Origin of the sequence: Palleronia sp., from assembly GCF_042089775.1 — a bacterium.
In the GTDB taxonomy this organism is placed as follows: Bacteria; Pseudomonadota; Alphaproteobacteria; order Rhodobacterales; family Rhodobacteraceae; genus Palleronia.
In genome coordinates this window covers 55,433-105,362 of the sequence record NZ_JBELKF010000004.1, presented here as the reverse complement: position 1 = coordinate 105,362, position 49,930 = coordinate 55,433, and the positions used below count along the sequence as shown (strand labels likewise).

43 protein-coding genes (1 of these 43 only partly in view) are annotated in these 49,930 nt (G+C 67.0%); 20 read left to right on the top strand and 23 right to left on the bottom strand.

Going from position 1 to position 49,930, the window contains the following annotated elements; genetic code table 11:
- On the bottom strand, positions 1-466 hold a 466-nt coding region (locus tag ACFDS3_RS02590), incomplete at its 3' end, for an adenosylhomocysteinase (RefSeq protein ID WP_375260783.1).
- A 136-nt stretch (positions 467-602) separates the two neighbouring features.
- Between ACFDS3_RS02590 and ACFDS3_RS02585 the strand changes: the two genes are divergently transcribed.
- Positions 603-1,589: a glycosyltransferase family 8 protein gene (locus tag ACFDS3_RS02585; RefSeq protein WP_375260782.1), complete on the top strand. Its 987-nt coding sequence runs from the start codon at positions 603-605 to the stop codon at positions 1,587-1,589.
- On the top strand, positions 1,586-2,176 hold the full coding sequence (locus ACFDS3_RS02580; RefSeq protein WP_375260781.1) for a hypothetical protein: 591 nt from the start codon (positions 1,586-1,588) through the stop codon (positions 2,174-2,176). Before ACFDS3_RS02585 ends, ACFDS3_RS02580 begins: the two co-directional genes overlap by 4 nt.
- Here ACFDS3_RS02580 and ACFDS3_RS02575 read toward each other — a convergent pair.
- Positions 2,173-2,727 carry an ActR/PrrA/RegA family redox response regulator transcription factor gene (locus ACFDS3_RS02575; RefSeq protein ID WP_375260780.1) on the bottom strand — a complete coding sequence of 185 codons (555 nt, stop codon included), beginning with the start codon at positions 2,725-2,727 and terminating at the stop codon, positions 2,173-2,175. The two genes, ACFDS3_RS02580 and ACFDS3_RS02575, sit on opposite strands and share 4 nt — an antisense overlap.
- A 76-nt stretch (positions 2,728-2,803) precedes the next feature.
- Positions 2,804-3,445: an SCO family protein gene (locus ACFDS3_RS02570; protein ID WP_375260779.1), complete on the bottom strand. Its 642-nt coding sequence runs from the start codon at positions 3,443-3,445 to the stop codon at positions 2,804-2,806.
- A 73-nt stretch (positions 3,446-3,518) separates the two neighbouring features.
- On the opposite strand from ACFDS3_RS02570, the gene regB reads away from it, so the two are divergent.
- The 8 genes from regB (at position 3,519) to trxA (ending at position 15,232) form a co-directional block, all read left to right on the top strand.
- Entirely contained in the window at positions 3,519-4,892 is a 1,374-nt protein-coding gene (gene regB, locus ACFDS3_RS02565) for a sensor histidine kinase RegB (RefSeq protein WP_375260778.1), read from the top strand.
- Between the two features lie 73 nt (positions 4,893-4,965).
- Positions 4,966-6,480, top strand: coding sequence for a PAS-domain containing protein (locus ACFDS3_RS02560; RefSeq protein WP_375260777.1), 1,515 nt, complete (start codon positions 4,966-4,968; stop codon positions 6,478-6,480).
- Between the two features lie 94 nt (positions 6,481-6,574).
- The gene (gene tsaE, locus ACFDS3_RS02555) at positions 6,575-7,045 is read left to right on the top strand and encodes a tRNA (adenosine(37)-N6)-threonylcarbamoyltransferase complex ATPase subunit type 1 TsaE (protein WP_375260776.1); all 471 of its coding nucleotides are present in this window, start codon (positions 6,575-6,577) and stop codon (positions 7,043-7,045) included.
- The gene (locus ACFDS3_RS02550) at positions 7,038-7,967 is read left to right on the top strand and encodes an aminoglycoside phosphotransferase family protein (RefSeq protein WP_375260775.1); all 930 of its coding nucleotides are present in this window, start codon (positions 7,038-7,040) and stop codon (positions 7,965-7,967) included. The genes tsaE and ACFDS3_RS02550 overlap by 8 nt, the downstream gene beginning before the upstream one ends.
- Positions 7,964-8,635, top strand: a complete 672-nt coding sequence (locus tag ACFDS3_RS02545) for a nucleotidyltransferase family protein (protein ID WP_375260774.1) — start codon at positions 7,964-7,966, stop codon at positions 8,633-8,635. Before ACFDS3_RS02550 ends, ACFDS3_RS02545 begins: the two co-directional genes overlap by 4 nt.
- The gene (locus ACFDS3_RS02540) at positions 8,628-11,531 is read left to right on the top strand and encodes a PD-(D/E)XK nuclease family protein (protein ID WP_375260773.1); all 2,904 of its coding nucleotides are present in this window, start codon (positions 8,628-8,630) and stop codon (positions 11,529-11,531) included. The genes ACFDS3_RS02545 and ACFDS3_RS02540 overlap by 8 nt, the downstream gene beginning before the upstream one ends.
- Complete coding sequence (gene addA / locus ACFDS3_RS02535; RefSeq protein ID WP_375260772.1) at positions 11,528-14,854, top strand: double-strand break repair helicase AddA; 3,327 nt, start codon at positions 11,528-11,530, stop codon at positions 14,852-14,854. The genes ACFDS3_RS02540 and addA overlap by 4 nt, the downstream gene beginning before the upstream one ends.
- A gap of 57 nt (positions 14,855-14,911) precedes the next feature.
- Complete coding sequence (gene trxA, locus ACFDS3_RS02530) at positions 14,912-15,232, top strand: thioredoxin (RefSeq protein ID WP_375260771.1); 321 nt, start codon at positions 14,912-14,914, stop codon at positions 15,230-15,232.
- 54 nt (positions 15,233-15,286) lie between these two features.
- Here trxA and fhuB read toward each other — a convergent pair whose 3' ends face one another.
- From fhuB to ACFDS3_RS02485, 9 genes are all read right to left on the bottom strand, one after another.
- Positions 15,287-17,260 carry a Fe(3+)-hydroxamate ABC transporter permease FhuB gene (gene fhuB / locus ACFDS3_RS02525; RefSeq protein WP_375260770.1) on the bottom strand — a complete coding sequence of 658 codons (1,974 nt, stop codon included), beginning with the start codon at positions 17,258-17,260 and terminating at the stop codon, positions 15,287-15,289.
- Positions 17,257-18,123: an iron-siderophore ABC transporter substrate-binding protein gene (locus ACFDS3_RS02520; RefSeq protein ID WP_375260769.1), complete on the bottom strand. Its 867-nt coding sequence runs from the start codon at positions 18,121-18,123 to the stop codon at positions 17,257-17,259. The genes fhuB and ACFDS3_RS02520 overlap by 4 nt, the downstream gene beginning before the upstream one ends.
- Positions 18,120-19,016, bottom strand: a complete 897-nt coding sequence (locus ACFDS3_RS02515) for an iron-siderophore ABC transporter substrate-binding protein (protein ID WP_375260768.1) — start codon at positions 19,014-19,016, stop codon at positions 18,120-18,122. The genes ACFDS3_RS02520 and ACFDS3_RS02515 overlap by 4 nt, the downstream gene beginning before the upstream one ends.
- A 10-nt stretch (positions 19,017-19,026) precedes the next feature.
- A complete protein-coding gene (locus ACFDS3_RS02510; RefSeq protein WP_375260767.1) occupies positions 19,027-19,791 on the bottom strand; it encodes an ABC transporter ATP-binding protein in 765 nt (254 codons plus the stop codon).
- A complete protein-coding gene (locus ACFDS3_RS02505) occupies positions 19,791-21,884 on the bottom strand; it encodes a TonB-dependent siderophore receptor (RefSeq protein WP_375260766.1) in 2,094 nt (697 codons plus the stop codon). Before ACFDS3_RS02505 ends, ACFDS3_RS02510 begins: the two co-directional genes overlap by 1 nt.
- A gap of 56 nt (positions 21,885-21,940) precedes the next feature.
- Positions 21,941-22,978 carry a siderophore-interacting protein gene (locus tag ACFDS3_RS02500; RefSeq protein WP_375260765.1) on the bottom strand — a complete coding sequence of 346 codons (1,038 nt, stop codon included), beginning with the start codon at positions 22,976-22,978 and terminating at the stop codon, positions 21,941-21,943.
- A gap of 97 nt (positions 22,979-23,075) precedes the next feature.
- The gene (locus ACFDS3_RS02495; RefSeq protein ID WP_375260764.1) at positions 23,076-23,474 is read right to left on the bottom strand and encodes a (deoxy)nucleoside triphosphate pyrophosphohydrolase; all 399 of its coding nucleotides are present in this window, start codon (positions 23,472-23,474) and stop codon (positions 23,076-23,078) included.
- Positions 23,471-24,700: a bifunctional glutamate N-acetyltransferase/amino-acid acetyltransferase ArgJ gene (argJ, locus tag ACFDS3_RS02490; RefSeq protein WP_375260763.1), complete on the bottom strand. Its 1,230-nt coding sequence runs from the start codon at positions 24,698-24,700 to the stop codon at positions 23,471-23,473. The genes ACFDS3_RS02495 and argJ overlap by 4 nt, the downstream gene beginning before the upstream one ends.
- A 6-nt stretch (positions 24,701-24,706) precedes the next feature.
- The gene (locus ACFDS3_RS02485) at positions 24,707-25,534 is read right to left on the bottom strand and encodes a peptidylprolyl isomerase (protein WP_375260762.1); all 828 of its coding nucleotides are present in this window, start codon (positions 25,532-25,534) and stop codon (positions 24,707-24,709) included.
- A gap of 164 nt (positions 25,535-25,698) precedes the next feature.
- Between ACFDS3_RS02485 and secA the strand changes: the two genes are divergently transcribed.
- Positions 25,699-28,401, top strand: a complete 2,703-nt coding sequence (gene secA / locus ACFDS3_RS02480; protein ID WP_375260761.1) for a preprotein translocase subunit SecA — start codon at positions 25,699-25,701, stop codon at positions 28,399-28,401.
- Positions 28,402-28,458: 57 nt separating this feature from the next.
- The gene (locus ACFDS3_RS02475) at positions 28,459-29,964 is read left to right on the top strand and encodes an OmpA family protein (RefSeq protein ID WP_375260760.1); all 1,506 of its coding nucleotides are present in this window, start codon (positions 28,459-28,461) and stop codon (positions 29,962-29,964) included.
- Here the strand turns inward: ACFDS3_RS02475 and radC are convergent.
- The 3 genes from radC to dnaK form a co-directional block, all read right to left on the bottom strand.
- The gene (gene radC, locus ACFDS3_RS02470) at positions 29,936-30,688 is read right to left on the bottom strand and encodes a DNA repair protein RadC (protein WP_375260759.1); all 753 of its coding nucleotides are present in this window, start codon (positions 30,686-30,688) and stop codon (positions 29,936-29,938) included. The genes ACFDS3_RS02475 and radC overlap by 29 nt on opposite strands.
- Before the next feature lie 52 nt (positions 30,689-30,740).
- Complete coding sequence (gene dnaJ, locus ACFDS3_RS02465; protein WP_375260758.1) at positions 30,741-31,901, bottom strand: molecular chaperone DnaJ; 1,161 nt, start codon at positions 31,899-31,901, stop codon at positions 30,741-30,743.
- A gap of 70 nt (positions 31,902-31,971) precedes the next feature.
- Positions 31,972-33,891 (bottom strand): molecular chaperone DnaK, encoded by a 1,920-nt coding sequence (dnaK, locus tag ACFDS3_RS02460; RefSeq protein WP_375260757.1) that lies wholly within the window; start codon positions 33,889-33,891, stop codon positions 31,972-31,974.
- A 163-nt stretch (positions 33,892-34,054) separates the two neighbouring features.
- Here dnaK and ACFDS3_RS02455 point away from each other — a divergent pair, with 163 nt between their 5' ends.
- The gene (locus tag ACFDS3_RS02455; protein WP_375260756.1) at positions 34,055-34,696 is read left to right on the top strand and encodes an alpha-ketoglutarate-dependent dioxygenase AlkB; all 642 of its coding nucleotides are present in this window, start codon (positions 34,055-34,057) and stop codon (positions 34,694-34,696) included.
- On the opposite strand, the gene ACFDS3_RS02450 is transcribed toward ACFDS3_RS02455, so the two are convergent.
- Positions 34,673-35,269 (bottom strand): COG3650 family protein, encoded by a 597-nt coding sequence (locus ACFDS3_RS02450; RefSeq protein WP_375260755.1) that lies wholly within the window; start codon positions 35,267-35,269, stop codon positions 34,673-34,675. The genes ACFDS3_RS02455 and ACFDS3_RS02450 overlap by 24 nt on opposite strands.
- The gene (locus ACFDS3_RS02445; RefSeq protein WP_375260754.1) at positions 35,266-36,087 is read right to left on the bottom strand and encodes an ABC transporter permease; all 822 of its coding nucleotides are present in this window, start codon (positions 36,085-36,087) and stop codon (positions 35,266-35,268) included. Before ACFDS3_RS02445 ends, ACFDS3_RS02450 begins: the two co-directional genes overlap by 4 nt.
- A 110-nt stretch (positions 36,088-36,197) precedes the next feature.
- Here ACFDS3_RS02445 and cysQ point away from each other — a divergent pair, with 110 nt between their 5' ends.
- The 6 genes from cysQ to ACFDS3_RS02415 are packed head-to-tail and all read left to right on the top strand — an operon-like array spanning position 36,198 to position 43,159.
- Positions 36,198-36,992 (top strand): 3'(2'),5'-bisphosphate nucleotidase CysQ, encoded by a 795-nt coding sequence (gene cysQ, locus ACFDS3_RS02440; protein ID WP_375260753.1) that lies wholly within the window; start codon positions 36,198-36,200, stop codon positions 36,990-36,992.
- Positions 36,993-37,051: 59 nt separating this feature from the next.
- A complete protein-coding gene (locus ACFDS3_RS02435) occupies positions 37,052-37,942 on the top strand; it encodes a UTP--glucose-1-phosphate uridylyltransferase (RefSeq protein WP_375260752.1) in 891 nt (296 codons plus the stop codon).
- A 1-nt stretch (position 37,943) separates the two neighbouring features.
- Positions 37,944-38,996: a glycosyltransferase family 2 protein gene (locus ACFDS3_RS02430; protein WP_375260751.1), complete on the top strand. Its 1,053-nt coding sequence runs from the start codon at positions 37,944-37,946 to the stop codon at positions 38,994-38,996.
- Positions 38,997-39,032: 36 nt separating this feature from the next.
- On the top strand, positions 39,033-40,043 hold the full coding sequence (locus ACFDS3_RS02425; RefSeq protein WP_375260750.1) for a glycosyltransferase family 2 protein: 1,011 nt from the start codon (positions 39,033-39,035) through the stop codon (positions 40,041-40,043).
- Entirely contained in the window at positions 40,040-41,725 is a 1,686-nt protein-coding gene (locus ACFDS3_RS02420; RefSeq protein WP_375260749.1) for a beta-1,6-N-acetylglucosaminyltransferase, read from the top strand. Before ACFDS3_RS02425 ends, ACFDS3_RS02420 begins: the two co-directional genes overlap by 4 nt.
- A gap of 9 nt (positions 41,726-41,734) precedes the next feature.
- Positions 41,735-43,159, top strand: coding sequence for a nodulation protein NodH (locus ACFDS3_RS02415; RefSeq protein WP_375260748.1), 1,425 nt, complete (start codon positions 41,735-41,737; stop codon positions 43,157-43,159).
- A gap of 6 nt (positions 43,160-43,165) precedes the next feature.
- Here the strand turns inward: ACFDS3_RS02415 and ACFDS3_RS02410 are convergent, their stop codons facing one another.
- From ACFDS3_RS02410 to ACFDS3_RS02385, 6 genes are all read right to left on the bottom strand, one after another.
- A complete protein-coding gene (locus ACFDS3_RS02410; RefSeq protein WP_375260747.1) occupies positions 43,166-43,630 on the bottom strand; it encodes a PTS sugar transporter subunit IIA in 465 nt (154 codons plus the stop codon).
- A 39-nt stretch (positions 43,631-43,669) separates the two neighbouring features.
- Entirely contained in the window at positions 43,670-44,248 is a 579-nt protein-coding gene (gene hpf, locus ACFDS3_RS02405; protein ID WP_375260746.1) for a ribosome hibernation-promoting factor, HPF/YfiA family, read from the bottom strand.
- 224 nt (positions 44,249-44,472) lie between these two features.
- A complete protein-coding gene (gene lptB, locus ACFDS3_RS02400) occupies positions 44,473-45,216 on the bottom strand; it encodes an LPS export ABC transporter ATP-binding protein (protein WP_375260745.1) in 744 nt (247 codons plus the stop codon).
- Positions 45,216-45,692, bottom strand: a complete 477-nt coding sequence (gene lptA, locus ACFDS3_RS02395; RefSeq protein ID WP_375260744.1) for a lipopolysaccharide transport periplasmic protein LptA — start codon at positions 45,690-45,692, stop codon at positions 45,216-45,218. Before lptA ends, lptB begins: the two co-directional genes overlap by 1 nt.
- A 3-nt stretch (positions 45,693-45,695) precedes the next feature.
- Entirely contained in the window at positions 45,696-46,322 is a 627-nt protein-coding gene (lptC, locus tag ACFDS3_RS02390; protein ID WP_375260743.1) for an LPS export ABC transporter periplasmic protein LptC, read from the bottom strand.
- Between the two features lie 38 nt (positions 46,323-46,360).
- Positions 46,361-46,972 carry a ribonuclease D gene (locus tag ACFDS3_RS02385; protein ID WP_375260742.1) on the bottom strand — a complete coding sequence of 204 codons (612 nt, stop codon included), beginning with the start codon at positions 46,970-46,972 and terminating at the stop codon, positions 46,361-46,363.
- A 143-nt stretch (positions 46,973-47,115) separates the two neighbouring features.
- Here ACFDS3_RS02385 and ACFDS3_RS02380 point away from each other — a divergent pair, with 143 nt between their 5' ends.
- Positions 47,116-49,930 carry the 5' portion of a monovalent cation/H+ antiporter subunit A gene (locus tag ACFDS3_RS02380; protein WP_375260741.1) on the top strand. 38 nt of this gene lie beyond the right edge of the window, so the window shows 2,815 of its 2,853 coding nt (coding positions 1-2,815); it begins with the start codon at positions 47,116-47,118; its stop codon lies beyond the right edge, outside the window.

The window sequence follows — 49,930 nt, the reverse complement described above, 5'->3', positions numbered from 1 at the left end:
CTTCGGACGTGGGCGTCTCGATCAGGTTGCTTTCGCCGGCTTCGACACGGGCGCCGAGCAGCACGTAGAGCGTCGCGTCGCCGCCATCGTCGAGGATCAGGTTCGGGCCGTCCTCGAACTGGAACGACCGGTCGAGGTAGTCCCAATGCTCTTCCAGGCTCTGCCCCTTGATGGCAAAGACCGGCACGCCGGCTTCCGCAATCGCGGCCGCGGCGTGGTCCTGCGTCGAAAAGATGTTGCACGACGCCCAGCGGACATCGGCGCCAAGCGCCACCAGCGTCTCGATCAGGACGGCCGTCTGGATCGTCATGTGCAGCGAGCCCACGATGCGCGCGCCCTTCAGCGGTTGGGCTTCGCCATACTCGGCGCGCGTGGCCATCAGCCCGGGCATCTCGGTCTCGGCGATCTCGATCTCGCGGCGGCCATACGTGCTCAGCGAGATATCCTTGACGACGTAGTCTTGCATCTGAGACGCACTCCCGTGGAATTTCGTGAATTAACCTTGGGCGCAGGTAACAGACCCTACCCGCGGTTGCCAATGGTGGTGCGCTTTCGCGCGGGCCACATTATGGCGTCACTTGTAGCCTAATCCGAGAGATGTCATGTCGAACGGCCACCTCGATCCCGCCACGAGCCGCCTCTCGGTCGAGGCTTCGCGCCCGGCCAAAGCCGATACGGCGGTGGTCTTTGCCGGCGACGGGTTCTACGCGCGCGCGGCGATGCAGGTCGCCCAGCAGCTCCACATGCTCCATCCCGAACGGCGGTTCGACATCTGCATCGCTGCCAACGACATGCCCGCTGCGCCGCCCCAAAGCCTGTCGCACCTGGACCTGCGCCGCTGCGCGATCACGACGGGCGGCATGTTCGACGGCCTCCGCCTCGATCCGGGAAGGACCGAGATCGTCTACCTGCGGCTTGCCCTGCCGCAGGCGCTCCGGGGCGAGTATCGCCGGATCCTCTACCTCGACAGCGATATCTTTGTGCAGGGGGCCGGGTTCGACGAGCTGCTGGCGCTGGACATCGGCGATCGGGCGATCGCCGCCGTGAAGGACAACAGCCAGGCGAGAACGCCGCGCCGCGTGCCCGAGCAGTTCCGCCGGCTGGGCATTCCCCACGCGCCCTATTTCAACGCGGGCGTCATGCTGATCGACGTGGACCGCTGGCTCAAACAGGACATCACCGGGCGCACCGTTGCCTTCGGCCGACAGCACCGGGACAAGATGATCCGGCACGACCAGAACCTGCTGAACGGCGTCCTGCAAGGCGATTGGGCCGAGCTGCACCCGACATGGAACTGGCAATACACCGCCGCGACGAACATGCTGGCCGAGATGGTCTCTCCCCGCATCCTCCACTTCATCGGCCCCCGAAAGCCCTGGAGCAGCCGCGGCGGCCGCCATCCCCTGCGCTACCGCCAGGCTTTCGCCGATTTCATGGCTCGGCACTTCCCCGACCAGCCCGCGCTGCCCGCGGTGGCGCCGCCCGAAGAGGCGTGGATGCGCCGGTCACTGGCAAAGCACGTCCTGTCCCAGGGGCGCACCCTGCGGCACTTGCGGCGGTTCCGGAACGAGATGACGGTGCTGACATGAGAAGGCCCCGCGCGTGGCAACGGATGCTCTCGGGGCGGCGGCTCGACCTGCTGGACCCGACGCCGGTGGATATCGAGATTGCGGACATCGCGCATGGCCTTGCCTTCGTCGCCCGCTGGAACGGCCAGACCAATGGGGATTTCCCCTATTCCGTGGCCGAACACTCGCTGCTTGTCGAGGCGCTGTTCACCCGGATGGTCCGTGCGGCCGAGCCTCGCTGGCAGCTCGCGGCGCTTTTGCACGACGCGCCGGAATACGTGATCGGGGACATGATCTCGCCGGTGAAGGCGGCGGTAGGGCCGGGGTATGGTGCGCTCGACGAGCGACTGACGGCGGCGATCCACATTCGCTTTGGTCTGCCGGCGGCGATCCCGGTCAAGGTGAAGCGACAGATCAAGGCGGCGGACAGGGTGTCGGCCTGGATGGAGGCAACGCAGATCGCAGGCTTCTCCGAGGCCGAGGCCACCCGCTTCTTCGGCCGGCCCGACGCCACACTGATCCGGGGGCTCGACATCGTGCTGCGCCCCCCGCGCGACGTGCGAGAGGCGTTTGCCGCACGCCATGACGCCCTGCTGGCGCAGGTCTAGCGCGGGCTGCGCTTGGCGAGGATGCGCTGCAGGGTCCGGCGGTGCATCGACAGGCGCCGCGCCGTTTCGCTGACATTGCGGTCGCATTGCTCGTAGATGCGCTGGATATGCTCCCACCGGACGCGATCGGCGCTCATCGGATTTTCCGACGGCGGGGGCAGGTCGTCGCTGCGAGATAGCAGCGCGGCCATGATCTCGTTCGCGTCGGCGGGCTTCGACAGGTAGTCGGTGGCCCCGATCTTGACCGCGGCGACTGCGGTGGCGATCGCCCCATAGCCTGTCAGCACCACGACCTTGGCATCCTCGCGTTTCGCCCGGATCGTCTCGACCACATCGAGCCCGTTGCCATCGCTCAGACGCAGATCGACGATGGCATAGGCCGGCGGGCGATGCGTGGCCTTGGCGCGGCCGGCAGCGACGCTGTCGGCGGTATCGACCTCGAAGCCGCGCTTTTCCATCGCGCGGGCGAGGCGCTTGAGAAACGTCTCGTCGTCATCCACGAGCAACAGCGTCTTGTCGCCGGGGATGTCGATGGGCTCCAGATCGTCCATGAGAGGGTATCCCTGCAAAGCCGCTTGATGCCATGCACCTAGCAGCCCGGACCGGGTGATCAAACCGCTCGTCGTGTCACGTGTTGCTGAGGTAACACTCCGTGCGGTCCGCCACCTCTTCAGCCGTCACGCCTTCGCCCGAGGCGCCGGGTGCCCCACGGAACAGGTCGACGAAGCCGTGACCCGGTATCATCAGGTAGGTGAACACGGTGTGGTCCATCAGGTAGGTTGCGGGATCGTCGCCGCGCCTTGCGTGGTAGACGCGGTATGCCTGCGCCGCCTCGCGGATCTGCTCGGGCGAGCCGGTTAGGCCCAGCATGTCGGGGTGCATGTACTCGGTGAACTCGGCCATGACCTCGGGCGTGTCCCGCTCGGGGTCGACCGAGATGAAGACGGGCTGCACCTCGTAGCCGCGCTCGGCCAGCAGATCCACGGCCTGCGCATTGCGCGCGGCGTCGAAGGGGCAGACGTCGGGGCAGTAGGTATAGCCGAAATAGACCAGCGACGGCGCATCGAGCACCTCTTCGTCCGTCACCGTCTCGCCGGTTTCCGACACAAGCTCGAACGCGCCGCCGATCGCGGCGGCGCCGGCGACGGCCCCGTCGCGGCAGGGGGCGAAGGGGCCGTCGTCGCGGCCGGTCCACCACACCGCGGCGGCAAGTCCGCCCGCTGCCGCAAGTACGGCGACTGAGCTCAGCGTGACGGTCGTGCGATTCATGCGGCGGTCTCCGAGGGATCGTTGGCTTCGCCGCATTGATCGGCCGTCGGGCGGCGGCATACAAGTCATTCCCATGACCGAGGCCACTCACAGTTCAGAGACCGACGCGCTTGACCCGCGTCACGCGTTCGACAACCGGTCGGACTGGGTGCGGATGCAGACCCTCGTGTGGCTCAGGTGGATCGCCGTCACGGGTCAGGTGATTTCGGTCGTGGTTGCGACCGAGGCGCTGGACCTCGACCTCGAGACGGGGTTGATCTGGGCGGCCATCGGCGCCGCGGTCATCACAAACCTGATGGCGACGCTGGTCTTCCCAGAAAACCGGCGCCTGTCCGAGGCCGAGCTTGCCGCAACCCTCGGCTTCGACATGTTGCAGCTCTGGATGCTGCTGGTGCTGACGGGGGGGTTGCATAATCCCTTCGCGCTGTTCGTGCTGGCGCAGGTCGCCATCGCTGCGCTCGCGCTGAGTTCGCGCCTCGCGTATCTGCTGTGCGGGTTGGCCATCCTCCTGTGGACCGCGCTGGCTTTCTTTTACCTGCCGCTGACCACCGTCTCGGGCGAGGTGCTGCAGCTTCCCCCGATCTTCGTCGTGGGCTTCTGGACTGCCATCGTCATCGCGATCCTGTTCCAAGGGGCCTACGCGCATAGGGTGACGGCCGAACTGACGGCCATGAGCGACGCGCTGACCGCCACGCAGATGGCCCTGTCGCGCGAGCAGAAACTGACCGACCTGGGCGGCGTGGTGGCCGCCGCGGCGCACGAGCTGGGGACGCCCCTGGCCACGATCACCCTCGTCGCGGGCGAACTGATCGAGGACACCGACAACGACGACACCCGCGCCGACGCTAGGCTGATCCGCGAGCAGGCCGAGCGTTGCCGCGTGATCCTGCGCGAGATGGGGCGGGCCGGAAAGCAGGATGAGCATGTCAAGATCGCCCCGCTCGTTGCCGTGGTCGAAGAGGCCGCCAATCCCCACCGCGCACGGGGGGTCGAGGTGGTGATCGAGACGATCGCGCAAGACGACGCGCCGCAGCCCAGCATCGCGCGCCGCCCCGACGTGATCCACGGGCTGCGCAACCTCGTGCAGAACGCGGTCGATTTCGCTGCCGAGACCGTCCGGATCGAGGTCTCGTGGAGCGCCGACGAGGTGGCCGTTCGCATTTCCGACGACGGGCCCGGTTACGCGCCCGACGCGCTACCCCGTCTCGGCGACCCGTTCCTTCGCAAGCGGCCCGAGGGAGCTCCGGTCGGTGCGAACCGCAGGGCCTACGAGGGGATGGGCCTCGGGCTGTTCATCGCCAAGACGCTGTTGGAGCGGTCGGGCGCCGAGCTTGCCTTCGCAAACGGGCGGAGCGGCGGTGCGGTGGCCCATGCCGCATGGCGGCGGGCCGATATCGCCGTCGCCACCGACCGCGTGCCGCTGGGGGAAAACCGCCCCACAGCATGACGAAACATGCTTAAGCCGGCTTTAACCCCGATCTGCGCATCCTGAGTCCGAAACAGGGACAGGAGGCCGGCGCATGGCGGCTCAGACGACGCTTTTGCTGTTCGGGGCGCTTGGCGCGTTCACCGCGGCGCTGGGCGCCTTGGCCCTGCTGTCCGCGACACGCCCGCGGCTTCTGGTGCGCGACGTCTCGAACCGCACCGTCTTTCTGATCGAGGGCGATCGCCTCATCGACGCAACCGCCACCGCCCGCACGATGCTGGAGTTCCTCGGCGGCGAGCAAGGGGAGGTCTGGCGCAAGGATCGTCTGGTCGAATGGCTGTCGAACAGCTTCCCCGGTCTGCCCGCTGCCCTCGACAGCATGGACGAGCGGACCGAGCGCATCGTCATCGGTCGCGACGGGGTTGGTCGGCTCGATCTCGAGCAGGACGGAGACCGCCTGCGCCTCACGATGCGCGAGGATGGCAACGACCGGATTCTGGTCGACCGTATCTGCCAGAGCGCATCCCTGGACGAGCTCGAGGCGCTGCGCCGTGCCGCGGACGGCATGGTGTGCCCCGTCTGGGTCGAGGATCAGGGCGGGCGCATCCTGTGGGCCAACCAGGACTACCGCACCCGGTGCGAGCGGCTCCACGGGCGCGTCACGTGGCCCCTGGCGTCGCTGTTCCCTGCCGAAGGGTTCTCGGACGACGATCGGCAGCGGCTGCGGCTCGGGGACGACTGGTTCGACGTCCGCGCGGCCGAGCGTGGCGGCGCACGCGTGCTGACCGCCTTCCCGGCGACGGAACTCGCCGCGGCCGAGAGCGGTCTCAGGGCCTTCAAAGGCACCGTCGCGCGGACCTTCGCGCACCTGACCGTGGGCCTCGCGATCTTCGACCGGGGCGGGCGGCTCGCCGTTTTCAACCCGGCGCTGGGCGACCTGACCACGCTGCCCATCGACCTTTTGATCTCGCAGCCGTCGCTTGCCTCGTTCCTCGACGCCCTGCGTGCCCGCCGCATGATCCCCGAGCCGCGCAACTACGCCTCGTGGCGGGATCGCGTTGCGGCGATCGAGGGTGCGGCCCAGGAGGGGACGTTCTCCGAGCTCTGGCACCTGCCTGCCGGCCGCACGTTCCGCGTCACCGGCCGTCCGCAGCCCGACGGCGCCTTCGCGCTGCTGATCGAGGACGTCACCTCCGAAGTTTCGCTAACGCGGCATTTCCGGGCCCGGATCGACACAGGCCGCGCCGTGCTTGACGCGCTATCGGAGGCCGTCGCGGTCTTCGACCACGAGGGCGCGCTGATCCTTCGCAATACCGCCTACGACCGGCTCTGGGGCGCGGACGAGACGCAGACACTCGCCGGAGCGCTCGCCACCTGGCGGGTCCGGTGCCTGCCCGACCCGGCGGTCGAGGATCTGGCGCAGGCGGTCGGCACGCGGTCCGGCGTCCTCGGACCAATGGCCGACCTGCCGCTGCGCGACGGGGGGCGGGTTCACGTCATTGCCACGCCGCTTCCCGGTGCCGCGACCCTCGTGCGCTTCGTCGAGGCCGCCGGCGTGACGCGCGTGCTTCCGCCTGCGGTCAAGCCGCCCCGCGCGCAATCGGCCTAAGAAGGGATAACGTTCGCGCGCCCATCCGCGCATCGTGTCGCGGGACGGCGCAATCGGCTTGATGCGTCCGCCGCGCACCGTCATCTTGCGCGGCATGGACGATCTCTCCCTTTTCCTGCCTGACGCCGCCGCGACGGATGCGCTCGGGGCCGAGCTGGCCACGCGGCTTGGCGCTGGCGACTCCGTGCTGCTGTCCGGCGACCTTGGCGCGGGCAAGAGCCACCTGACCCGTGCGATCATCCAGACGCGCATGGCCCGGCACGGAACGGTCGAGGATGTCCCGTCGCCCACATACACGCTGGTCCAGACCTACCGGATCGGCGGGATCGACGTGTTCCACGCGGACCTCTACCGGCTGGGCGATCCGTCCGAACTGATCGAGCTTGGCCTTGATGATGCCATGGCCGGCGGCGCACTCTGCCTGATCGAATGGCCCGAACGCCTGGACCACGCGCCTGACGATGCCCTGCGCATCTCCTTGGTGCCCGAAGGAACGGGCCGGCGCGCGACGCTCACGGGGCCGGCCAGGCTGATCGACGGAATCGAGGCCGCCACTCATGCCTGACCAATTCCTCGCCCGCGCCGGTTGGAGCGATGCGGTGGGCACTCCCCTGGCCGGGGATGCCTCCGGTCGCCTCTATACCCGTCTGACGCGGGGGGCCGAGAGCGCTGTTCTGATGGAAAGCTGCTCTGCTCCGGTCGGCCCCTTCTTGACGGTGGCCGCGCACCTTGAAGACCTCAACCTGTCGGCGCCCCGGATCATGGCGGTGTCGGAGAAAGATGCGCTGGTCCTCATGGAGGATCTGGGTGACGATATCTTTGCGCGCGTCGTCGCCGCTGACCCTGCCGCCGAAGCTCCGCTGGGCGAGAGTGTGATCCAGGTCCTCGCCATGCTGCAGGCCGGCCCGGTTCCTGCTTGGGCTGCGAGCTACGACGCCCATGCGATGACGGACGCTCTTGAACCTGCGTGGAGCCACGCCGCCCGGCCGAACGGCCCGGTGGCCGAATGCAACCGGCTGTTCCGCGGCCTTCTGGCGGAGCACGGGCAGGGCGAGACGGTCCTTCTGCACCGCGATTTCCACGCCGAGAACCTTGTTTGGCTGCCGGGGCGAGAGGGCGCGCGGCGGGTCGGGCTGCTCGACTTCCAGGACGCGCTGGCGGGGCATCCGGCCTACGACCTAGCCTCGTATCTCCAAGACGCGCGCCGCGACGTGTCGCCCGAGACCGAGGCGTGGATGCTCGACCGGTTCTGCGCCGTCACCCACCGCGACCGCGACACCTTCGGGGCCGCCTATGCGCTCCAGTCCCTTCAGCGAAACGTCCGCATCCTCGGGCTGTTCGCGCGTCTGGCGGAGCGGGGCCGGACCGGCTATCTTGCCCATGTTCCGCGCGTCCGCGGCTATGTCGAACGGTCGCTTGCCCATCCCGCGGCGGCGCCACTGGCAGGGCCGCTTCGTGACTGCATCCTGACTCCGGTAGCCGCATGAGCCGACCCCTGATGATCTTTTGCGCCGGCTTCGGGCGGCGGATGCTGCACCTGACGCAGGATCGCCCCAAGCCGATGGTCGAGGTTGGCGGCCGCAGCATGATCGACCGCGCTGTCGACCTTGGGATCGAGGCCGGCGCCGCGCCCATCGTCGCCAACACGCACTACCTGCCCGAGGTCATCACGCCGCGGCTGGAGGCCCGGGGCGTCACGATTTCGCACGAGCCGGGCACGATCCTCGATACCGGCGGGGGACTTGCCGCTGCGCGGCCCTTGCTGGGGCCGGGGCCGTGCTGGACGCTGAACCCGGACGCGATCTTCGCGGGACCGAACCCGTTGGACCTGCTACAGGACGCGTGGCGCGACGGGATGCGGGCCCTGCTGCTTTGCGTGCCGCTGGCGCAGGCGAAAGGCCGCAAGGGTGCCGGGGATTTCACCCTCGCCGACGGTCGGCTGCGGTTTGGCGGGGACCACGTCTATACCGGTGCGCAGATCATCGACCCGGCGGTCCTCGACAGCGTGCCGGACCGCGTCTTCTCACTGCGCCGCGTGTGGGAGGCGCTGGCCGCTGAGAACGCGCTGCACGGAATCGAATATCCCGGCGCCTGGGCCGATGTTGGCCATCCCGATGGCATCGCGTTGGCCGAGAGCCTGCTCGCCGATGTTTGAGCCCACGGACGGCGCGCGCCTCTTTGCCCTGCCGCCCGGCTGCGACTATCCCGCCGAACTGATCCGCGGCCTCGAAGAGCGCCTCGAAGGCCACCCTCCCGAGACCTGGGCCGCAGTCGAGATCTTCGTCAATACCGCGCGCATGCGTCGCCGACTGATGCAGCTCTTCGCCGAGGGACCGCCACGCCTTCTGCCGCGCATTCGGCTTCTTGGCCAACTTGCGGCGAACCCGGCGGTGGACTTGCCCCCTGCCATGCCGCCGCTGGGCCGCAAGCTGGACCTCGCGCGACTGGTGCAGCGCCTGATCGAGGCCGACCCGACGCTCGCCCCCCGCAGCGCCGTGTTCGACTTGGCCGACAGCCTCGCCGGGGTCTTCGACGAGATGTATGGCGAAGGCGTCGACCCGGCGGCGCTCGAAAGCCTCGACGTGGGCGACCTTGGCGGCCATTGGCAGCGCGCGCTGAAGTTCCTGACGATCGCGCGCATGGTGACCGAAACCGAAGCCCTGCCCAGTGGCGAGGCGCGCCTGCGCTTTGCCGCCGAAGCGCTCGCCGACCGTTGGCGCGCCGAGCCGCCGCAACACCCGGTCATCGTCGCGGGCTCCACCGGTTCGCGCGGGCCGGTCGCGCTGCTGATGGAGGCCGTGGCCCGTCTGCCGCAGGGGGCCGTGGTGCTGCCGGGGGTCGATCCGCACATGCCGCCCGAGGTGTGGGACAGCCTTGGCGACGCGCGCACGGGCGAGGATCATCCGCAGTTCCGCTTTGCCGCAATCTGTCGGCGGCTCGACCGGACGCCGTGGGACCTGCCGCGCTGGACCGGGTGCGCACCCGCCCCCGAGCGCGGCGCGCTCCTGTCCATGGCGTTGCGCCCGGCACCCGTGACGGATCAGTGGATGCGTGACGGTCCGGCGCTGGGCGACATGGTCAAGGCGACCGAGGGGCTGAGCCTGATCGAGGCTGCCGACCCCGTCGAAGAGGCGCAGGCCATCGCGATCCGCCTGCGCCGCGCGGCCGACGAAGGTCGACACGCCGCGCTGGTCACGCCCGACCGGACGCTGACGCGGCGGGTGCAGGCGGCGCTGGACGGTTGGGGGATCGAGGCCGACGACAGCGCGGGCGAGCCGCTGCACCTGACGCCGCCGGGCCGCCTGTTGCGCCAGACCGCGCGGCTGATCGGCGAGATGCCCGGTCCCGATGCGGTCCTTGCCCTGCTGAAGCACCCGCTCGTCAGCCTCGGTGACCGGGGGGTGCATCTGCGGAACACGAACGCGCTCGACCTGTGGCTGCGCGACAATGGCGGGCCGTGCGTCGACACCGCGCTGCTGTGCCAGTGGGCCGAAGAGGGCGATGTGGATTGGGCGGTTCGCCTTGGCGGCGTACTCGACCGGCTGGCCGCGACCGGCGCGGCCGACCTGCCCGTTCTTGTCGCACGCCACATGGCCGAGACCCAGGCCCTCGCGCCCGCGCTGTGGGATCAGGCCGCGGGACGAAAGGCGCGCCAGGTCATGGCCGCGCTCGAGGCGTCGGCCGGTCACGGCGATCCATTGCGGCCGGCGGACCACGTCGCGCTGCTCGACTCGCTTTTGCAGGCCGAAGAAGTGCGCCGCCCGGACACCGCCCGGCCCGACATCATGATCTGGGGCACGCTCGAGGCGCGGGTGCAGGGGGCCGACCTCGTGATCCTCGCCGGGCTCAGCGAGGGGACGTGGCCCGAGCCGCCGGTCCCCGATCCGTGGCTCAACCGCGAGATGAGGGCGCGGGTGGGGCTTCTGCTGCCGGAACGCCGGATCGGCTTGTCGGCGCACGATTTCCAGCAGGCCGCCTGCGCACCCGAGGTCGTCCTGTCGCGCGCCCGCCGTGATGCCGAGGCCGAGACGGTGATGTCTCGGTGGCTGAACCGGCTGACCAACCTTCTGGGCGGATTGCGTGATAACCGCGGCCCCGAGGCGCTGGAGGCGATGCGCGCCCGCGGCAACGTCTGGTTGAACCAGGCCCGCCTGTCTGCCGCGCGGGTGCAGAAGGCCGATCCGGTGCAACGTCCCTCGCCCCGGCCCCCCGTTGCAGTGCGGCCCGCGCGCCTGTCGGTAACGCAGATCGAGCGGCTGGTCCGCGACCCCTACGGCATCTACGCCGCGAAGGTCCTGAACCTGCGCCCCCTGTCGCCGCGGCGGCCCGAGCCGGACGGGCGGCAACGGGGGCAGGCGCTCCACAAGATCCTCGAGCTGTGGCTGACCGAAGGCCTCGACCCCGCGACGCTCGAGGCACGGGACGCGCTGCGGCGGATAGCAGACGAGGTGCTGGCCCCGGTGCCCTGGGCCAGTGCGCGGCTGACCTGGCTCGCGCAGATCGAGGGCTGGGTGGACTGGTTTCTCGAGGGCGAGCGCCGCCGGCAGGCCGAAGCGACGCCTCTGCGCCCCGAGAAGGAGGGGCGCTTTGACGTGCCGGGCACGGGCGTGCTGCTGACGGGAACGGCCGACCGGATCGACCGGATGGAGGACGGGCGGCTGATCCTCATCGACTACAAGACCGGAAAGCTGCCGTCGAAGCAGCAGCTTCTGCATTTCGACAAGCAGCTGATGCTCGAGGCCGTCATGGCCGAGGCCGGCGCGTTCCAAGGCGTCGAGGCCGCCGAGGTCGCGCGGGTCAGCCATATCGGCCTTGGCGCCGACCGAAAGGAGACGCTGCACGACCTGCGCGACGGGGGCGACGTGACGCTCGATCCCGGGGCGGTCCTGGCGATGCTCCAGCAGCTTTTGGGTGCGTACGGCGAGCGGCGGCAGGGCTATACCTCGCTTCGGGCGACCGAAAGGCAGACCGACCGGTTCGACTATGCTCACCTCGCCCGTTTTGGCGAGTGGGACCTGAGCGACCCGGCCCAGCCGGAGGACGTGGGGTGACGCGCGACGAGGCGACGACGCGCCAGATCACTGCCGCGCGGCCGGATCGGTCGACCTGGCTGTCGGCGAATGCGGGTTCGGGCAAGACGCGGGTACTGACCGACCGGGTCGCGCGGCTGCTGCTGGCGGGCGTGCAGCCGCAGAACATCCTGTGCCTGACCTACACCAAGGCCGCCGCCAGCGAGATGCAGAACCGCCTGTTCGAGACGCTCGGGCGCTGGGCGATGATGCCGGATGCGGCGCTGTTCTCCGCGCTCGAAACGCTCGGCGCGGACCCGGCCGAGGCGGATCTGTCGCGAGCCCGGCGCCTTTTCGCGCAGGCCATCGAGACGCCGGGCGGCCTGCGCATCCAGACGATCCACTCGTTCTGCGCGGTCCTCTTGCGGCGCTTCCCGCTCGAGGCGCAGGTCTCGCCCCGCTTCACCGAGATGGACGACCGCGCCGCCGCGCAACTGCGCGAGGCGTGCCTCGAGGCCGTCGCCGAGGCCGAGCCCGACTTGTTCCGGCAGGTCGTCGCGATGACCGGCGCGGTGGATGACCTTGTCTCGGGCATCGTCGCGGCGCGCGATGCCTTCGCGCCCGTAGACGAGGCCGGCCTGCGCAAGGTGCTGGACCTGAGGGCGGACGATAGCCTCGAGTCCCTCTTGGCCAGTGTTTTCGACCCAAGCACCGAAGCGCTGTTGCGGCGGGTGGCGCAGGGCATGACGTCGGGCGGCAAGACCGATCAGGCCGCCGCACCGCGTCTGGCTGCGCTGACCGCGCCTTTCGGCGCGGCGGCGCTGGACGTGCTCGAGGATATCTGCCTGTACGGTACCGGTGCGAAGGAGCCCTTCGGTGCGAAGTGCGGCAAGTTCCCGACCAAGGCCGTACGCACGGCGCTTGCGGACGATTGCGACGCGCTCGACGAGTTGATGGAGCGGGTCGCCGAGGCGCGTGCAACCCGCCTGTCGCTTGCCGTGCTCGACCGGTCGCTGACGCTCAACCGCTTCGCCCAAGCCGTCCTGACGCGCTATGCGCGGGCCAAGCAGGCGCGCGGATGGCTCGACTTCGACGACCTGATCCTTGGGGCGCGGGATCTGCTGACCCAGAAGGCCGTCGCCGACTGGGTGCTCTACCGTCTGGACGGGGGCATCGACCATATCCTTGTGGACGAGGCGCAGGACACTTCGCCGGTGCAATGGACCGTGATCGGCGCGCTTGCCCGCGAGTTTGCCGCCGGGCACGGGCGGCGCGAGTCCGGCGAGCGCACGATCTTCGTCGTTGGCGACAAGAAGCAGTCGATCTATTCCTTCCAGGGCGCGGACCCCGAGGGGTTCGACCGGATGCACGACTACTTCGCCGAGCAGCTTGGCCGCGATGCTCTCCAGCGGCTCGAACTTCAGCATTCCTTCCGCTCGGCCCCCGCGGTGCTGGGCGCCGTGGATGCCGTGTTCGCCGCGGGCCTTGGGGGGCCGGTTCAGCACCACGCGTTTCGGGCTGCGATGCCGGGGCGGGTGGACCTGTGGCCGATGACCGAAGGCGACCCCGAGGGCGATCCGCCCGACTGGGAAAACCCGGTGGACAGTCCCGATCCCGAAAGCGCAGTGTCGCGGATTGCGGGCCAGATCGCGCGTGCCGTGAAGGGAATGATCGACCGGGGCGAGACGATCCCCGACCGCAAGGACCCCTCGCGCCGCCGTCCGGTCAAGGCGGGCGACGTGCTGATCCTCGTGCGGTCGCGCTCGGGCGTGTTCCACCCGCTGATCCGGGCCTGCAAGGCGGCGGGGCTCGACATCGCGGGGGCCGATGTCCTGACGCTCGAGGATGACCTGGCGGTGCGTGACATCCTGTCGCTGCTGAAGTTCCTGGCGCTTGAAAAGGACGATCTTTCGCTGGCCGAGGCGCTTCGCTCGCCGCTGTTCGGGCTGAGCGAGGGCGATCTCTACCACCTCGCGCACGGACGAAAGGGGCCTTTGTGGGATGTCCTGATGCACAGTTCCCACGCCGCGACTGTTGCCATCCTCCACGACCTTCGCGGCAAAGCCGATTACCTTCGCCCCTACGAGCTGATCGACCGGCTGCTGGTGCGGCACGGGGGGCGGGCGCGGCTGATCGGGCGGCTTGGGGTGGAAAGCGAGGACGCCATCAATGCGCTTCTGGGTCAGGCGCTGGATTATGAGCGGACGGATGTGCCGTCCCTGACCGGCTTTCTCGCGTGGTTCGAGGCCGAGACGGTCAGGATCAAGCGCCAGGCCGAAGGTGCGGGCGAACGGCTGCGGGTGATGACGGTGCATGGCGCCAAGGGACTCGAGGCGCCGGTGGTGATCCTTGCCGACACCACCAAACCGCCTCGCAACGACGCGGCGCGCTTCGTCAAGATGCCGGACGGCCCGGTGATCTGGTCGCCCGCCAAGGATGCGCGCCCTCCGGCACTGGCCGCCACGACCGAAGCGCTTGCCGCCGCCGACGCGGCCGAGCGCGACCGGCTTCTCTACGTGGCGATGACGCGGGCGGAAAGCTGGCTGATCTGCTGCGGCCCGAGCACGACGCGCCCCGCGGGCACCTGGTACGAAACGCTCGAGGCCGGCATGGCCGCGCTGCCGACAACCGAGGTCGAGACCGAGGCCGGGCCGGGGCGCCGGTTCCAGGTCAACGACTGGACCGCCCCCGCCGCGGTCGAGAGCGCGCCGTCGGCGGCAGGCACCGTGGGCGAGCTGGCCGCCTGGTTTGACGAGGCTCCCGCCGCGCCGCCGGCTTCGGCTGCGTTCGTTTCGCCTTCGGGGCTTGGCGGCGCCAAGGCGCTGCCTGGCGAGGTGCTTGCCGAGGATGTCGACGAAGACGAGGCGACCGCCCGCGGCTCACGCATCCACCTGCTGCTGGAGCATCTGCCGATCGACGCGCCCGATACCTGGGTCGACAGGGCGGCCCGCCTGCTTGCGGCGGACACGTCGACACCCGGGCAGATCGCCGATGCGCTGGACGAGGCGCGCCGGGTGCTGGGCGCGCCCGAACTGCGCGACCTCTTCGCGCAGCCGGCGCTGAAAGAGGTGGAGCTTGTCGCTCCGTTGCCCTCGGGCGATCGACTTCTGGGCGCGGTGGACCGGCTGATCGTCGCCTCGGACAGCGTTCTCGCGATCGACTACAAGTCGAACCGGATCGTGCCGGCCACCCCTGACGCCGTGCCTGAAGGACTGCTGCGGCAGATGGGCGCCTATGCCCATGCGCTCGCGGCGATTTATCCGGGACGGCGGGTCGAAACGGCGATCCTGTGGACCCGCGAGCCGCGGCTGATGCGGTTGTCAGAGGGCGCCGTGGCGGCCGCCTTCGTGCGGGGCCTGACTTGACGCTGATCGGGGGCGTCCTTACCTCTCGCGCCTGACGCGATCGCAAGGAGATTTCCAATGGGTACCACCCCCGTCACCGACGACACCTTCGACGCCGAGGTTCGCCAGTCCGACATTCCCGTCGTGGTCGACTTCTGGGCCGAATGGTGCGGCCCCTGCAAGCAGATCGGGCCGGCGCTCGAGGAGATCTCGAACGAGATGGCAGGCCAGGTCAAGATCGTGAAGGTCAACGTGGACGAGAACCCGAATTCGCCCGCTCAGATGGGCGTTCGCGGCATCCCGGCCCTGTTCCTGTTCAAGAACGGCGAAGTCGTATCGAACAAGATCGGCGCGGCGCCGAAGGCCTCGCTCGAAAGCTGGATCAAGAGCGAGATCTGATCTCGCCACCCTTTCCGCGATGAAGAACGGGCGCCTTCGGGCGCCCTTTTTCGTTCAGCTCGACAGCCCGCGCCGCCTCACCACCAGGGCGAGGAAATAGACGCCCCCCAGAAGCGACGCGACCGTGCCCGCCGGCAACTGCATCGGGTGCAAGGCGGTGCGACCGATCCAGTCCGACGCGATCATCAACGCCCCGCCGACAAGCGCGCTGAGGGCAAGCTGGTCAGCTGCCCGGCGTGCGCCCAGCATCGCGGCGATGTGCGGCGACAGCAGGCCCACGAAGCCGACGGGCCCCATTGCCGCGACGACCGCCGCCGCCAGCGCCGCGGCGATCGCCATCAGCGCCGGACGAACCACCCGGACCGGCACCCCTCGCGCCAGGGCGACCGGGTCGCCTGCCGCGATCAGCGTCAGCCAGCGGCGCACCAGCCACAGGCCGATCCCGATGATGCCCACGACGGCCGACAGGGTCAGCGCCGTCGCCGGGTTGGCGCGATAGGTCGAGCCCCCCATCCACGTGAGCACCGCGAAACTGTCCTGTGAGCCTGTCGCCAGCGCCACCTTCACCAGCGCGTCCAGCAGCGCGGCCAGCGAGATGCCGGTCAGGGCGACGGTGGCCGGCGCGTGGTGGTGCCGCCGCGACAGCAGGAGCAGGAGCACGAGGACGGCCAGCGCTCCGCCAAGGGCGACGACGGGGCCGATCTCGTGCACCGACACGCCCGCGACCATGGCCGTCGCGACCAGCGCGAAGGTGGCGCCCGATGACATGCCAAGGATGTCCGGCGAGGCGAGCGGATTGCGGATCAGCCGCTGAAGCACCAGCCCGGACAGCGCCATCCCGACACCCGCCGCCAGCGCGACCAGCAGCCGCGGCCAGCGCAGCGACCAGATCAGCTCGTTCGGAAGGCCGATGCGCCAGCCAAGCTCGCCCGGCGCGACGGTCAAAGCCGCTGCGGCCAACAGAGCGGTGCCCAGAACCAACGTCGCCAGCCGCGCGACCGAGGGGCGGGCGGGGCCGACGGGCAGGGTGTAGACGGCATGATCCGCCGCATGGAGCTGCCGTCGCATCAGCACGATCAGCGCCGGCGCCCCCATCAGCGCGGCGGTTGCTCCGGTCGGGATCAGGTCGCGCGCCACGAGGTTCAGGCCCACCGCCAGCGCGTCGGCGAACAGCAGCAAAAGCGCACCCCACGCGCCCGAGGCGAGCAGCTCGCCAATCGGGGTACGGGCGCCCAGCCTGCGCGCGATGTTCGGGGCGATCAGGCCGATGAAGCCGACAAGACCGACCGCCGTCACCGCCGTCGCCGTCAGGAACAGCCCCACGCCCATGGCAATGACGAGCCCGCTGGCTAGTGCCATGCCGCGCCCCTCGGCCGCCTCGGCGCCCAGCCGGAGGAGGGCGAGCAGACGACCCAAACATGCCGCCACGGCCAGCCCGGCGGCGACGCGGGGCAGGCTCCAGGTCACCCAATTCCACCCGTTCTGCCCAAGGTCCCCTGCGCCCCAGACAAAGAGATGCGCGAAATACGGGCTCTCGAGCAGGACCAGCGCCCCGGCAATCGCGCCGAAGACGAGGTTGACCGCCATGCCCCCCAGCACCGCCTGCAAGCCCGCCAAGCCCCGTAGCCCGGTGATCCCGACGACCAGCACGAAGGCCAGGGTGGCGCCGGCCATGCTGATCCAGCCGCCATGCGCCGCCGTGTAGGCCGGCGCGACAAGCGTTGCCGCGACCGTTGCGAGCCACGCGCCGGACGCGGCGCCAAGGGTCAGGGGCGAGGCCAGGCGGTTCTGCGTGACCTGCTGCATCAGGCTGCCCGCAACCCCGAGCGCGATGCCTGCGATCACCGCCATCGCCGCCCTTGGCAGCGACGCGTAAAGGAACCGTACCTCGGCGAACCCCTCGGGCGGCGCTGCGAAGGCAAGCGCGATGATGCGGTCCGCGGGCAGGTCGGTGCTCGTCAGCAGGTGCGCGAACAAAAGAACCGGCAGGGCCAGAAGCCCGCCGGTGAGAGGGTGTCGCGCCGTCATTCCGTCAGGGGTTCGAGCGCCGCCAGAAACGCTTCGGCGTGACGCTCGACCGACAGAATGCCGCCATAACTCCAGACGCGGTCCACCTCGGCGAAACGGTCGTTGGCGACCATCGGCAGCGCGGACCAGAGCGGCCCCTCCTTCGCCGCGGCGCCGCCCATGTGGGGGCGGATCGCGAGGACGACGCCGTCATCCGCCTCGGCCAGCGCGTCGAGCGGCTTTTGGACCACGCCCCAGCGGGTCGCGGGCAGGTCGATCTCGGGCGTCAGGCCGATGCGCCGGAGCGTGTAGTTCGGCACCGAGTTCTCGCCATAGATCCACACCGTCGAATTGTCGTTGAGCCGGATTGCGGTGGCTTCTTCGGGGACGTCCATCTCGGCGACCCGTGTGGCGATCTGGTCCAGCCGCGCCTCCATCCGGGCCAGGCGTGCCTCGGACTCGGACCTGCGGTCAAAGAGGTCGGCGAGTTGAAGGAATGTCTTGCGGGCGGCGGCGATGTTGTCGTGGTCGGCCCGCCACGCGTCGATGTTCATCACCGGCGCGATGCGCGACAGTGTTTCGACCTGCGCCGGGTCGAGGTCCGAGGCGAGGATCACGTCGGGAACCAGCCCGGCGATCGTCTCCAGGTTCGGCTCGGTGCGCAGACCGATATCTGCGACGCCCTCGGGGATCGCGGGATCGCCGACCCATTCCTTGTAGAGCTCGAGCTCGGGCGCGCCGACGGGTGTGAGCCCAAGCTCGATCACGTCCTCTGTCAGCGCCCAGTCGAGCGTGACGACCCGCTCGGGCGGGGTGTCGAAGGTCGGCTGCGCGCTGGTTGCGCCGGCAAGGATCGCGAAAAGAAGGGCGAGGGCACGGATCATTCCGGGGCGATGTCCACCAGCGCGTCCGCGATCCGCTGGGCCAGAACCTCAAGCGAGACGACGCTGCTGAAGGTCCAGGCGGGTTCGGCCACGGCGAAGCGACCTTCGGCCACCGCCGGGATCGCCTGCCAGAGCGGCGAGGCGAAGAGGGCTTCCTTGTCTGCGAATGGATCGAAACGGACGATGGCGGCGTCTTCGTAGTCTGCCAGCGCCTCGATCGGGACGGTGACGAAGCCCCATTCGGTCCGCTCGCCGCCGGCTGCGGGGGTCAGGCCCATTCCTTCGACAGCTGCCGCGGCCATCGAGTTCGGGCCGTGGATGCGCAGCGTGGTCGGCGTCATCAGGCGCACCGGCAGGACCGGCGGCACCGCGCCGCCCCATGCCTCGCGCACCCGGTCGCCCGCGGCCTGCATGGCGGCGTCGATTTCGGACAGGCGCTGCGCGGCTAGGTCGGACTTGCCGAAGGCGGCTGCGATGTCGCGATAAGTCTGCCGTGCCGTTTCGGCATTGTCGTGATCGGCAGAGAACTGGTCGCGGATCACGACGGGCGCGATCTGTCCCAGCCGGTCGGCCATGTCGATCTGCTGGTCCGAGCCCAGGATCAGCTCCGGCGCCAGGTCCGACAGCGCCTCGAGGTTCGGCTCAGTCCTGAGCCCCAGATCGCGGACGCCCTCGGGCAGGGGGGGCTTCGCCACCCATGTCGCGTAGCCCTCGGTGTCGGCCACTCCGGTCAGCGGCAGGTCGAGATCCGTGGCGATCTCGGCCAGGGCCCAGGACAGGGCGGCGACGCTTTCCGGCGGGCTGTCAAGGATGGCGGTGCCCGACTCCCCCTCAAGCTCGAAGGCGTGGGCGGGCAGGGCGACGGCGCAGGCAAGGAAGAGGGTGCGGAACATGGGATCTCCTTCAGGCGATCACGGCGTGGGGTGGATGGGGTGCGGAGCGGTCCAGAAGGGCCATCGGCACCCCGGTCAGGCGGCTCAGCACATCGGCATCGAGGAAGGCGTCGCGCGGGCCGTCGAAGGCGACCCGCCCCTGGTTCAGCGCGACGATGCGGTCTGCATGGCGTGCGGCCAGGTTGATGTCGTGCAGGACCACGATGATCCGGCGCCCGTCATCGGCGAGCCGCCGGAGCAGGGCCATGATCTCTTCGGCGTGGCGCAGGTCCAACGCCGAGGTCGGCTCGTCCAGCAGCAGGATCGGCGCGTCCTGGGCCAGCAGCATGGCGATCCAGCCGCGCTGGCGCTCGCCGCCCGAAGTCTCGTCGGCAAGGCGGTCGGCCAGGGGATCAGCGGCGGTCTGGATCAGCGCGCGGTCGACGGCAGCGTGATCCTCGACCCGCCAGCGCCCCAGCGCGCCGCGCCAGGGATAGCGGCCAAGGCGCACGAGTTCGCGCACCGTCAGGCCTTCGAGCGGCGGCAGGCGCTGCGGCAGAAAGGCCACGGCGCGCGCCAGGTCGCGCTGTCGGTAGGCATCGAGGGGGCGGTCGTCCAGCGCGATGGTCCCCGTGTCGGGGCGCAACTGGCGGGCGAGGCACCCGAGGAGCGTCGACTTGCCCGAGCCGTTATGGCCCAGAATCGCGGTCACGCCCTGGCCGCCAAGGTGGAGGCCGGGCACGTCGAGCACCCGGCGTCCGTCATGGCTCACCGATATGTCGGCGAGCGCGTACATCAGAACTTCGCGGCCAGCGACAGCGAGACCTCGCGGCCCTCGCCGAAATAGCAGGCGGTGGTGCCGCAGAAGGTCACGTGCTGGTCGTCCTCGAGATTGGTGACGTTCAGTGCGACCTCATAGCGGTCCCACTGGTAGGCGAGTCGCGCATCGTACAGCGTGTAAGCTGGCGTCTCCTGCACGTCGGTGCCGTCCCACTTTTCGCCGACATACCGCACGCCGAGCCCCGCCGAGATCCCTTCGAGGCTACCCGCTGACGGCGCCCACTCTCCCCAGATCGAGCCGAAGGTCTCGGGCACGTTCGAGATGGTGTAGCCGTCCACGTTCTCGGTCTCCTGGAAGGTCGCGTTCGCGTCGATGGCGAAATCCCCGAGGCTCTTGCGCATTCCCAGTTCGACCCCTTGCGACGTCGCCTTGCCCGTCTGGATCTGGAAGGCGGGATTGTTCGGGTCCGACTGGGTCAGGTTCGACTTCTCGAGGTCAAAGAAGGCGAGGGTGTAGAGATCGTTCGTGCCCACGGGCTGGTATTTGACGCCGGCCTCGTACTGTCGACCGCGGGTCGGCTCGAAAGCGTTGCCTTCGACGTCCTGGCCCACGATCTCCTGCCGAAAGCTCTCGGCATAGCTGACATAGGGCGCGACGCCGTTGTCGAAGGCGTAGAGCAGCGCCGCATTTGCCGTCCACGCTTCGTCTTCCGCGTTCACGGTGCTGTCGGTGAACGTCCCCTCGCTCTCGCCCGTCTCGATGTCCGCATAGCGCAGACCGGTGTCGAGATGCAGCCGGTTGTTCAGGATCGCGTTGTTCTGCAGGTAGACGCCCCATTCCTCGACATAGTTGCCGGGCGTGTCGACGACGTCGATGGCGGGCGCTCCGGTGTAGTCGGGGTCGAACGGGTCGATGGTGCCGGGCTGGGCGCCGTAGCCGGTATCGCTGTCATACTCGGCATCGACATAGTTCACGCCGATCACCGTCTTCATGTCCCACGGCCCCGACCGCCAGTCAGCCGTGGCATAGGAGTCCAGCGTCAGCGTCTCGACGGTGTTCTCGGCGCGATAGAAGGTCCGGTTGATGGTGCCGTCGTCGTTATAGCGCGTCGGCGGGTTGTCGTAAGCCCACCAGGCGTGGCGATAGTCGGCCTCGCCGTCGACATGCCGGGCGCGGCCGGAGATCGACCAGACATCGTTGATCCGGTGATCGGCAAAAAGGGTGACGCTGTCCTGCTTGGTGTCGAAACGATCGAAGCCCGGTTCGCCGATGAAGAAGCTGTCGTCGAGGTAGTCGCCATTCGGGGCGGGCAGGAGTGTGCCATAAAGGGAGGCGAACTGGATCAGCGGGCTGCCGTCATTCTCCTGGTGGTTCAGCAACAGCGTGACCTCGGTTCCCTCCTGAGGCGCCCAGGTGATCGAGGGGGCGATCGCGAGAGCGTCGTCCTGCGAATGATCCACCTGCGTCTCGGCGTCGCGAAGCACCCCGACCATGCGCCATTTCAGCGTACCGCTCTTGTTGAGGTCGCCGCCGAAGTCGAGGCCGAGCTCGGCCTCGTCGTCGCTGCCGAAGGTCAGCCTGACCAGGTCTTCGCCCGCGTAATTGGCCGCCGTCTTGCTTTCGGTGTTGATGACCCCGCCGACCTCGCCGTTGCCGTATAGCCCCGAAGCGGGGCCGCGCAGGACCTGGATGCTGTCGAGGAGGAAAGGTTCGGGCCTGGTATCGTTGTAGTAGCCGTAGCGCGCCTGCAGCCCGTTGTGGAACGTCGTCGGGTCGAAGCCGCGGATCGTGTACCAGTCCGACCGCGCGTCGAGTCCCCACTGGCCTGGATTGACGCCGGTGGTGTAGCGGAGGGCCTCCTCGACGTCGTCGGCGCCGCGGGCATGGATCTCCTGTGCGGTGACGACGCTGACCGAACGCGGCGTCGTGGCGATCTCGCCACCGGTCTTCAGCAGCGTTCCGGTCGAGGTTTCCACCTTGGTGCCGACAAAGCCGCGGTCGGTGTCCTCCGTCTCAACGACGATCGTGCCCAGGTCATAGGTCTGGGCGAGGGCCGGCATTGCAGCGGCGAGGGCGATGCCGGATACGGCGAGGCGGTGAATGATCATGTCCCGGGCTCTTTCTACGAGTGTTTACGTCGGATAATGAAATCCGAGTGAAAGAGTCAACTGAATGCGGACCAATACGCCGCGACGTGAGTCTCATCCTTCGACAGGCCGCGTTCGCCCCTGAGCTCGCCTCGCATCGCGGTGGCGCGGGTTTTCTCGGCGGCGAACCAGACGTGGCGGTCGCCCTCGGGACCCAGGTCGGTGGAGCGCAGCCCGGCCTCCAGGCTCTCGCCCTTTTCGCGTGACAGGCGGCGAAGCGCGAAGCCCTGCGGGAGGTGGACATCTGGGATCAGCGCGGCGTCCTCGGCTTCGAGAAGGACCGTGCCTCCTGTTGCGGCGGAGGCGGATTCGAGGATCCGGAAGATCGCGGGAAAGGCGGTTTCGTCCCCGGCAAGCGTGAGGTGGCGCGCCTCGGGCAGCCATCCACCGCCGGGCCCGATCAGGCCGATCGGGTCGCGCGGCCGCGCATGGTGCAGCCAAGTGCAGGTCGGTCCGCTCCCGCCGTGACGGAAGGCGTCGATCACCATCTCGCCCGTTGCCGGGTTCACGTCACGTATCGTGTAGACCGCCACGTGCAGCGCGTCCTCGTCCGCGGGCCAGCGGGTGCGCCCCTTGTCGTCCACGCGCGGCCAGACCGGAGCCCGGCTCGGCTGCGGCAGCGCAAGGCGTAGGTGCAGTCCGTCACGCGCGAAGGGGGCCAGGTCGGGCGCTCGCAGCACCAGTCTCTGGAACAGCGCGCCCTCTTCGGTCACTGAAACGACCTGCCCGACTCTGAAATTCGGGGGCAGGTTGCCAGCGAGCGGTGTGTCCGCCCAGTGCAGCCCGTCCACGAGCGCGGCGTCGAACGCCTCGACCTGCGTCGCCACGAACTCGCGCAGCATGAAGCCGTTGGATTCGGAGCCAGCGCCGATGTCGATCGAGATGCCATTGGCCACCGGGGCGAGTTGGATGGTGCCGATCCCGTAGGAGATCTTGATCCGCGCGGGGCGGTCATCGACCACCGGCAGGTCGTAGGACTGGCAGAGCGAAACGATCTCGTGGAGGATGTCTCCTGCGCGATCCGTCACCAGCTGCCCTTCAGTATGTGATTGCATGCCCACGTGCGAAACTCCGACGGAATCGGTCAACTATAGGGCCGACTACCGGCTTTCGGACGTGAAGGATAGACGCACAGACCGCGAACGCGGGTTCCTACAGCCAGTCGCGCAGGATCGGGATCAGGGGCAGGTCGGCGGGAGGCATCGGGTAGCTGCGCAGCTCGCGCGGGTAGGCCCAGGCGAGGGTCTGGCCTTCGCGCGGGTGGGGCGTGCCCTCCCACTTGCGACAGGCGAAGAGGGGCATCAGCAGGTGGAAGTCATCGTATGCGTGGCTGGCGAAGGTCAGTGGCGCGAGGCACGAGGACCACGTGTTGATGCCCAGTTCTTCGTCCAGTTCGCGGATCAGCGCGTCCTCGGGGCGTTCGCCGGGCTCGACCTTGCCGCCGGGGAATTCCCACAACCCGGCCATGGACTTGCCCTCGGGCCGCTGGGCCAAAAGGACGCGGCCGTCGCGATCGATGAGCGCGACGGCAGAGACGAGAACTACTTTCACGAGCGATAGTCGGCGTTGATCTGGATATAGGCGTGGGTCAGGTCGCAGGTCCACATGGTCGCGGTGCCGTCGCCAAGGCCGAGATCCACGCGAATCACGAGCTCCTGCCCCTTCATGTAGGCGGCGCCCTTTTCCTCGGCATAATCGGGCGAGACCCATCCGTCGCGGGCCACCTCGATATCTCCGAAACGGATCGACAGCGTGTCGCGGTCAGCCTTGGCGCCGGACTTGCCCACGGCCATGACGATGCGGCCCCAGTTGGGATCTTCGCCCGCGATGGCCGTCTTGACCAAAGGCGAGTTCGCGATGGAGGACGCCACCTTGCGCGCATCGACATCATCCGCCGCGCCGGTCACGGCAACCTCGACGAATTTCGTGGCGCCCTCGCCGTCGCGCACGACCTGGTGGGACAGGTCCAGCATGACCTCGTGCAGCGCATCCTCGAATGGAACGCCGCGGGCCGTGACCTCGGCCGATTTGCCGGTGGCGGCCAGCAGCAGCGTGTCCGAGGTCGAGGTGTCGCCGTCCACGGTGATGCAGTTGAACGTCCGGTCGGTCAGCTCCGACAGCATCTCCTGAAGCAGGGGGCGGGCGACCTTGGCGTCGGTGAAGATATAGACCAGCATCGTCGCCATGTCGGGCGCAATCATGCCCGAGCCCTTGGCGATCCCCGCGATCGTGACCTTCTGCCCATCGATCTCGACCACCCGCGCGCAGCCCTTGGGGAACGTGTCGGTCGTCATGATCGCGCGGGCCGCAGGCTCGATCCCGGAAGGGTCGAGTGATTCGGTCAGTTCGCCGAGGGCGGCGGTGATCCGGTCGTCGGGAAGACGCTCGCCAATCACGCCGGTGGACGAGGTGAAGACGCGCGCGGCGGGCAGGCCGGTGACCTCGGCCACGGCCGCCGCGACGCGTTCGACCGCCCCCTCGCCGGCCTTGCCGGTAAAGGCGTTGGAATTGCCCGAGTTCACCAGAATCGCTGCGCCCTCGGCGCCCTCGGCGCCGTCAAAGCCGATCTTGGCTTCGCAGTCCCGCACGGGGGCCGAGCGGGTCGAAGAGCGGGTGAAGACCCCCGCGATCGAGGTGCCCGGATCGCAGACGGCAAGCATCACATCGGTGCGATTCTTGTAGCGGAGACCGGCCGCTGCGGTGGCGAAGCGTACGCCTGCCACCTGCGGAAGGTCGGGGAACGTTGCGGGCGCCAGCGGCGACACTGCTGCGGGCATGCCGGATCAGTCCAGAAGGGCGTCGTTGCGGATCGCGGCCGGATCAACCTGCGTCTCGGGGCGGGAAGCTTCGGCATCCTCGACGGCAGAGGAGACGATGCTCTCGACGGCCTGCATCTGGAGCTGCCCTTCGATCTCGCCCCGGACCTCGTCAAGCGGGGGCGCCGACTGCTCTCGCGTCTCGTTCAGCTTGATGACGTGCCAGCCGAACTCGGTCTGGACGGGCTCGGAGACCTCGCCGACCTCCAGCTCCTGAACGGCCTGCTCGAAGGGCTCGACCATCGTGCCCTGGCCAAACCAGCCAAGCTCGCCGCCGGACGGGCCCGAGGGGCCGGTGGATTCGGCGCGGGCCAGCTCGGCGAAGTCCTCGCCTGCGTTCAGGCGCTCGATCAGGTCCTGCGCGGCGGATTCGCTCTCCACGAGGATGTGCGAGGCGTTGTATTCGGTCGTGGGTTCGGCGCCGCCATACTCGGTGTCATAGACTTCCTGGACCTGCTCCTCTGTCACGGCGTCGTCGGCGAGGCGCTGGATGATCTCGGACGCAGCCAGCGCGCGACGCTCGTTTTCGATCACGAGTTCGCCACGACGCGACAGCCCGTCGGCCTGGTCGCCAAGGGCGGTCTGCTGGATCAGCTGCTCGAGCACGCCCTCGAACAGGGTCTGGTCGTCGAGCGACTGGTACTGCTGGGGCAGGCGCTCGCGCATCGCAATCATGTGGCCCAGCGTGATGTCGGTGCCATTCACGGTCGCCACCACGGTCGAGGCGTCCTGCGCGACGGCAGGCAGGCCGAACGCCAGCATGGCCGCGACGGTCATCGTGCCGAGTTTCCTCATCGTGAAAGTCCTTTCCATCGGGCCAGCGGCCCCAACATTGACAGTTCCAAGGGCGCCCCTTACATCGCCTTCAGCCTCTGAAGGGACCGTTTCTTGCCGCCTTCCTATTCGGCGTCGACGGGCCGGGCAAGCGATCCCCTCACACGTTGATGTCAGGAGAGACGATGCTTGGTCTGGGTTCTGTTGCGCGAAAGGTCTTCGGCACGCCGAATGACCGTAAGGTCAAGGCCACGCGCCCCCTCGTCGACAAGATCAACGCATTGGAGCCCGAGTTTGAGCCCCTGTCTGACGACGATTTGGTCGCCAAGACGGCCGAGCTGAAAGAGCGGGTCGCGAACGGCGAAAGCCTCGACGATATCCTGCCCGAGGCCTTTGCCAACTGCCGCGAGGGCGCGCGCCGGGCACTTGGCCTGCGCGCCTTCGACGTGCAGCTGACCGGCGGCATCTTCATGCACCAGGGCAACATCGCCGAGATGAAGACCGGCGAGGGCAAAACGCTGGTGGCGACCTTCCCGGCCTACCTGAATGCGCTGACCGGCAAGGGCGTGCACATCGTCACGGTGAACGACTACCTCGCCCGCCGCGACGCCGAATGGATGAGCAAGGTCTACGGCCAACTCGGCATGACGACCGGCGTCGTCTATCCGCAGCAGCCCGAGGAAGAGAAGCGGCAAGCCTATGCCGCCGATGTCACCTACGCCACGAACAACGAGCTCGGCTTCGACTACCTGCGCGACAACATGAAGTCCGAGATGCGCCAGTTGATGCAGCGCGGGCACAACTTCGCCATCGTGGACGAGGTCGACTCGATCCTGATCGACGAGGCGCGCACCCCGCTCATCATTTCGGGTCCATCGGACGACCGGTCCGAGCTGTACCGCACCATCGACCAGGTGATCCCGCTTCTGACGGACGAGCACTACTCGCTGGACGAGAAGACGCGGAACGTGACCTTCACCGACGAGGGCAACGAGTTCCTCGAACAGCATTTCTTGAGTGCCGGCATCCTGCCCGAGGGGCAGACGCTGTATGACCCTGAATCGACGACCATCGTCCACCACGTGAACCAGGGCTTGCGCGCCCACAAGCTGTTCACCAAGGACAAGGACTACATCGTTCGCGACAACGAGATCGTCCTGATCGACGAGTTCACCGGCCGCATGATGGCCGGGCGGCGCCTGTCCGACGGCCTGCACCAGGCGATCGAGGCGAAGGAGGGCGTAGACATCCAACCCGAGAACGTCACCCTCGCAAGCGTCACGTTCCAGAACTACTTCCGCCTCTACGACAAGCTGGCCGGCATGACCGGCACTGCGCTGACCGAAGAGGAAGAGTTCGACGAGATCTACAAGCTGGGCGTGGTCGAGGTTCCCACCAACCGTCCCATCGCCCGCGTCGATGAGCACGACGCCGTCTACCGGACCGCGCAGGAAAAATACGCAGCCATCGTGGACGAGATCAAGAAAGCGCACGAAAGGGGTCAGCCAACCCTCGTCGGCACGACCTCGATCGAAAAGTCGGAGTTCCTGAGCCAACTTCTTCAGAAAGAGAAGGTGCCGCACAACGTCCTGAACGCCCGCCAGCACGAGCAGGAGGCACAGATCGTCGCCGATGCCGGCAAGCTGGGCGCGGTAACCATCGCGACGAACATGGCCGGCCGCGGCACCGACATCCAGCTTGGCGGCAACGTCGACATGAAGGTGATGCAGGCGCTCGCCGAGGACCCCGAAGCCGATCCCGACGCGCTGCGCGCCCGCATTCAAGCCGAAACCGCCGACGAGAAGGAAAAGGTCAAGGCCGCTGGCGGCCTCTTCGTGCTCGCCACCGAACGCCACGAAAGCCGCCGGATCGACAACCAGTTGCGCGGCCGCTCGGGCCGTCAGGGGGACCCGGGCCGTTCCGCATTCTTCCTGTCGCTCGACGACGACCTGATGCGGATCTTCGGGTCCGAAAGGCTCGACAACATGCTGCAGAAGCTCGGCATGAAAGAGGGCGAGGCGATCGTCCATCCTTGGGTCAACAAGTCGCTGGAGCGTGCGCAGGCGAAGGTTGAAGGCCGCAACTTCGACATTCGCAAGCAGCTGCTGAAGTTCGACGACGTCCAGAACGAGCAGCGCAAGGTGATCTTCGGCCAGCGGCGCGAGATCATGGAAAGCGCCGACCTCGCCGAGATCGCGCAGGACATGCGCCACCAGGTGATCGACGACCTCGTGGACCAGCACATCCCGGCGAAAAGCTATGCCGACCAGTGGGACGGCGAGGGGCTCTATGTATCGGTGCTTGAGACGCTGAACCTGGACCTGCCGATCCAGTCGTGGGTCGAGGAGGACGGGGTGGATGACGAGACCATCCGCGAGCGCCTCTACGAAGAGTCCGACAAGTACATGGCCGCGAAGGCCGCGCAGTTTGGTCCGACCAACATGCGCCAGATCGAAAAGCAGCTTCTGTTGCAGACCATCGACGGCAAGTGGCGCGAACACCTGCTGACGCTCGAACATCTGCGCTCGGTCGTGGGCTTCCGCGGTTATGCGCAGCGCGATCCGCTGAACGAATACAAGAACGAGGCGTTCCAGCTGTTCGAGGGGATGCTCGACTCGCTGCGGGCCGACGTGACCAAGAAGCTGTGCCACATCAAGCCGCTGTCCGAGGACGAGCAGCGCCAGATGATCGCCCAGATCCAGGCGCAGCGCGCCCGCGTCCGCGCGGCGGCCGATCCCCAGCCCAAACCCGGCGAGGCCGAGGCCGAGGCGGCGGCGCCCGGCTTCGTCGAGGCGGATCCCTCGACCTGGGGCAATCCCAGCCGCAACGATCCCTGTCCGTGCGGGTCCGGCAAGAAGTTCAAGCACTGCCACGGCCAGATCGCGTAACGGCTTGAAACCGCAGGCGCGGCGCGAAAGACTTTCCGGTACACCCGGGGAGCTTACATGAAACCGTCAGGCTGGTTCCTGTGCGCCGCGCTCTGCTGGCCGGTCGCGGTCATGGCCGACGCCATCGCGCTGCGCCACGAGGGCCAGACCGTTGTGGAGGGCGAGCTTCTCGGCTTTGACGGGCGCTATTATCGCATCCTCGGCCCACATGGAGAGGTGACGCTCGACGGTCAAGTGCTCGACTGCGTCGGCGCCGATTGTCCTGAACTCGGCGCACCAGAGCGGCTGCGGATCTCGGGCGAGGGATCTGTCATCCGGACCGTGCTGCCGCCGCTGATCGAGACATTCGCCCGGCGTCAGGGCTACGACATTACGCACGAGGCAGACGGCCCCGCCACGCACTATGCGCTGTCACGCGAGGGCGTCGTCCAGGCGCGGCTTATGTTGGTGCCCACCAGCAGTTCGGAGGGATTGGCCGACATCGTCGCTGACCTCGCCGACGTGGCGGTGTCGCTGCGGCCACCGGATGCGATCGAACTCGCCCTCGCGCGCGAGGCGGGGCGTGGCGACCTGACCGATGCCGGCCAGCGCGCCATCCTGGGGCTCGACGCCGTCATTCCGGTCGCCTCGGCCCTGTCAAGCCGCACCACGATCACGCTCGAGGAGATCGAGGCTTGGCCGGCCGATGCGCTGCATATACCCGATCCGGCCACCAGCGCGGGCGAGGCCATCCTGAGGCATTTCCCCTCCCTCATCGATCGACGGGTGGTCTTCCACCCCACGCTGGACTCGCTGGCCGAGGCAGTCTCGCAGTCCCGCAACGCGCTGGGACTGACCCTTTACTCCGCCCAAGGCGACACGCAGCCCCTGCCGTTGCTCGGTCCCTGTGGTGCCTCTGTGGCTGCGGATCCGCAGAGTCTCAAGACCGAGGACTACCCCCTGACGGCGCCGGTTTTCCTCTATGCGCCCATGCGGCGATTTACCGGGGTGACGCGAGACCTACTACGCTATCTCGTTTCCCCCATCGCGCAGCCCGTGATCCAGAGGGCCGGCCTCGTGGACCAGTTCCCCGAATCGATTCCCTTTGCCGATCAGGGAGATCGCCTGGGACTCGCGATCCTCACGGCCGAGACCAACAGCTCTGTTGCCGGCTTGCAGCGCATGGTGAAAGAACTGCGGGGAAAGGCGCGACTGACGCTGACGTTCCGCTTCGACGACGGGTCGAGCGGTCTCGACGCTCAGTCCCAAGACAACGTCGATCGCCTCGCCGCCGCGCTTGGCGGCGGGTTGTTCGACGGGCGGCGGCTGATCTTTGCGGGGTTCAGTGACGCAGGAGGATCGGCGGTTACGAACCGCAGCCTGTCGCGTGCGCGCGCCGAGGCGGTTCGTGATGCGGTCGCCGAGGCTGTTCCGGGTGTCGCGGTTCAGCTTGACGTTGCAGCCTATGGCGAGGCGCTACCGATCGCCTGCGACGAAACCGGTTGGGGACGGCAGGTGAACCGGCGCGTGGAGGTATGGGTTGGTGCGGTCGAGCCTACAGGAACCCTTCGGCCCGGAAACTGACCTCGCGGCCCCGCCCGATGACGACATGGTCATGCAGGATCAGGCCCAGAACGTCGCAGGCCTGGGCAATCTGCCGCGTGATCGACCGATCCGCGTCTGACGGTGTGGGGTCGCCCGATGGATGATTGTGCACGAGGATAAGCGCCTTGGCTTCCAGTTCGAGAGCGCGCTTGACCACTTCGCGCGGATAGACCGGGACGTGGTCGATGGTGCCCTTCGCCTGTTCTTCGTCGGCGATCAGCGTGTTCTTTGCGTCCAGGAACAGAATTCTGAACCGTTCGGTCCGTTCCCGAGCGAGAGTGGCGCGGCAGTAGTCCATGAGCGCCTCCCAGGAAGACACGACCGGCCGAGCCAATGCCCGGTTGCGCAGGGCGCGCCGAGTCACGGCCTCGGTGATCGAGAGGTCAAGCGCAGTGGACCGCCCCGCGCCGGGCACGGAGGCGATGGCCTCCCTTGGCGCGGCCAGAACGCCGCCCAGATCGCCAAAGCGGTCGATCAGCGCGCGCGCCAACGGCTTGACGTCACGACGGGGCACGATGCGGAACAACAACAGTTCGAGAAGCTCGTAGTCGGGCATCGCGTCCGGCCCGCCCTCGACGAAACGCTCCCGCAGGCGGGCGCGATGGTCAGCGATATAGGATGGCTGCCCGCGAGGTGCAGGCGCGTCGGCCTTTGCGACGGGAAGGCCTTGGAACAGACGGGGGTGTTCAGCGAAATCCGGCATGGACGAACCTTGCCGGATCGATTGTGAAGACGGCGTTAAGGGACGAAGGGCCTCAGCCCTTCATCCCGTCCCAGAACGATTTGACCTTGCGGAAAAACCCGGTGCTCTCAGGGCTATTCTCTTCCGAGAGATCCTCGAACTCGCGCAGAAGCTCCTTCTGGCGGCTGGTCAGGTTCACCGGGGTTTCAACGGCAAGCTCAATGAACATGTCGCCGTTGGCCGTGCTTCGCAGCCCGGGCATTCCCTTGCCGCGTAGACGCATCTGCTTGCCCGATTGGCTGCCTGCAGGGATCTTCACGCGGCTGCGGCCGCCGTCGATCGTCGGCACCTCAATGTCGCCGCCCAGAGCGGCCGAGGTCATCGACACGGGCACGCGGCAGAACAGGTTTTCGGCCTCGCGCTGGAAGATCGGATGATCCTCGACCTCAATGAAGATATAGAGGTCGCCAGCCGGGCCGCCGCGCAGGCCGGCTTCACCCTCGCCGCCAAGACGGATGCGGGTACCGGTTTCGACGCCCTTTGGAATGTTCACCGAAAGCGCACGGTCCTTCTGAACGCGACCTGCGCCGCCGCAGTTGTGGCAGGGGTTCTTGACGATCTGACCCGCACCCGAGCAGGTCGGGCAGGTCCGTTCGACGGTAAAGAAGCCTTGCTGCGCGCGGACCTTGCCCATGCCCGAACAGGTTGGGCAGGTGGCGGGCTCGGCGCCGCCCTCGGCGCCCGATCCCTCGCAGACGCCGCAGGTTACGGCCGTCGGCACGGTGATCGTGCGCTGCATGCCCTTGTAGGCATCCTCAAGCGAAATGCGCAGGTTATAGCGCAAATCCGAGCCGCGGGTGGCCCGCTGGCCGCCGCCGCGGCGCTGCTGGCCCATGAAGTCGCCGAAGAGATCGTCGAACACGTCGGAGAACGCAGAGGCGAAGTCGCCCTGGCCGCCGCCGTAGCCCGCCCGTGCTCCTCCGCCGCCGCCGCGCGCACCCATGCCGCCTTCGAAGGCTGCATGGCCGAAGCGATCGTAAGCAGCCTTACGCTCGGCGTCCTTGAGCACGTCATAGGCCTCGTTCACTTCCTTGAACTGGGCCTCGGCGTTCGGGTTATCGCTGTTACGGTCTGGGTGAAGCTCTTTCGCCTTGCGACGATAGCCCTTCTTGATCTCGTCGGCAGACGCGCCCTTCGACACCCCCAGAACGTCGTAGAAATCACGTTTTGCCATTCAATAAATCCTTCACGTCAAAGGCCGGCCCGACATATCAGACCGGCCCCTGTTGAAGCTGGAGTGGGCCTTACGACGCGCGCTTGTCGTCGTCGAGGTCCTCGAAATCGGCATCGACGATCTCGTCGTCGTCATTGCCGCCCGAGCTGTCCTCGGCCGTGTCGGCAGAGGCGTCGCCCTTGTCTTGCTGCGACTTATAGATCGCCTCGCCGAGTTTCATCGACGCTTCGGTCACGTTCTGGATGCCGGACTTGATCTTCTCCGGGTTGTCGGTCTCGAGCTGCTCCTGCAGGTTCGAGATGGCCAGTTCGATGGCCTCGACAGTGGTCGGATCGACCTTGTCCTTATGCTCTTCCAGCGACTTCTCGGTCGAGTGGATCAGGCTTTCGGCCTGGTTCCGGGCTTCGACCAGGTCACGGCGCTTCTTGTCGGCATCGGCATTGGCTTCGGCGTCCTTCACCATCTTCTCGATGTCGTCGTCGGACAAGCCGCCGGACGCTTGGATGGTGATGTTCTGCTCTTTTCCCGTGCCCTTGTCCTTGGCCGAGACTGATACGATGCCGTTGGCGTCGATGTCGAACGTCACCTCGATCTGCGGCATGCCGCGCGGCGAGGGCGGGATATCCTCGAGGTTGAACTGGCCGAGCATCTTGTTGTCGGCGGCCATCTCGCGCTCGCCCTGGAAGACCCGGATCGTCACCGCGTTCTGGTTGTCCTCGGCCGTCGAGAAGATCTGGCTCTTCTTCGTCGGGATCGTCGTGTTGCGGTCGATCAGGCGGGTGAACACGCCGCCCAGCGTCTCGATGCCCAGCGAAAGCGGGGTCACGTCGAGAAGCACCACGTCCTTGACGTCACCCTGTAGAACGCCGGCCTGGATGGCGGCGCCAAGGGCCACGACCTCGTCGGGGTTCACGCCCTTGTGCGGCTCTTTCCCGAAGAATTTGGTCACTTCCTCGATCACTCTCGGCATGCGGGTCATGCCGCCGACCAGGACCACCTCGTCGATGTCGCCGGTCGAAAGGCCGGCGTCCTTCAGCGCGGCCTGGCACGGCTTGATCGAGTTCTTGATGAGGTCCGAGACGATGCTTTCCAGCTTCGCCCGGGTCAGCTTCATCACCAGGTGCAGCGGTTGACCGTTGGCGCCCATGGTGATGAACGGCTGGTTGATCTCGGTCTGGCTTGCGCTCGACAGCTCGATCTTGGCCTTCTCGGCGGCTTCCTTCAGGCGCTGAAGGGCCATCTTGTCCGAGGTCAGATCGACGCCGTGCTCTTTCTTGAACTCGGCCGCCAGATGATCGACGATCCGCATGTCGAAGTCTTCGCCGCCGAGGAACGTGTCGCCGTTCGTCGACTTCACCTCGAAGAGGCCATCGTCGATTTCCAGGATGGTGATGTCGAAGGTACCACCGCCGAGGTCATAGACCGCGATCGTCTTGGTTTCCTTCTTGTCGAGCCCGTAAGCCAGCGCGGCGGCCGTCGGCTCGTTGATGATGCGCAGCACCTCGAGCCCGGCGATCTTGCCGGCGTCCTTGGTGGCCTGACGCTGCTGGTCGTTGAAGTAGGCGGGGACGGTGATGACGGCTTGCGTCACCTCTTCGCCGAGATAGCTCTCGGCCGTCTCCTTCATCTTCTGCAGGATGAAGGCGGAAATCTGGGAGGGCGAATACTTCTCGCCGCGGGCCTGGACCCATGCGTCACCCTGGCCACCGTCGACGATGGTGTAGGGCAGGTTCTTCTTGTCCTTCTCGAGGCCTTGGTCTCCGAACCGGCGGCCGATCAGGCGCTTTACGGCGAAGATGGTGTTTTCCGAGTTGGTGACCGCCTGACGCTTGGCGGATTGCCCGACAAGGCGCTCTTCTTCGGTAAAGGCGACGATCGAGGGGGTCGTGCGCGCACCCTCGGAGTTTTCGATCACGCGGGGCTGCGAACCGTCCATGATGGCGACGCAGCTGTTGGTGGTCCCGAGGTCGATGCCGATGACTTTGGCCATGCTCTCAATGTCCTCTTGTTGGCGATGTTGTTGCGGCCGGGCCCCCGTTCGAGGCACCCCTCCGCAGATCCCGAGTTATTGCCGCGTTTAGCGCCTGCGGCCGGCGTCCGCACGTATATAGGGAGGGCGTTTTCGCGCTGCAATCCCGACGGAGGACTGCTTTATGAGCCTTTTTGAGACTTCGGGGCGGATCGACATCCGCGGGGTCGAACTCCTGCGGGATGCGCTGGACCGATCCGCGCAAGAGGCCCTTGTGGACGATCTGCGTCGCGTGGCCGGGGTCGCGCCCTTCTATCACCCGGAGACGCGGCGCGGGCAGAAGTTCAGCGTTCGCATGACATCGGCCGGCGCAGTCGGCTGGATCAGCGACCGCAAGGGATACCGTTACCAGCCCCATCACCCATCCGGCGGCGGCTGGCCGTCGATCCCCCCGCAGCTTCGGGAGCTTTGGTGCGCGATACTACCCGAGGCCGCCACGCCGGACACGTGTCTCGTGAACTACTATGGCGAAGGCGCGCGGATGGGGATGCACCAGGACAAGGACGAGGCCGACCTGTCTCAGCCGGTCCTGTCGGTTTCGCTGGGCGACGAGGCGCTCTTCCGCGTCGGAAACATCGAGCGTGGCGGGCGGACCGAAAGCGTCTGGCTGCGGTCGGGCGACGTTGCGGTCATCGGGGGCGCGGCGCGGCTGGTCCACCATGGCATCGACCGGATCAGGTTCGGATCGTCCGACCTCTTGCCGCAAGGCGGGCGGATCAATGTGACGATGCGGGTGGCCGGATCAGGGCCGGGAGCAGCAGCCTGAGATGTGGCCGTGATCGTCTTCTTCGGACAGCAGGACATCCACCGTATAGGGGTAAGTGCGATCAGACATGCCGTCGCTGCATTCTTCCCCCACAATTATCGCGGTCAGGCTGCGGCCGCTGTCGAACGCGCGCAGGGACCAACGGTTGCCCCGCCCGGCGGCGCGGGTCCTTGTCCCGGCGGTGCCGTCGAAGCCGGAGCCGGACGCCTCGTCCAGCGTCACGCTGTCGGGGCGGATGGCGAGCGACCAGAACGGCTCGGTCCCCGTGCAGTCGAGCGGGCCGGGAAAGCCCGTCGCGCCGCCCTGCGCCTTCATGTAGCCCAAATAAACCCAGCCCTCGGCGCCCTCGTGGTCGACGCGCCCCCAGCGGCCATTATCTGACAGCTCGGTCACGCGGACGCCTGTCTCGTCGTGTTGCAGGACGCCGACCACTTCGCCCTCGTTCGAGGGGCGCGCCCGGATGAACAGCGCATCGTCCGGCGCCACGCCGGTCACATCATATGACCCGCGACCCTGCGCCGCGGCGGCTCCTCCAGACAGGATCGCCAGCAGCAAGACAAGCGCCCGGATCATCGACGTGCGCCCCAGCTGAGCGATGCGTTCTGGCGCGTGTAGAACTCGCCCATCAGGCCGATCATCATCAGCGCCAACGACACGTAGAAGGGGTAGGTCAGGCTGGAATGGCGCGGGAAGTAGTTGATGAACACGAAGCCTCTCGTCTGGTCGATGATGTGAAACAGCGGGTTCCAGTCGAACCAGTCGATCATGTAGCCCGGAAGCTGGTTCGCGACGAACATCTTTCCCGAGGCGATCATGCTCGCGCGGCTGTAGATCGACTGTGCGGTCGAGGCGCCCCGGGGAAACCAGGGCTTCAGCCCCAGGAACATCACGCCCACTCCAACGCCCGAGAACCACGACAGGCACACCATGCCGAGCGCGCCCTTCCAGTTGTGGATCTCGATGGGCTCGATGATCACGTGATAGGCGTAAAGGACCAGGATTGCCGAAAGGACCTGGGTATAGAGCGCGGCCAACGCGTTCGACGCGATCGCCACGAAGGTCGTCATCGGCGCATGCAGCATCATCGGCGAGGAGGGGCCCTCGGTCGAGAAGACCGCCTGCACGGTGCGCACATGCATCAGGTAAAGGAAGATCCCGCTCATGATGAACAGGATGAAGTCGCCCCGAATGGCCGAACCGCGCATCCCCAGCACCGTAAAGAGGATGTAGAACGATCCCACGAGGATCACGGTTTGCAGGATGTTCAGCCCGATCGCCATGAACGCGTTGGCATGCGTCTTGCGCACCGACCGCACTGTGTTGTGGAAGATCAGGTCAAGCACCCGGCCCGCTGACCCCACCCACGTCTTCTTGCGTCTCGACCCGAACATCACGGCTCCGACTCCCCCGGCAGGGACAGGTCTTGCAGGGAAATATTGTTGTTTTCTTGGCGGCCTAGCTTAAACCATGCCCCGGACAGCAGCCAATGCGGAGAATTGTCGTGGATCAGGAAGCTCTCGTCGAAGTGATGCGGAAGCTGGCGCTTCAGGCGGGCGACGCCATCATGGACATCTATGACCGCGACGACTTCGAGGTGCGGGAAAAGTCCGACGAAAGCCCGGTGACCGAGGCCGATGAAGCGGCCGACGCGCTGATTTCGGCGGGGCTGCGCGAGGCGTTCCCCGACATCCCTCTCGTCACCGAAGAGCAGGCCGAGAGCCATGAACAGGACGTCACGACCTTCCTGATCGTCGATCCACTGGACGGGACCAAGGAGTTCGTGAAGCGTCGCGGCGATTTCACCGTGAACATCGCCTATGTCGAGAATGGCGAACCCTCACGGGGCGTGGTCTATGCCCCGGCGCGCGAAAGGCTCTTCTATACCCGCGCGGATGGCAAATCGGTCGAGGAGAAAGGTCCCTTCGACCCCGAATCGCCGGGCGAGACCTCGGTCATCGGGGTGCGCATGCCGGATAACGAATCCCTTCTCGTCGTCGCCTCGAAGTCGCATCGCGACCAAGCCACCGACGACTACATCAGCCATTATCGGGTCGAGGATCTGCGCAGCGCCGGATCGTCCCTGAAGTTCTGCCTGGTCGCCACCGGCGAAGCCGATCTCTATCCCCGCCTCGGGCGCACGATGGAGTGGGATACCGCGGCCGGCCACGCAGTGCTTACCGGTGCGGGGGGGACGGTCGTGCGGTTCGACGACAAGGCTCCGCTTCGCTATGGTAAAGCAGGCTTCGCCAACCCCTTCTTCATCGCATATGCACCTGGCGTCACATTGAAAGACTAATGGTGGCGCTACAACATAGCGGCAATGCCTGCCCCTGATACGGTGCCAAAGAGGATTTCATGACCAAAAAAGTCACCAAGGCCGTCCTTCCCATTGCCGGGCTCGGAACGCGTTTTCTGCCGGCGACGAAGTCGATGCCCAAGGAGATGATGACGCTCGTCGACCGCCCGCTGATCCAGTACGCCATGGACGAAGCCCGCGACGCCGGGATCACCGACTTCATCTTCGTGACCGCGCGCGGCAAGAGCTCGCTCGTCGACTACTTCGACAAGTCGCCCGAACTCGAGGAATCGCTTAAGCGCAAGGGCAAGGACGATCTGCTCGAAGAGCTCGGGCGGACCGACATGCCCTCGGGCGCGATCTCGACCATCCGCCAGCAGAAGGCGATGGGCCTCGGCCACGCGGTCTGGTGTGCGCGTCGTCTAATCGACTCGGACGAGTGCTTCGCCGTGATCCTGCCGGACGATGTCATCAAGTCCGACGTGCCTTGCCTGAAGCAGATGGTCGATGCCCATGCCGAGACGGGTGGCTGCATGGTCGCGGCGATGGAAGTCGCGCGTGAGGAAACGTCGAAATACGGCATCCTCGATGTGGAGGACGGCGGCTGCAAGACGGTGCGCGTGAAGGGCATGGTCGAAAAGCCTGACCCGTCCGAGACGCCGTCGAACCTGGCGGTGATCGGCCGCTACATTCTGACGCCCGAGGTGCTGTCGGTGCTCGACAACCAGGATGCCGGCAAGGGCGGAGAGATCCAGCTGACCGACGCGATCGCCAAGCAGATCGACAGCGAGCGTGGCGTGCACGGGCTGAAGTTTGACGGGCAGCGGTTCGACTGTGGCTCCAAGGCCGGGTTCCTTCAGGCTACGGTGGCCTTCGGTCTCAGCCGCCCCGATCTGCGCGACGATCTCGCCAGCTTCATCAAGTCCCTCGGTCCGAACGAGTTGGGCTGACTTGCCCCGGCGGTTCGAGATCGGCGCCCCGCCGCGTCCGATCTTGCCGCCGGATCCCTCCGCCGCTTACCGGCTGCGCTGGAAGCGGCGGCGCCTGCTGTTCCGCGCGCTACGCACGCGGCGGCAGCTTTCGCCGGTGGTTGATCGCACCGCGCGCATCCGCCCCGGTCAAATCCTCTTGTTCCTTTGCGTGCGAAATGAGGCGGCCCGGCTGCCCTTCTTCCTCGCGCACCATCGCGCGCTCGGGGTCGATCACATCCTGGCCGTGGACAACGCCTCAACCGATGGCACGAGCGAACTGCTGGCCGAGGCGCCCGATGTCTCGCTCTGGCGGACCGGCCATTCGTACCGGATGTCCCGGTTCGGGCTGGACTGGGTGACGTGGCTGATGATCCGCCACGGGCACGGCCACTGGTGCCTCACGCTCGATGCCGACGAGATCCTCGTCTATCCCCACTGGCGCACCCGGCCGCTGCGAGCGTTGACCGAGTGGCTGGATGACAGCGGACAGCCCATGATGGGCACGCTGATGGTGGACCTGTATCCCAAGGGCTCCCTGAAGGGGGCGCGGCACGTTCCCGGCTCTGATCCGACAGACGTGCTGAGCCTGTTCGACGCCGGAAACTACACGATCCGGCGGCAGGAGCCGCTGGGAAACCTCTGGGTGCAGGGCGGTCCCCGCGCGCGCGCCTTCTTCGCGCCCGAGCCGCGCCGCGCCCCGACGCTCCAGAAGGTTCCGCTGGTCCGGTGGGACCGCCGCTATGTCTACGCGAACTCGACCCATGCCGCCTTGCCGCGCCGCCTGAACGACATCTATGGCGAAGGTGAACGGATCACCGGCGCGCTTCTTCACACCAAGTTCCTGGACGAGGTGGTCGCGAAATCGGCAGAAGAGCTGAAGCGACGCGAGCATTTCGCGAATGCCGCACTCTACGAGAATTATTACAAGGCACTGATAGACAACCCGACGCTCGCATGCTCCTTTTCGACGGCGTATCGGGGCTGGCGACACCTCGAGGCGCTTGGCCTGATCTCGCGCGGAGGGTGGGCCTGAGCCGGCGCGCCGGTAGGACGAAGGTGGAGCGGGCGATTGGCGATCGGCAAACGGATCCGGCTCGGGCTGAGACGGCGGCGATGGTATATCCGCGCCATCCGCAAGCGCCGCGAGCTGCGCCCCGTTCGCCTGCGCAAGGACAGGATCGGCGCCGCGACCAATGTCGTCATCACGGTCGCCCGAAACGAGCACATCCGCCTGCCATATTTCCTGCGCTACTACCGCAATCTCGGGATTGAGCATTTCCTGTTCATCGACAACGGCAGCGATGACGGCAGCGCGGCCTATCTGTCCGAGCAAGCCGACTGCTCGGTCTGGTCCACCACGGCGAGCTACCGCAGGTCGCGCTACGGACTGGACTGGGTGAACTGGCTGGCGCGGCGCTACTGCCTCGGGCGCTGGGTGCTTCACGTGGACGTGGACGAATTCTTCGTCTTTCCGTTCTGCGATACCCGGCCGATCCGCGCGCTGACAGACTGGCTGGACGGGTCGGGCATCCGCTCCTTCGGCACCATGCTGATCGACATGTATCCCAAGGGACCGCTGGCCGCGGCGACTTACGAGGCCGGGCAGAATCCTTTCGACGTGGCCGGATGGTTCGACAGCGGCAACTACACGATCAAGCGAAACTGGGATTACCAGTCGCTGTGGATTCAGGGCGGGCCGCGGGCGCGGGTTTTTTTTGCCGACAAGCCCAAGCGGGCGCCGGCGTTGAACAAGGTGCCGCTGGTCAGATGGCAGCGCGGCACGGTCTTTGCCTCGTCCACCCACAACGTGCTGCCGCGGGGCCTTAACCTCGTCTTCGATGATGTCGGCGGCGAAAAGGCGTGCGGTGTCCTCCTGCACGCCAAGTTCCTCAACACCTTGACTGCGCGATCGCGGGAAGAAGTGGCGCGGGCCGAGCATTACGGCGGTGCCCGCGAGTATCGCGCCTATGCTGACGGGCTGGAGGACGGCTCCGGACTGTGGTGCAACTGGTCGGAGCGGTACATCAACTGGCGCCAGCTAGAAATCCTGGGCCTGATGTCCAAGGGGAATTGGGCGTGAGCATCGGTTTCGTCATGCTCTGCCACGAGGCGCTGGACCGGGCTGCCCAAGTCGCCCGCCACTGGTCGCAACGCGGCTGCCCCATCGTGATCCACGTGGATGCACGCGTTCCGCAGCGGGACTTCGATGCGTTCCGCGGCGCGCTGAGCGATTGTCCCAACATCCTGTTCTCGGAGCGCTTCCGCTGCGAGTGGGGTCGCTTTTCGCTGGTGCGGGCGACCCAGGCTGCCGCCGAGTTGATGCTCGCTAGCTTTGTCGAAGCCCATCACATCTACCTCGCCTCTGGCACCTGCCTGCCGCTTCGCCCGGTCGAAGAGCTTGTCGGGTACCTCGACGAGCGCGCCGGGACGGACTTCATCGAAAGCGCCACGACCGAGGACGTGCCCTGGACCAAGGGGGGGCTGGATCACGAGCGGTTCACGTTGCGCTTCCCCTTCTCGTGGAAGCGGCAGAGGCGCCTTTTCGACCGCTATGTGCGGCTGCAACGGCGGCTGAAGGTCCGTCGCCGCATCCCCGAGGGGCTGACGCCTCACATGGGCTCGCAATGGTGGTGCCTGACGCGCGAGACGCTGTCCGCGATCCTCTACCATCCCCGCCGCGCCGAGTTCGATCGTTACTTCAAGCGGGTCTGGATTCCGGATGAGAGCTACTTCCAGACTCTCGTCCGGCTCGTTTCGGACCGGGTGGAAAGTCGGTCGCTGACGCTGTCCAAGTTCGACTTTCAGGGTAAGCCACACGTGTTCTACGACGACCACCTGCGGCTTCTGCGACGGTCCGATTGCTTCGTCGCGCGCAAGATCTGGCCTCAGGCCGAGCGGCTCTACACCGCGTTCCTGTCGGGCGAGCATGACGCGGCCAATCGTGCCGAGCCCAACCCCGGCAAGATCGACCGCATCTTCTCGAAGGCGATCGAGCGGCGCACCGTGGGTCGCCCGGGCCTCTACATGACGGGCCGCTTCCCCCGGAAGAACCACGACAACGGGCTGACCGCTGCCCGCTACGCCGTGTTTGAGGGCTTTGGCGACCTGTTCATCGACTTTCCCGCGTGGCTGCGCCGAACCACCGGATTGCGCTCCCACGGGCATCTCTATGCGCCTGATCGGGCCGAGTTCACCGACGGGTTGAGCGTGTATTCGGGCGCCCTGTCGGATGATGCGCGGCTGCGGGACTACAATCCCGAGATGTTCCTGACGAACCTTATCTGGAACACGCGGGGCGAAAGGCAGGCGTTCCTGTTCGGCCCGCGCGACACCCAGGCAGCCGGCTGGTTCATTCCGCGCGACCCGAACGCGGACGTCTTCTGCGTCACCGGGGCGTGGGCCGTGCCGCTGTTCGTTTCGAAGAGACCCTTTGCCGAGGTTCGTGCCAAGGCCGCGCGACTGCAGAAGATCGAGAGCGCCCATCTCGCCATCCTGCGCGATCCCGCCACGCGGGCTCGCGTGCGCATCTGGACAATGGCCGACCTTGTCGAGAACCCGGCAGAGCCGTTGCAGACGGTCATCGAAGAAGCCTCTGTCCGCACCGCCGAAACGGTCGCCGAGATTCCCCGGATGGTCGACCTGACGGGCTTCGGTGCCTTCTTGCAAAGGCTGCGGAACGCCGGGATGCACCCCTATCTCATCGGCGACTTTCCCGGCGATGTGCGTAACAAAGACGCCGCCAAGCCCGATGTCACCCGCTAGGACCGCCCCATGACCGCCCGTTTCACGCGCTTCATCCTCCTGGCCGAGATGCGCACCGGATCGAACTTCCTCGAAGAAAACCTGAACGAGATCGCGGGCGTGCGCTGCTGGGGCGAGGCGTTCAACCCCGTGTTCGTTGGGCATGCCGGCAAGGTTGAGATGGCCGGCGTTACGCAGGCCGAGCGCGAGAGTGATCCTGGCCGACTGCTTGATGCGATGGCGGCGCAGACAGAGGGGCTGTCGGGCTTCCGCTTCTTTCACGACCATGACGCGCGGGTGCTGGACCGTCTGCTGCCGGAGCCCAGCTGCGCAAAGATCGTGCTGACGCGCAATCCGCTCGAGTCTTACGTCAGCCTCAAGATCGCGCGCGCGACGAACCAGTGGCGGCTGAACGACATGACGGGCGCCAGAAAGGCGAAGATCCGTTTCGATTCGGTAGAATTCGCGGCACATGTCGATGCCCTGCGCGCATTCCAGCTCCGCGTGATGCACATCCTTCAGACCACGGGGCAGACGGCGTTCTACATCGCCTATGAGGATCTCGGGGACCTTGCGGTGCTCAACGGCTTGGCGGCGTGGCTTGGCGTCGAGGGGCGGCTCGACAAGCTCTCCGACCGGACCAAGGTTCAGAATCCCGGCGCCCTGTCGGAGAAGGTCGAGAACTACGACGAGATGTTCGCTGCGCTGGGGCCGACCGACGTGTTCGATCTGGGTCGCACCCCAATTTTCGAGCCGCGCCGCGGGCCGGCGGTTCCGTCCTACGTCGCCGCCACGAAGGCACCCCTGCTATTCATGCCCGTGGCCGGAGGGCCGCGTGCCTCGGTCGAGGCGTGGCTGGCGGAAATCGACGGGGTCGGCCCCGAGGATCTGGGGCGCGAGATGACGCAGAAGGACCTGCGCAAATGGAAGCGGCAGCATCCGGGACATCGCAGCTTCACCGTGCTCCGGCACCCCGTCCCGCGGCTCTACCACACCTTCTGCCGTCACATCCTGATGCCGGGACCCGGCTGCTCTCATGAGATCCGCGAGACCTTGCGCCGCATCTATGCCCTGCCGATCCCGGAGGGCGCGCCGGGGCCGAGTTACAACGAGGATAGCCACAAAGTCGCCTTCCTTGCCTTCGCGGCGTTCGCGAAGGGCAATCTCGGCGGGCAAACCAGCCTTCGCGTTGATCCGAGCTGGGCCAGCCAAAGCTCGTTGTTACAGGGAATGGTGGACTTCGCGCTGCCGGACCTGGTCCTGCGCGAAGATGAGGCGGCCGACCGGCTCGCTGAACTTGCCCAGTCCCGCAACCTTCGGTCGCCAAGCTTTTCGGTCGAACCTGACCCCCAGCCAATGCCTCTGTCCGCGATCTACGATGCCGAGGTCGAGGCCGCGGTGAAGGCGGCTTACCAGCGGGATTACATGATGTTTGGCTTCAGCCCCTGGGGCTGAGCCCGCTCAGGCGGCGGTGGTGGTGCGGCGCTGGGTCAGGACGGTATGGATCGTCGCCGCATCCCCGTTCGCCCGCAGAAGCGCGCAGAGGTCGGGATCACGCAGGGTGCGCGAGACGGCGGCGAGCGCCTTGAGGTGGTCGACCCCGGCATCCTCGGGTGCGAACAGCCCGAAGATCAGGTCCACGGGCTGTCGATCCGCCGCGCCGAAATCCAGCGGGCGCTCAAGCTTCAGGAACACGCCGCGCACGCGGTCGATGGAATCGATCCGCGCATGGGGCAAGGCGACGCCCTGTCCCACGGCGGTCGGGCCGAGGCTCTCACGCTCCATCAGGGCGTCGGACACGCTTTCAGGGCACAGGTTATAGACCTGCTCGGCCACGTCCGACAGCGTGTTGAACAGCCGCTTCTTGCTGGACATTCCGGGAATGACCCGAATGGCCTCCGGTGAGAGGAGATCGGACGAAATCATGCAATACCCTGAAAATCCCTGGTGGCGATACGCGCCGCCTTAGCCTGCCGTATTGGGGTCGATCCATCCGACGTTCCCGTCTTCGCGACGGTAGACGACGTTAACCCCGCTCCCTTGCTTTTCGTTCCGGAAGACCAGAACCGGTGCCCCGTGCAACTCCATCTGCATCACGGCCTCGCCAACGGACAGCGTCGGGATCCGCGTTTCCATCTCGGCCACGATGACCGGTTGCAGCGTGTCGGGCTCGGCGTCCTCCTCGCTTTCCGACGAGGCGAGGATATACGAGGAGGCTTCGAAAAGTTCAACGGGCGTCGTCCGCTCTTTGTTGTGGTTCTTCAGCCGTCGCTTGTAGCGGCGCAGCTGCTTCTCCATTTTGGCGACCGCGGCGTCGCAGGCACCGTAGATGTCGTGGTTGGTTGCTCGGGCCTGTACGGTCATGCCGCTCGACAGGTGAAGGACGGTTTCGCAGCAATAGCCGGAACCGTCGCGCGAGAACACGCACAGCGCATCGGTCGGCCGGCTGGAGTACTTCTCCACCACGGCGTCGATCTCGGACTGGACGTGGGCCTGCAGGGCCTCGCCAATGTCGATCTGCTTACCGCTCACCTGATAGCGCATCTGTCTTCCTTTCCTGAAAGCAGCGGGTCCGCCTGAACCGGCGCATGGTCCGGGCACAGGACGAGGCCGCGCCAGATCCGAGTCCGCGGGGACACATGAACAAGCGTTCCAAGCCATTGAAGTATGGAGGGAATAGCGAAAAATGCGGGTGTCGTATGGCCGCGTCTCATGCCTCCATTTGGCGCGCAAAGGCGGCCGCCTGTCAAGAACCTGCGGCGGATTGATCAGCTCAGGGTGAAACTGTCGCCAAGGTAGACGCGCCGCACGTTCTCGTCCGCGACAACCTCTTCGCTGGTCCCGCTCATGAGCACGCCGCCGTCGTGCAGGATGTAGGCGCGATCCACGATCGACAGCGTCTCGCGCACGTTGTGATCGGTGATCAGCACACCGATTCCGCGCTCGGTCAGGCTTGCCACCAGCATCCGAATGTCACCCACGGCAATCGGATCGACGCCGGCAAAAGGCTCGTCCAGCAGCAGGTACCTTGGATTCGCGGCAAGGCAGCGCGCGATCTCGACCCGCCGCCGTTCGCCCCCCGACAGTGCGAGGGACGGGGTGCTGCGCAGGTGGGTGATCGAAAACTCCTGCAAGAGCGCCTCGAGCCGATCGCGCCGCGCGTGGCGGTCCTTCTCGACCAGCTCGAGAATCGCGAGGATGTTTCCCTCGACCGTCAGACCTCGGAAGATCGACATCTCCTGCGGGAGGTAGCCGATCCCCATGCGGGCGCGGCGATACATCGGCAGCGTGGTGACCTCGCGACCGTCGATCAGGACCGTGCCGCCGTCGGGCGTGACGAGCCCCGCGATCCCGTAAAAGCACGTCGTCTTGCCCGACCCGTTCGGCCCGAGCAGCGCGACGACCTCGCCGCGGGCCAGCCGCATCGAGACGTCGCGGATCACCGGCCGCTTGCGATAGCTCTTCTGGAGGTGCTCGACGACGAGTCCCTCTTGCGGCGCCGCCTCCAGCATCACTCGCCAGTCTGGAAGATGGTGCGGACGCGCCCTTCGACCCGCCCCGTCCCCGTATCCATGTCGATGGTCATGCGCTCGCCCGCGATGGCACTCTCGCCCTGGGTCACGAGCACGTCCCCGACCATGAGGATGGTGCCGTCGATCACTTCGTAATCGGCTTCCTCGGCCTCGGCGGCCTCTTCGCTGGTGACGAGCGTGACGCCGCCGGTGGCGTAGAGACGCCGAATTCGGCGATCCTCGCCCGTGGTGTAGAAGACCTCGACCCGCTCGCCCGTCAACGACAACTCGCCTTGGGTGGCGGTTACCTCGCCGGTGAAGACGGCAGTGCCGGCCTCCTGGTCCACATCGAGCTGGTTCGACACGACCTCGATGGGCTCGCCGCTATTCTGCTGAAACCCGCCGAAATTGATCATCGAATCCTGCGCCGAAGCGGCGCCCGCGACGAGGATGAGCGCGAGGATGAGGCGTAACAATGGTCAGTTCCCTTCAGGCGGCTTGGTCTCATATACCACGTGAACGCCTTCGGTGAAGGTCACGACGGGCGAACCATCCCGTTGTTCGATCCGCATCCCCCCGGCTTCCAGCGCAAGACCCGGCCCCGACCCGCTGACGGGCCCAGGCGAAACAATGTCCTTGCTGCTCCCATCTATGTCGAGCGCGTCCGTCCGCAGCCGGTAGCCCTGCGCGTCGTTGACGATCACGTCGCCCTCGACCCGCATGTCGCCCGACGATCCAGTCAGGACGCCGGTGTCACCCTGAAGCGAAACCTCGGCGCCGCCGGGGCTGGTCCAGACACCGAGCAGGCGGTCGGCCTGCGCATCCTCGCCATCTGGGCGGGCCTCGTCGGCCGTGAAGCTGACGGACGCCCCGTCGTCGCCGATGCCGGAATAGCTGGGATTTGCCACGCGCCCCTCGGTCAGCAGCCGGTCGAGTTCGGCCGGGTCCGCAAATTCGAGTTTCGTGCCGCCGCCCCGCCGGTCGGCCACAAGAAACAGCGTGGACAGGATCGCAAGCGCCGCCAGCGGCAGGAGCACCTTCAGCCGCGCCACCCAGCGCGAGTGGCGGTTGTCGAAATGGCGTTTGGGTTTCGTGCGGCGCTGCATGGAGAGCGATGTAACCGTCCGGGGCGCCGGCGCGAAGATCAATGCGCAAAAATGTCGATTTCGGGCCAGCCGCCCAGATCAAGCCGCGCCCGCGTGGGCAGGAACGCAAAGGCAGCCTCTGCCAGGCCGGTGCGCCCTTCGCGGACGAGCCGCGCATCAAGCGCCTCGCGCAGCCGGTGCAGGTACAGAACGTCCGAGGCGGCATAGGCGATCTGTGCCTCCGACAGCTCTGCCGCACCCCAGTCGGACTGCTGCTGGAATTTGGAAATGTCGACGCCAAGCATCTCGGTCAGCAGCTGCTTGAGTCCGTGCCGATCGGTATAGGTCCGCACCAGCTTCGAGGCGATCTTGGTGCAATAGACCGGCTGCGCAAGCGCTCCGAACGCGTGATACATCGCGGCGATGTCGAACCGGCCGAAATGGAACAGCTTGAGGACGTTCGGGTCCGTCAGCATCCGTTCGAGGTTCGGCGCCCGCGTCTGGCCCCGCGCCACCTGGATCAGATGAGCGTCGCCATCCCCGCCCGACAGCTGCACGACGCAGAGCCGGTCGCGGTGGGGGTTCAGACCCATCGTCTCGCAGTCGATTGCCACGCTCGATCCCAGGTCCAGCCCGTCGGGAAGATCGCCCTGATACACGTAGTTCGTCATGCAAGTTCACTAGACCGCGAGGCGGGTGCGGGCAACGGCTGCCATAGCGCTACTTTCGGGAGATATTGCTGCCCGACCATTTCCGTTTGAGGATCCCGGTGATAGGCACCACTATCCGCGGAGCCGTTAGCCGAGAGAGGTCCATGTCGCTCGTCCTGATCGTCCTCACCCCGCTTCTGGGAGCGTTGCTTCCGGGTCTGATGGTTCGCACCGGCCGGCAGACCTGCGCTCTTGTGACCCTCGGCGTCACGCTGACGGCGCTGATCGGCCTGATCTCACAGGCCCCGGCGGTGATCGCCGGCGAAACGGTGAGCCAGCAGATCCTCTGGATGCCCGATCTGGGCCTGAACCTCAGCCTGATGCTGGACGGGCTGGGCCTGTTCTTTGCCTCGCTGATCCTGGGGATCGGACTGCTGGTCATCATCTACGGCCGCTTCTATCTCGCGCGCGAGGACAACATGGGCGAGTTCTTCGCCTACCTCCTGCTGTTCCAAGCCGCGATGGTCGGGATCGTCCTGTCCGACAACATCCTGCTTCTGCTCGTCTTCTGGGAGATGACGTCGCTGTCGTCCTTCCTGCTGATCGGCTACTGGAAGCACCTGCCCGACGGGCGGCAGGGTGCGCGCATGGCGCTGACCGTCACCGGCATGGGCGGCCTCGCCATGATCGGCGGAATGCTGCTTCTGGGCCGCATCGTCGGCAGCTACGACTTGAGCGTGATCCTCGAGAACCGCGAGGCGATCCAGGCGTCGCCGCTCTATCTGCCTGCGCTTGTGCTGATCTGCCTCGGCTGTTTCACCAAATCCGCGCAGTTCCCGTTCCACTTCTGGCTGCCGCACGCGATGGCCGCGCCGACGCCGGTGTCGGCGTATCTCCATTCGGCCACGATGGTGAAGGCCGGCATCTTCCTTCTGGCGCGGCTCTGGCCGGTCCTGTCGGGCACCGAAGCCTACTTCTTCCTCGTCGCCGGTGCGGGTCTTCTGACGATGGTGATCGGGGCGGTAACGGCGCTGTTCAAGGACGACCTGAAGGCTCTGCTGGCCTTCTCGACGATCTCGCACCTTGGGTTGATCGTGTTCCTTCTGGGCACCGGCACTGATTTCGGTGCGCTGGCGGCGGTGTTCCACATCCTGAACCACGCGATTTTCAAGGCCGCGCTATTCATGACCGCGGGCATCGTGGATCACGAGGCGCATACCCGCGACATCAAGCGGTTGGGCGGATTGGCGCGCCTGATGCCGGTGACCTTCGCCATCGCCACGATCGCGGGTCTGGCCATGGCAGGCGTTCCGCTCTTCAACGGCTTTCTGTCGAAGGAGATGTTTCTCAAAGAGGCCGCGCATACCGAGTTCTTCGGTCCGCACCTGCTGGTGCCGGTCCTGGCAACCGTGGGCGCGCTGTTCTCGGCCGCCTACTCGTTCCGCTATATCGGCCACACGTTCCTCGGGCGGGTGCGCGACGACTATCCGGCCAAGCCCCACGATCCGGGCTTCGGCATGTGGGGCCCGCCGGCGCTGTTGTGCGTGCTGGTTCTCGGGATCGGCATCCTGCCTAGACTGGCCGAGCCGGTGGTTTTCTTCGTCACCCGCGCCGTCATGGGCGCGGAGGGACAGATCCCCGAGGGCTACCACCTGGCGATCTGGCACGGTGTTTCGCCGGCGCTTTGGATGTCGGTGATCGCGATCCTGGGAGGCCTGGCGCTGCTGCTGCTCTACCGCGCCGCCGCATGGGTCTGGGCGGCCCTGCACGTGCCGCGGGCCAAGTCGATCTTCGACGGGATCATGGCGGGCGCCGTGGCATCAGCGCGGTGGCTGACGAACGGCCTGCATGACGGCGCGTTCACCCGCTATGCAGGCGTGTTCGTGGCGGCCGTCCTGGCGCTGGGCGTGCACGGCTGGGTCACGGGCGACGCCCCCCCGCTGTCGCGCGAGGGGCTGCCGATGAACTGGCTCGCGGCCGCGGGTTGGGCAATGCTGGTCGCCGCCGCGCTGGCGCTGGCGGTGCTGCATCGCAACCGGCTGTTCGCGCTGGTCCTTCTGGGTATCGTCGGCCTGATCGTTTCGTTGGGCTTCGTCGGGTTCTCGGCCCCGGACCTCGCGATGACGCAGATCTCGGTCGAGGTCGTGACCATCATTCTCTTGCTTTTGGCGCTGAACTTCCTGCCAAACGAAACTCCGAAAGAGACCGGCGGCGTGAAGCGGGCGAAGGACGTCGTGCTGGCGGCGCTTGGTGGCCTCGCCACCACAGGGCTGACGTGGCAGATGCTGCGGTCGGATTTCGTGGCGCCGCCGATCTCGAACTACCACCTGGAAAACAGCTATGCCGGTGGCGGCGGCACGAATGTCGTCAACGTGATCCTGGTGGACTTCCGCGGCTTCGACACCTTCGGCGAGATCATTGTGCTCGGCATCGCGGCGCTGGTGATCTTCGCCCTGACCGAGGCGCTGCTGGCCGGGCCGGTGCGCGCGAAACTGCTGAAGCGGCGGCCGGACAAGGACCTGGCGGGCGACCAGCACCCTCTCATGATGGTGGTGCTGACGCGGGTCATCATGCCGGTCGTGCTGCTGGTGGCGGTCTACATCTTCCTGCGGGGCCACAACCTTCCGGGCGGCGGCTTCATCGCCGGCCTCATCGCCGCGATCGCGCTGGTGATGCAATACATGGCCAGCGGGTTCTACTGGGCCGAGGCGCGCCAGCGGTTCCCCTATCACGGGATCATCGGTGCGGGCGTTCTGGTGGCGGGGCTGACCGGCATCGGGGCGTGGTTCACGGGCTTTCCGTTCCTGACCTCGTCCTTCACCTATATCACCATCCCGCCACTCGAGGAGTTCGAGATCGCAAGCGCCATGGCCTTTGACCTCGGCGTCTTCCTCGCGGTGGTCGGCGCGGTCATGCTGTCGCTGGAAAGCTTTGCGCGGATGGCGCGGCGGACCGAACAGAGAGAGATCGAGCACCCCA

What these genes read in the sequence shown, in the direction of transcription:
- ACFDS3_RS02585 (WP_375260782.1), top strand. Translation starts at nt 603, where the DNA reads ATGTCGAACGGCCACCTCGATCCCGCCACGAGCCGCCTCTCGGTCGAG.
- ACFDS3_RS02580 (WP_375260781.1), top strand. Translation starts at nt 1,586, where the DNA reads ATGAGAAGGCCCCGCGCGTGGCAACGGATGCTCTCGGGGCGGCGGCTC.
- ACFDS3_RS02575 (WP_375260780.1), bottom strand. Translation starts at nt 2,727, where the DNA reads ATGGACGATCTGGAGCCCATCGACATCCCCGGCGACAAGACGCTGTTG.
- ACFDS3_RS02570 (WP_375260779.1), bottom strand. Translation starts at nt 3,445, where the DNA reads ATGAATCGCACGACCGTCACGCTGAGCTCAGTCGCCGTACTTGCGGCA.
- regB (WP_375260778.1), top strand. Translation starts at nt 3,519, where the DNA reads ATGACCGAGGCCACTCACAGTTCAGAGACCGACGCGCTTGACCCGCGT.
- ACFDS3_RS02560 (WP_375260777.1), top strand. Translation starts at nt 4,966, where the DNA reads ATGGCGGCTCAGACGACGCTTTTGCTGTTCGGGGCGCTTGGCGCGTTC.
- tsaE (WP_375260776.1), top strand. Translation starts at nt 6,575, where the DNA reads ATGGACGATCTCTCCCTTTTCCTGCCTGACGCCGCCGCGACGGATGCG.
- ACFDS3_RS02550 (WP_375260775.1), top strand. Translation starts at nt 7,038, where the DNA reads ATGCCTGACCAATTCCTCGCCCGCGCCGGTTGGAGCGATGCGGTGGGC.
- ACFDS3_RS02545 (WP_375260774.1), top strand. Translation starts at nt 7,964, where the DNA reads ATGAGCCGACCCCTGATGATCTTTTGCGCCGGCTTCGGGCGGCGGATG.
- ACFDS3_RS02540 (WP_375260773.1), top strand. Translation starts at nt 8,628, where the DNA reads ATGTTTGAGCCCACGGACGGCGCGCGCCTCTTTGCCCTGCCGCCCGGC.
- trxA (WP_375260771.1), top strand. Translation starts at nt 14,912, where the DNA reads ATGGGTACCACCCCCGTCACCGACGACACCTTCGACGCCGAGGTTCGC.
- fhuB (WP_375260770.1), bottom strand. Translation starts at nt 17,260, where the DNA reads ATGACGGCGCGACACCCTCTCACCGGCGGGCTTCTGGCCCTGCCGGTT.
- ACFDS3_RS02520 (WP_375260769.1), bottom strand. Translation starts at nt 18,123, where the DNA reads ATGATCCGTGCCCTCGCCCTTCTTTTCGCGATCCTTGCCGGCGCAACC.
- ACFDS3_RS02515 (WP_375260768.1), bottom strand. Translation starts at nt 19,016, where the DNA reads ATGTTCCGCACCCTCTTCCTTGCCTGCGCCGTCGCCCTGCCCGCCCAC.
- ACFDS3_RS02510 (WP_375260767.1), bottom strand. Translation starts at nt 19,791, where the DNA reads ATGTACGCGCTCGCCGACATATCGGTGAGCCATGACGGACGCCGGGTG.
- ACFDS3_RS02505 (WP_375260766.1), bottom strand. Translation starts at nt 21,884, where the DNA reads ATGATCATTCACCGCCTCGCCGTATCCGGCATCGCCCTCGCCGCTGCA.
- ACFDS3_RS02500 (WP_375260765.1), bottom strand. Translation starts at nt 22,978, where the DNA reads ATGCAATCACATACTGAAGGGCAGCTGGTGACGGATCGCGCAGGAGAC.
- argJ (WP_375260763.1), bottom strand. Translation starts at nt 24,700, where the DNA reads ATGCCCGCAGCAGTGTCGCCGCTGGCGCCCGCAACGTTCCCCGACCTT.
- ACFDS3_RS02485 (WP_375260762.1), bottom strand. Translation starts at nt 25,534, where the DNA reads ATGAGGAAACTCGGCACGATGACCGTCGCGGCCATGCTGGCGTTCGGC.
- secA (WP_375260761.1), top strand. Translation starts at nt 25,699, where the DNA reads ATGCTTGGTCTGGGTTCTGTTGCGCGAAAGGTCTTCGGCACGCCGAAT.
- ACFDS3_RS02475 (WP_375260760.1), top strand. Translation starts at nt 28,459, where the DNA reads ATGAAACCGTCAGGCTGGTTCCTGTGCGCCGCGCTCTGCTGGCCGGTC.
- radC (WP_375260759.1), bottom strand. Translation starts at nt 30,688, where the DNA reads ATGCCGGATTTCGCTGAACACCCCCGTCTGTTCCAAGGCCTTCCCGTC.
- dnaJ (WP_375260758.1), bottom strand. Translation starts at nt 31,901, where the DNA reads ATGGCAAAACGTGATTTCTACGACGTTCTGGGGGTGTCGAAGGGCGCG.
- dnaK (WP_375260757.1), bottom strand. Translation starts at nt 33,891, where the DNA reads ATGGCCAAAGTCATCGGCATCGACCTCGGGACCACCAACAGCTGCGTC.
- ACFDS3_RS02455 (WP_375260756.1), top strand. Translation starts at nt 34,055, where the DNA reads ATGAGCCTTTTTGAGACTTCGGGGCGGATCGACATCCGCGGGGTCGAA.
- ACFDS3_RS02450 (WP_375260755.1), bottom strand. Translation starts at nt 35,269, where the DNA reads ATGATCCGGGCGCTTGTCTTGCTGCTGGCGATCCTGTCTGGAGGAGCC.
- ACFDS3_RS02445 (WP_375260754.1), bottom strand. Translation starts at nt 36,087, where the DNA reads ATGTTCGGGTCGAGACGCAAGAAGACGTGGGTGGGGTCAGCGGGCCGG.
- ACFDS3_RS02435 (WP_375260752.1), top strand. Translation starts at nt 37,052, where the DNA reads ATGACCAAAAAAGTCACCAAGGCCGTCCTTCCCATTGCCGGGCTCGGA.
- ACFDS3_RS02415 (WP_375260748.1), top strand. Translation starts at nt 41,735, where the DNA reads ATGACCGCCCGTTTCACGCGCTTCATCCTCCTGGCCGAGATGCGCACC.
- ACFDS3_RS02410 (WP_375260747.1), bottom strand. Translation starts at nt 43,630, where the DNA reads ATGATTTCGTCCGATCTCCTCTCACCGGAGGCCATTCGGGTCATTCCC.
- hpf (WP_375260746.1), bottom strand. Translation starts at nt 44,248, where the DNA reads ATGCGCTATCAGGTGAGCGGTAAGCAGATCGACATTGGCGAGGCCCTG.
- lptB (WP_375260745.1), bottom strand. Translation starts at nt 45,216, where the DNA reads ATGCTGGAGGCGGCGCCGCAAGAGGGACTCGTCGTCGAGCACCTCCAG.
- lptC (WP_375260743.1), bottom strand. Translation starts at nt 46,322, where the DNA reads ATGCAGCGCCGCACGAAACCCAAACGCCATTTCGACAACCGCCACTCG.
- ACFDS3_RS02385 (WP_375260742.1), bottom strand. Translation starts at nt 46,972, where the DNA reads ATGACGAACTACGTGTATCAGGGCGATCTTCCCGACGGGCTGGACCTG.